This window comes from Hymenobacter daeguensis, from assembly GCF_054780555.1.
Genome location: NZ_BAAGWC010000027.1, coordinates 1 through 57,671, shown reverse-complemented (window position 1 = coordinate 57,671; position 57,671 = coordinate 1). Strand labels below are relative to the sequence as shown.

47 protein-coding genes, 1 tRNA gene and 1 riboswitch are annotated in these 57,671 nt (G+C 63.2%); of the genes, 37 read left to right on the top strand and 11 right to left on the bottom strand.

The features are described 5' to 3' along the window. Window positions 1-216: 216 nt before the first annotated feature. Entirely contained in the window at window positions 217-390 is a 174-nt protein-coding gene (locus ACYVHT_RS19845) for a hypothetical protein (protein WP_460556182.1), read from the bottom strand. 166 nt (window positions 391-556) lie between these two features. Here ACYVHT_RS19845 and ACYVHT_RS19840 point away from each other — a divergent pair, with 166 nt between their 5' ends. Then, window positions 557-3,280, top strand: a complete 2,724-nt coding sequence (locus ACYVHT_RS19840; protein WP_460556179.1) for a gliding motility-associated C-terminal domain-containing protein — start codon at window positions 557-559, stop codon at window positions 3,278-3,280. Between the two features lie 130 nt (window positions 3,281-3,410). On the opposite strand, the gene ACYVHT_RS19835 is transcribed toward ACYVHT_RS19840, so the two are convergent. Then, a complete protein-coding gene (locus ACYVHT_RS19835) occupies window positions 3,411-4,397 on the bottom strand; it encodes a cation diffusion facilitator family transporter (RefSeq protein WP_460556176.1) in 987 nt (328 codons plus the stop codon). A gap of 188 nt (window positions 4,398-4,585) precedes the next feature. Between ACYVHT_RS19835 and ACYVHT_RS19830 the strand changes: the two genes are divergently transcribed. From ACYVHT_RS19830 to ACYVHT_RS19810, 5 genes are all read left to right on the top strand, one after another. Next, a complete protein-coding gene (locus tag ACYVHT_RS19830) occupies window positions 4,586-5,947 on the top strand; it encodes a divalent metal cation transporter (RefSeq protein WP_460556174.1) in 1,362 nt (453 codons plus the stop codon). A 130-nt stretch (window positions 5,948-6,077) separates the two neighbouring features. Beyond that, window positions 6,078-8,489 carry a TonB-dependent receptor gene (locus ACYVHT_RS19825; protein ID WP_460556172.1) on the top strand — a complete coding sequence of 804 codons (2,412 nt, stop codon included), beginning with the start codon at window positions 6,078-6,080 and terminating at the stop codon, window positions 8,487-8,489. 67 nt (window positions 8,490-8,556) lie between these two features. Beyond that, window positions 8,557-9,411, top strand: a complete 855-nt coding sequence (locus tag ACYVHT_RS19820; RefSeq protein ID WP_460556169.1) for a transporter — start codon at window positions 8,557-8,559, stop codon at window positions 9,409-9,411. Window positions 9,412-9,466: 55 nt separating this feature from the next. Further along, window positions 9,467-9,679: riboswitch (cobalamin riboswitch) on the top strand. Window positions 9,680-9,831: 152 nt separating this feature from the next. Further along, window positions 9,832-11,835, top strand: a complete 2,004-nt coding sequence (locus tag ACYVHT_RS19815; RefSeq protein ID WP_460556166.1) for a TonB-dependent receptor plug domain-containing protein — start codon at window positions 9,832-9,834, stop codon at window positions 11,833-11,835. Between the two features lie 41 nt (window positions 11,836-11,876). After that, window positions 11,877-12,977 (top strand): DUF5074 domain-containing protein, encoded by a 1,101-nt coding sequence (locus tag ACYVHT_RS19810; protein WP_460556163.1) that lies wholly within the window; start codon window positions 11,877-11,879, stop codon window positions 12,975-12,977. A gap of 100 nt (window positions 12,978-13,077) precedes the next feature. Here ACYVHT_RS19810 and ACYVHT_RS19805 read toward each other — a convergent pair whose 3' ends face one another. Then, window positions 13,078-13,350, bottom strand: coding sequence for a hypothetical protein (locus ACYVHT_RS19805; protein ID WP_460556160.1), 273 nt, complete (start codon window positions 13,348-13,350; stop codon window positions 13,078-13,080). Window positions 13,351-13,508: 158 nt separating this feature from the next. Between ACYVHT_RS19805 and ACYVHT_RS19800 the strand changes: the two genes are divergently transcribed. Both ACYVHT_RS19800 and ACYVHT_RS19795 read left to right on the top strand, forming a co-directional pair. After that, entirely contained in the window at window positions 13,509-14,123 is a 615-nt protein-coding gene (locus tag ACYVHT_RS19800; protein WP_460556157.1) for a thioredoxin family protein, read from the top strand. Between the two features lie 402 nt (window positions 14,124-14,525). Next, window positions 14,526-15,098: a helix-turn-helix domain-containing protein gene (locus tag ACYVHT_RS19795; protein WP_460556155.1), complete on the top strand. Its 573-nt coding sequence runs from the start codon at window positions 14,526-14,528 to the stop codon at window positions 15,096-15,098. 135 nt (window positions 15,099-15,233) lie between these two features. On the opposite strand, the gene ACYVHT_RS19790 is transcribed toward ACYVHT_RS19795, so the two are convergent. Next, a complete protein-coding gene (locus tag ACYVHT_RS19790) occupies window positions 15,234-15,581 on the bottom strand; it encodes a four-helix bundle copper-binding protein (RefSeq protein ID WP_460556152.1) in 348 nt (115 codons plus the stop codon). Between the two features lie 182 nt (window positions 15,582-15,763). On the opposite strand from ACYVHT_RS19790, the gene ACYVHT_RS19785 reads away from it, so the two are divergent. Together ACYVHT_RS19785 and ACYVHT_RS19780 are read left to right on the top strand one after the other, a co-directional pair. Beyond that, the gene (locus ACYVHT_RS19785; protein WP_460556149.1) at window positions 15,764-18,058 is read left to right on the top strand and encodes a B12-binding domain-containing radical SAM protein; all 2,295 of its coding nucleotides are present in this window, start codon (window positions 15,764-15,766) and stop codon (window positions 18,056-18,058) included. A 139-nt stretch (window positions 18,059-18,197) separates the two neighbouring features. Then, on the top strand, window positions 18,198-21,110 hold the full coding sequence (locus ACYVHT_RS19780) for an RCC1 domain-containing protein (protein WP_460556146.1): 2,913 nt from the start codon (window positions 18,198-18,200) through the stop codon (window positions 21,108-21,110). A 19-nt stretch (window positions 21,111-21,129) separates the two neighbouring features. On the opposite strand, the gene ACYVHT_RS19775 is transcribed toward ACYVHT_RS19780, so the two are convergent. The 3 genes from ACYVHT_RS19775 to ACYVHT_RS19765 all read right to left on the bottom strand — a co-directional run bounded on the left by ACYVHT_RS19775 (window position 21,130) and on the right by ACYVHT_RS19765 (window position 23,055). Beyond that, window positions 21,130-22,128 carry a hypothetical protein gene (locus ACYVHT_RS19775; protein ID WP_460556143.1) on the bottom strand — a complete coding sequence of 333 codons (999 nt, stop codon included), beginning with the start codon at window positions 22,126-22,128 and terminating at the stop codon, window positions 21,130-21,132. A gap of 86 nt (window positions 22,129-22,214) precedes the next feature. Then, window positions 22,215-22,760 (bottom strand): GNAT family N-acetyltransferase, encoded by a 546-nt coding sequence (locus ACYVHT_RS19770; RefSeq protein ID WP_460556140.1) that lies wholly within the window; start codon window positions 22,758-22,760, stop codon window positions 22,215-22,217. Between the two features lie 25 nt (window positions 22,761-22,785). Beyond that, window positions 22,786-23,055: a hypothetical protein gene (locus tag ACYVHT_RS19765; protein ID WP_460556137.1), complete on the bottom strand. Its 270-nt coding sequence runs from the start codon at window positions 23,053-23,055 to the stop codon at window positions 22,786-22,788. A gap of 100 nt (window positions 23,056-23,155) precedes the next feature. Between ACYVHT_RS19765 and ACYVHT_RS19760 the strand changes: the two genes are divergently transcribed. From ACYVHT_RS19760 to ACYVHT_RS19700, 13 genes are all read left to right on the top strand, one after another. Beyond that, a tRNA-Gly gene (locus ACYVHT_RS19760) sits at window positions 23,156-23,228 on the top strand. A 203-nt stretch (window positions 23,229-23,431) separates the two neighbouring features. Then, window positions 23,432-25,063, top strand: a complete 1,632-nt coding sequence (locus tag ACYVHT_RS19755) for a DUF6377 domain-containing protein (protein ID WP_460556134.1) — start codon at window positions 23,432-23,434, stop codon at window positions 25,061-25,063. Window positions 25,064-25,582: 519 nt separating this feature from the next. Then, window positions 25,583-28,663 carry a SusC/RagA family TonB-linked outer membrane protein gene (locus tag ACYVHT_RS19750; protein WP_460556131.1) on the top strand — a complete coding sequence of 1,027 codons (3,081 nt, stop codon included), beginning with the start codon at window positions 25,583-25,585 and terminating at the stop codon, window positions 28,661-28,663. Window positions 28,664-28,798: 135 nt separating this feature from the next. Further along, window positions 28,799-30,442, top strand: a complete 1,644-nt coding sequence (locus ACYVHT_RS19745; protein ID WP_460556128.1) for a RagB/SusD family nutrient uptake outer membrane protein — start codon at window positions 28,799-28,801, stop codon at window positions 30,440-30,442. A gap of 305 nt (window positions 30,443-30,747) precedes the next feature. Next, the gene (locus tag ACYVHT_RS19740) at window positions 30,748-31,914 is read left to right on the top strand and encodes a T9SS type A sorting domain-containing protein (RefSeq protein WP_460556125.1); all 1,167 of its coding nucleotides are present in this window, start codon (window positions 30,748-30,750) and stop codon (window positions 31,912-31,914) included. A gap of 59 nt (window positions 31,915-31,973) precedes the next feature. Continuing rightward, window positions 31,974-33,344 carry an alpha-amylase family glycosyl hydrolase gene (locus ACYVHT_RS19735; RefSeq protein WP_460556122.1) on the top strand — a complete coding sequence of 457 codons (1,371 nt, stop codon included), beginning with the start codon at window positions 31,974-31,976 and terminating at the stop codon, window positions 33,342-33,344. 47 nt (window positions 33,345-33,391) lie between these two features. Continuing rightward, entirely contained in the window at window positions 33,392-35,500 is a 2,109-nt protein-coding gene (locus ACYVHT_RS19730) for a glycoside hydrolase family 97 protein (RefSeq protein ID WP_460556119.1), read from the top strand. A gap of 49 nt (window positions 35,501-35,549) precedes the next feature. Then, window positions 35,550-36,971 carry an alpha-amylase family protein gene (locus tag ACYVHT_RS19725; RefSeq protein ID WP_460556116.1) on the top strand — a complete coding sequence of 474 codons (1,422 nt, stop codon included), beginning with the start codon at window positions 35,550-35,552 and terminating at the stop codon, window positions 36,969-36,971. A gap of 311 nt (window positions 36,972-37,282) precedes the next feature. Beyond that, window positions 37,283-37,915, top strand: a complete 633-nt coding sequence (locus ACYVHT_RS19720) for a YceI family protein (protein ID WP_460556114.1) — start codon at window positions 37,283-37,285, stop codon at window positions 37,913-37,915. 192 nt (window positions 37,916-38,107) lie between these two features. Next, a complete protein-coding gene (locus ACYVHT_RS19715) occupies window positions 38,108-38,968 on the top strand; it encodes a hypothetical protein (RefSeq protein ID WP_460556111.1) in 861 nt (286 codons plus the stop codon). Between the two features lie 278 nt (window positions 38,969-39,246). Continuing rightward, on the top strand, window positions 39,247-41,628 hold the full coding sequence (locus ACYVHT_RS19710) for a ribonucleoside-diphosphate reductase large subunit (RefSeq protein ID WP_460556108.1): 2,382 nt from the start codon (window positions 39,247-39,249) through the stop codon (window positions 41,626-41,628). A 98-nt stretch (window positions 41,629-41,726) separates the two neighbouring features. Then, the gene (locus ACYVHT_RS19705; RefSeq protein ID WP_460556105.1) at window positions 41,727-43,322 is read left to right on the top strand and encodes a reverse transcriptase domain-containing protein; all 1,596 of its coding nucleotides are present in this window, start codon (window positions 41,727-41,729) and stop codon (window positions 43,320-43,322) included. 882 nt (window positions 43,323-44,204) lie between these two features. Further along, the gene (locus ACYVHT_RS19700; RefSeq protein ID WP_460556102.1) at window positions 44,205-44,498 is read left to right on the top strand and encodes a hypothetical protein; all 294 of its coding nucleotides are present in this window, start codon (window positions 44,205-44,207) and stop codon (window positions 44,496-44,498) included. Between the two features lie 220 nt (window positions 44,499-44,718). On the opposite strand, the gene ACYVHT_RS19695 is transcribed toward ACYVHT_RS19700, so the two are convergent. Further along, complete coding sequence (locus tag ACYVHT_RS19695) at window positions 44,719-44,913, bottom strand: DUF433 domain-containing protein (protein ID WP_460556099.1); 195 nt, start codon at window positions 44,911-44,913, stop codon at window positions 44,719-44,721. A 173-nt stretch (window positions 44,914-45,086) separates the two neighbouring features. Between ACYVHT_RS19695 and ACYVHT_RS19690 the strand changes: the two genes are divergently transcribed. The 6 genes from ACYVHT_RS19690 to ACYVHT_RS19665 all read left to right on the top strand — a co-directional run bounded on the left by ACYVHT_RS19690 (window position 45,087) and on the right by ACYVHT_RS19665 (window position 48,636). Beyond that, complete coding sequence (locus ACYVHT_RS19690) at window positions 45,087-45,332, top strand: DUF433 domain-containing protein (RefSeq protein WP_460556096.1); 246 nt, start codon at window positions 45,087-45,089, stop codon at window positions 45,330-45,332. Further along, on the top strand, window positions 45,329-45,703 hold the full coding sequence (locus ACYVHT_RS19685) for a DUF5615 family PIN-like protein (protein WP_460556093.1): 375 nt from the start codon (window positions 45,329-45,331) through the stop codon (window positions 45,701-45,703). Before ACYVHT_RS19690 ends, ACYVHT_RS19685 begins: the two co-directional genes overlap by 4 nt. A 397-nt stretch (window positions 45,704-46,100) precedes the next feature. Further along, window positions 46,101-46,808 (top strand): hypothetical protein, encoded by a 708-nt coding sequence (locus ACYVHT_RS19680; RefSeq protein WP_460556090.1) that lies wholly within the window; start codon window positions 46,101-46,103, stop codon window positions 46,806-46,808. Window positions 46,809-46,904: 96 nt separating this feature from the next. After that, window positions 46,905-47,270 (top strand): hypothetical protein, encoded by a 366-nt coding sequence (locus tag ACYVHT_RS19675; RefSeq protein ID WP_460556087.1) that lies wholly within the window; start codon window positions 46,905-46,907, stop codon window positions 47,268-47,270. An 84-nt stretch (window positions 47,271-47,354) separates the two neighbouring features. Beyond that, window positions 47,355-47,888 carry a hypothetical protein gene (locus ACYVHT_RS19670; RefSeq protein ID WP_460556084.1) on the top strand — a complete coding sequence of 178 codons (534 nt, stop codon included), beginning with the start codon at window positions 47,355-47,357 and terminating at the stop codon, window positions 47,886-47,888. A gap of 7 nt (window positions 47,889-47,895) precedes the next feature. Then, window positions 47,896-48,636 (top strand): DUF3826 domain-containing protein, encoded by a 741-nt coding sequence (locus tag ACYVHT_RS19665; protein WP_460556081.1) that lies wholly within the window; start codon window positions 47,896-47,898, stop codon window positions 48,634-48,636. 16 nt (window positions 48,637-48,652) lie between these two features. Here the strand turns inward: ACYVHT_RS19665 and ACYVHT_RS19660 are convergent, their stop codons facing one another. Both ACYVHT_RS19660 and ACYVHT_RS19655 read right to left on the bottom strand, forming a co-directional pair. Then, complete coding sequence (locus tag ACYVHT_RS19660) at window positions 48,653-49,078, bottom strand: hypothetical protein (protein ID WP_460556078.1); 426 nt, start codon at window positions 49,076-49,078, stop codon at window positions 48,653-48,655. A gap of 157 nt (window positions 49,079-49,235) precedes the next feature. Next, window positions 49,236-51,293, bottom strand: a complete 2,058-nt coding sequence (locus ACYVHT_RS19655; protein ID WP_460556075.1) for an ExeM/NucH family extracellular endonuclease — start codon at window positions 51,291-51,293, stop codon at window positions 49,236-49,238. Between the two features lie 149 nt (window positions 51,294-51,442). On the opposite strand from ACYVHT_RS19655, the gene ACYVHT_RS19650 reads away from it, so the two are divergent. From ACYVHT_RS19650 to ACYVHT_RS19615, 8 genes are all read left to right on the top strand, one after another. Continuing rightward, the gene (locus ACYVHT_RS19650) at window positions 51,443-51,997 is read left to right on the top strand and encodes a GNAT family N-acetyltransferase (protein WP_460556072.1); all 555 of its coding nucleotides are present in this window, start codon (window positions 51,443-51,445) and stop codon (window positions 51,995-51,997) included. Window positions 51,998-52,065: 68 nt separating this feature from the next. Next, window positions 52,066-52,689 carry a NanQ anomerase/TabA/YiaL family protein gene (locus ACYVHT_RS19645; RefSeq protein WP_460556069.1) on the top strand — a complete coding sequence of 208 codons (624 nt, stop codon included), beginning with the start codon at window positions 52,066-52,068 and terminating at the stop codon, window positions 52,687-52,689. A 65-nt stretch (window positions 52,690-52,754) separates the two neighbouring features. Further along, window positions 52,755-53,990: a TPM domain-containing protein gene (locus ACYVHT_RS19640; RefSeq protein WP_460556066.1), complete on the top strand. Its 1,236-nt coding sequence runs from the start codon at window positions 52,755-52,757 to the stop codon at window positions 53,988-53,990. 178 nt (window positions 53,991-54,168) lie between these two features. Beyond that, window positions 54,169-54,720, top strand: coding sequence for a GNAT family N-acetyltransferase (locus tag ACYVHT_RS19635; RefSeq protein ID WP_460556063.1), 552 nt, complete (start codon window positions 54,169-54,171; stop codon window positions 54,718-54,720). Between the two features lie 37 nt (window positions 54,721-54,757). Next, the gene (locus ACYVHT_RS19630) at window positions 54,758-55,525 is read left to right on the top strand and encodes a creatininase family protein (protein WP_460556060.1); all 768 of its coding nucleotides are present in this window, start codon (window positions 54,758-54,760) and stop codon (window positions 55,523-55,525) included. An 80-nt stretch (window positions 55,526-55,605) separates the two neighbouring features. Further along, entirely contained in the window at window positions 55,606-56,244 is a 639-nt protein-coding gene (locus tag ACYVHT_RS19625; RefSeq protein ID WP_460556057.1) for an HAD family hydrolase, read from the top strand. A gap of 47 nt (window positions 56,245-56,291) precedes the next feature. Beyond that, window positions 56,292-56,642, top strand: a complete 351-nt coding sequence (locus ACYVHT_RS19620) for a DUF433 domain-containing protein (protein ID WP_460556055.1) — start codon at window positions 56,292-56,294, stop codon at window positions 56,640-56,642. A 110-nt stretch (window positions 56,643-56,752) separates the two neighbouring features. After that, a complete protein-coding gene (locus tag ACYVHT_RS19615; RefSeq protein WP_460556053.1) occupies window positions 56,753-57,181 on the top strand; it encodes a hypothetical protein in 429 nt (142 codons plus the stop codon). Window positions 57,182-57,278: 97 nt separating this feature from the next. Here ACYVHT_RS19615 and ACYVHT_RS19610 read toward each other — a convergent pair. Then, window positions 57,279-57,671, bottom strand: a 393-nt coding sequence (locus ACYVHT_RS19610) for a T9SS type A sorting domain-containing protein (RefSeq protein WP_460556049.1), incomplete at its 5' end; no start/stop codon positions are given.

Sequence of the window (57,671 nt, the reverse complement as noted above, 5' to 3'; positions counted from 1 at the left end):
GATAATACAGCTGATTGCCTATGTTTTCACCTGTCAGGCAATTGGCCGTGCGTCAGCCCGATTGCAGCTTCCCATTTTGCCGGGAATAAAACAACCAGTAATTTTTTATTAAGCATTTAATATAAACAATATTTAACGTTCCATGCCCCGGCCCGATGTTGCGCCGCCGGCCCACTTGCTTCCCAACGAGCCCCGGCCGGGCGCTACGCCGCGCGGCTAAGCCACGACCAGGGCGGTTACAAAGAATGATTGGCTGACCCCGATTGATGCAAAATTTGGTTGTTTTTCAGGCAAGCTATTCGGTGTGTTTTTCAATGTGCTGATATTCAGCATTTGTTGATAAAATTCATCATCTGGCGAACGAAAAAAAGCCTCATAAATAAGTTCCATTTCATCCGGAAATTATGATTTTTGGCCCTTAATTTGCTCTAATTCAGCCTCGGATAAGGGGTCGGTTTTTACGCTCTGCATTTCTCCCTGTATCTTGGTTCGCCGAATAGTCGGTAACCACCCGGTTTCGCTTTTTTCACCCTTTTATTACCCCTTTTCACCACTCATGAAAAAATTACTACATCTCTCCACCCTCTTGCTACTGAGCTGGTGCCTGTCGCTGGCCGGGATGCAGCGAGCCTGGGCCTCGCACGCCCAGGCCGGGCAGCTGAGTTACAGCTACGTGAGCACCGCCGCCAACGGCGACCAGACGTACCTGGTGAAAGTCGAGTTCTACCGGGACTGCTCGGGTATCTCCGCTCCCACGTCGTTTACCCTGAACGCCACCAACTCCTGCGGTGCCACGGCCCGCACGGCTACGCTGAACCAGGTGGGTACGCCCATCATCGGCTCGCCCTACTGCGCCAGCTTTCAGGCCCAGGCTACCTGCACCCTGACGGGCTCTTCGCCGGCCAACGCGCTGGCCAACTTTGTGGTTTATACCTATCAGAACACCATCGTGCTGCCCCCGGCCGCCGAGTGGATTCTGAGCATAGAAGAAAGCGCCCGTCCTTCGGTAACCAACCTCTCAACGGGGGGCAACCTGCGCCTGGAGGCGCGGCTCTACTCGCGGATTACGCCCGTGGGCGGTGGCACGCCCATCGTTATCCACAACGATTCGCCGATTTTCTCGCTCACCAACCTGCCCGTGCCCTTCGTGTACGTGAACCAGCAGGCCACCATCTCGTTTGCTGCTGCTGACAACGACCGCCTGAGCGGCCCCAACAACCTGGCCGACTCCCTGGTGTACACCCTGGACCGCCCCCTGAACGGTTGCAACAGCTACGAAACCTACGCTACCTATCCCGGTACCGGCTGCGTGACCCGCGTTGACCCGCGCTGCAACCGCCGCATCATCGACTGCGCTGGCTCTCCCGGCACCTATACTCAAAACCTGCCCATTTCGGTCGCCAACGATACGGTTTACGAAAACGGCAGCACTACCCGCCCGCCCTGCCCCACCAACAACTTCGCAACGGCTACGGTGCGCCCCCGCTTCAGCTTCAACTCGTCGCAGGCCAGCTTCACCTTCACGCCCAACCGCTACCTGAACACTCCTTCGGCCAACGGCGACAACAAATACGTGGTGGTAGGTAAAGTAACCGAATACCGCAAAATCAACGGCCGCTACTACCTCGTGGGCACGTCGCGCCGCGACTTCTTGGTTATCGTGATTGACGGTGCCGGCAACACGGTGCCTTCGAACCCTACCGGCACGGCCGGCCCGCCCCGCAGCGGCGTGGTGCTGAACATCACGCGTGATACCACCGACCTGGAAATCAAGACCTGCAACTACTCGCGCGTTCGCTTCAACTTCACCGACCCCGACAACACGGGCCCGAACCCCCCCACGCCCCGTCAGAACCTGACGGTGTTCTACCCGGCCAACATCAACACCGGCCTGCTGCAGGGTGGCGACATCGGCTCGTTCACGCTCGCCAACAACGGCACGCCCACGCCTTCGGCCACGTTCTACTTCCAGCCCATCTCCTCGCTGGCGGGCACGGTTATTCTGATTCCGCTGCGTATTGAAGATGACGGCTGTCCTGCCAAAGGCATTCAGTACCGCACCATCCGCATTCGCGTGGTGAACTACAAGGGTGCCACGGCCGTGGCCAACATCACCAACCCCGGCCTGGGCAACAGTGCCCCGAACCCGGCCATCTGCCCCGGCGGCTCGCTGCAAATCAACGGCTCGGTTGACCGTCCGGACTCGGTGCGGGTAGCTACTACCGGCGCTGTAATCCTGCAAACGTACTCTTATCAGTGGGTGGCCCTGGGTATCCGCACGCCGGCTCAGGCTGGTCTGCCCACCCTCACCAACACGCAGAACATCACGGTGCGTCCCACCGTTACCACGCGCTACCGCCTGTACATCTCGCCGGTGCAGGGCTTCGGCATTGGCCTGTGCGGCGACACGACTTCGGTACTGGTGCGCGTAGCACCCCAGCCCACGGTGAGCATTGCCGCGAGCAACAGCACCGTCTGCGCCGGCTCGGGTGTGACGCTGACGGCCACGGCCCGCCGCGCTACGGATGCCTTCACGGATACGTACACCTACCGTTGGACCGGCCCGAACGGCTACACCGCCACCGGTGCCAGCGTCACGGTAAACCCAACCGCTCAGAGCACCTACACGGTAGTTGCAACCGGCAACACGACCTATGGCTGCACCGCCACGGCACAGTCCTCGATTTCGGTAGCTCCGGCTGCTGTGGCCAACTTCACCCAGACTGCGGCTATCTCGTCGCGTCCCGGCAGCCTCAGCCTGATTCCGCCGGTAACCTTCGAGTTCAGCTACGCCGCGGCCCTGAACCCGGTAACGCCCGGCTTCCAGATTGACACCGTGCGCTGGACCTACCAGCTGGTGCGCAACGTGAGCGGTGCCGCAGTAACGGCTCCCCAGGTGCGCTTCTCGAACAGCCGCACCACGGCCAGAACCCCTGCCCTGGAGCCCGGCTACTACGCCATCCGTCTGTATGTGAGCACGCGTGCCGCTGGTACCAACTGCCCCGAGGGCGTATTCCTGCAGGAAGTTTTCGTGCCGGACGTAGTTACGCCGAACATCATCACCCCGAACGGCGACAACTACAACGATTACTTCGTGGTGAACTCGACGCAGCGCGGTGGCAAGCTGGAAATCTACAACCGCTGGGGTACCAAGGTGGAAGAGTTCAGCAACTACCAGAACACCTGGAACGCTGACCGCCAGGGCCCGGGCGTGTACTACTACTACATCACCGACAAAGCCGGTGCCAAAACCAAAGGCTGGATTGAGGTAGTGAAGTAACCCTCACCGCACTCAGCCAACAAAAAGAGCCCCGCGAATTTCGCGGGGCTCTTTTTGTTAAGGCCCTTTTTGCGAACCGGGAACGGCGCTCAGCATGGCCGGTTTTCGTGCAGTTGCTGAGGAATATGGCTCACCGCAACCGGTGACGCTCGTTCTTTACCGCGTTTTGCAGCGTCCATTCCACCTCGTGCCGGAAGGCGTGCTGCCGCACCGGGCAGTCGGCCACGAGGCACAGCGAGCACGCGGCAAAGGTGCAGGGGTCGGCGTGCACGAACATCTCCACCTCAACCGCAAAGCGCGCCCGAATGAGCTCCTCAATGTCGTGCAGCTGGGTGTGCACCTGCTCCAGGGTGAAATAGTAGGGCATCTGCATGTGGCAGTCGATGTGCAGGTTGGCGCCGTAGCGCTGCACGCGCAGGTTGTGCACATCAATCCAGGGCGCGCGGCGCTGGGCCTGCAATTCGGCAATGACCTCGGTGACCACGGCCGTGTCGGTTTCATCCATCAGGCCCGATACGGAGCGGCGCACCATGCGCCAGCCATTCACCAGAATGAAGCCGCCCAGCAGCAGGGCCGCGCCGCTGTCGAAGCGCACCATGCCGGTGGCTGCTACCAGCACCAGCGCCCCCGATGACACAATGGAAGTAAGCGCATCGATGTAGAGGTGCTGGCCATCGCCCACCAGCGCCACCGAGTTCAGGCGCTTGCCGGTGCGTACCAGCAGCAGCCCCACCACGAGGTTCACCAAGGCCGTGCTGGCCAGCAGGAGCACACCCCAGTCGGGCCGGGCCACCGGGTGCGGGTGAACGAAGCTTTTGGTGGCGCTGTAGAGGATAAACGCGCCGGCCATAAAAATCAGCCCGCCTTCGAAACCCAGCGACAGATTCTCAACCTTGCCGTGGCCGTAGGGGTGGTTTTCGTCTTTGGGCAGGCCGGCCAGGTACAGGCTGTAGAGCGCGAAGCCGCTGGTGGCCACGTTGATGATGCTTTCCAGGGCATCGGTGAGCACCGCCTGGGAGCGGGTGAGGCGGTAGGCGTAGAACTTGATGGCTACCAGCACAATGCTGACCACGAGGGAAAGCAAGCCGAGCCGGTATTTGGTTTGGGAAGAGGTCATGCAAGGGGGAGTTGGCCACAAAGGTCGGGCTTTTGGGACTAGCGGCCGGACAAGTTTGGGCGATACACAAGCCGCTTTCGGCTGGCCGGGCGAAACCTTTTCAGTAAAATCCAGTATTTAAACCGGTCAAAAATAATTTTTAGGGTAGTCTAAAAATTGTGTATATTTGTTAAAACCATCTGCTTATCGTGCCTCCTCTTACTGCTGCCGAGTCGAAAACACCTGTTCCCGAAGCCGGCTGGCGCCACGCCCGGCGCGGCAACTCGCTGAGCGAAGTGTACGCCAGCATCAAGGTGCCGGCGGCCAATGCGTCGTTCTGGCGCAAGCTCATGGCGTTTTGGGGGCCGGGCCTGCTGGTAGCCGTGGGCTACATGGACCCCGGCAACTGGGCCACCGACCTGGCCGGCGGCGCGCGCTACGGCTACACGCTGCTGTCGGTAGTGCTGATTTCCAACTTGTTTGCCATGCTGCTCCAGCACCTGGCCGCCAAGCTGGGCATCGTGACCGGCCGCGACCTGGCCCAGGCCTGCCGCGACCACTACTCGCGCCCCGTGAGCCTGGTGCTGTGGGGCCTGTGCGAAATCGCCATTGCCGCCTGCGACCTGGCCGAAGTCATCGGCTCGGCCATTGCGCTGAACCTGCTTTTCGGCCTGCCGCTGGCCTGGGGCGTAGTGCTTACCACGCTCGATGTGCTGGTGGTGCTGTTCTTCCAGAGCAAGGGTTTTCGGGTTATCGAAAGCCTGGTGGCGGGACTTATCATGCTCATTTTCGGCTGCTTCCTCTACGAAATCCTGGTATCGCACCCCGACTGGCTGTTGCTGAGCAAGGGCCTGGTGCCGCAGCCCGAAATCGTGACCAATCCGCAGATGCTGTATGTGGCCATCGGCATTCTGGGCGCTACGGTGATGCCGCACAACCTGTACCTGCACTCCAGCATCGTGCAAACGCGCGACTTTCCGAAGGACGAGCCCGGCAAGCGCTCGGCCATCAAGTTTGCCACCATCGACTCGACGCTGGCGCTGTTTCTGGCGTTTTTTGTGAATGCGGCCATCCTCGTTACGGCTGCGGCTGCCTTCCACGGCAAAGGCCACGAGAACGTGGCCGACATTGCCGATGCCTACCAGTTGCTGACGCCGGTGCTGGGCGCGGGCGCGGCCAGTGTGCTCTTCGCCGTGGCCCTGCTGGCCTCGGGCCAGAACTCGACCCTGACCGGCACCCTGGCCGGCCAGATTGTGATGGAAGGCTTCCTCGATTTGAAGCTGAAGCCCTGGCTGCGCCGGCTCATCACGCGGCTCATTGCCGTGGTGCCCGCCCTGATTGTGGCGCTGCTCTACGGCGAGAAAGGCACCGGGCAGCTGCTGGTGCTCAGTCAGGTTATCCTGTCGCTACAGCTCAGCTTTGCGGTGGTGCCGCTGGTGCTATTTACTGGTAGCAAGGCCAAGATGGGCGTATTTGTGAACCGACCCTGGGTGCAGGTGGTGGCCTGGGCGGTGTCCGGCATCATCATTCTGCTAAACGTGTTTTTGCTCTGGCAAACCTTCGCAGGCTAGCGAAGCCCTGAATCGGCGGGTTATCGGAAGTCACTTATTGCGTGACGCGGACTTGCTATGCCCTTTTGCATCGAATAAATCGACTATGAAAATAATAGCTTTACTGTTTTTGATATTGCCGCAGCTGCTGATGGCTCAGGCACTAACAATTATCGGAACGGTGCGCGATGCGCAACGCCAGCCGGTGTCGTTTGCCAGCGTGGCGGTGCTCGGCACGGCCCTTGGTGCCACGGCCGATGCGCAAGGGCGCTTCAGCCTGGACGGTGCGCCGGCTTCTGCGCAGTTACGGCTGCAGGCCAGCGCGGTCGGCTTCACGCCAGTAGTGAAAACCGTTAACCCAGCAATGGGCTTGAAGGTAGATTTTACCCTGACCGCCGCCGCCGCCGCCCTCACCGAAGTGGTGGTGACGGGCGTGGGCCGGGCCACCGAAATCCGCCGCAGCCCCGTGCCCATTGCGGCCCTGAGCAAGCGCGAGATGCAGCTCAACGCCAACACCAATGCCATTGATGCGGCCGTGCGGGGCGTGCCGGGCCTGAGTGCCGTCACCACCGGCCCCAACATCAGCAAGCCGTTCATTCGGGGGCTGGGCTACAACCGCGTGCTGACCATGTACAACGGCCTGCGCCAGGAAGGCCAGCAGTGGGGCGACGAGCACGGCCTCGAAGTAGATGGCTATGATATTGACCGCGTGGAGGTAGTGAAAGGCCCCGCCAGCCTGCTCTACGGCTCCGATGCCGTGGCCGGCGTGGTGAACCTGCTGCCCGCCCTGCCCAGCGGCCCCGAAGGCAGGCTGGGCGGCGATGCGGTGGCTGAATACCAGAGCGTCAACGGCCTGTTCGGTAATTCGCTGGGGCTGAACTACCAGAAAAACGGCTTCCAGACCAGCCTGCGGGCCAGCCACCGCCTGGCCCGCGACTACCGCAACGCCGTGGACGGCCTCGTGTACAACACCGGTTTTCGGGAGCTGACGGTGACGGGCATGGTGGGCGTGCAGAAAAGCTGGGGCAGCTCGCACCTGTACCTGACGGCCTACGACGACCAGCAGGAAATCCCCGACGGCAGCCGCGACTCGCTCAGCCGCCGCTTCACCCGGCAGGTAGGGGAGGGGATTTACGATGACATCAAAAGCCGGCCGCTGGTGACGGATGGCGAATTGAAATCCTACCAAATCAGTGCTTTGCGCCAGTACATTCAGCACTATCGGGTGTTCAGCCGCAGCACGTTCCGGCTGGGCGAAGGTGAGTTGCGCCTGCTGCTGGGGGTGCAGCAAAACCACCGGCAGGAGTTCAACCACCCCACCGCCCCCGGCCAGCCCGGCCTCGACCTGCGCCTGACCACCTACAGCTACGATGCCCGCTACCTGCTGCCCGCTTGGCACGGCGTCGAAATCACCGTTGGCGGCAACGGCATGACGCAAGTCAACCGCCACCAGGATGCCACCGATTTCCCCATCCCGGCCTATACGCTGGCCGATTTGGGCGGCTTCGGGGTGCTGAAGAAAGCTTTCGGGGCGCTGGAGCTAACCGGGGGCCTGCGCTACGACACGCGGGTGATTCGCTGGGCCGATTTCTACGTGGCCCCGAACCCTGCCACCGGCTTTGCGGGGGCTGCCGGGCCGGGCACGGCGGGCAGCGAGCTGCCGTTTCCCTCATTTCGGAATACCTACCAGGGCGTGTCGGCCAGCCTGGGCGGGAGCTATGCGCTGAGCACGCGCCTCACGCTGCGGGCCAACGTGGCGCGGGGCTACCGCGCCCCCAACATCCCCGAAATCGGCTCGAACGGCCTCGACCCCGGCGCGCACATCGTGTACTTGGGCAACCGCGACTTCCGGCCCGAATTCAGCCTGCAGGAGGATGTGGGCGTGTTGTGGCAGTCGCCCGGCTGGGAGGCCAGCGCCGAAATCTTCCACAACTACGTGCAGCATTTCATTTACCAGGCCCGTCTGTCTGATGCCGCCGGCCAGCCCGTGGAAATCGTGCCCGGCAACGCCACCTACCAGTACCAGCAGGCCGCCGCCCGGCTCTACGGGGCCGAAGTCAGCGTGAACATTCACCCGGCGGCCCTGCCGTGGCTGAGCTGGCGCAGCGGCGCGGCCCTGGTGCGCGGCCTCAACGAAAACGCCCCGCTGCTGGACCGCCTCGGCGCGGCGGCCCGCTACCTGCCGCTCATTCCGCCGCCGCAGGCCCGAACCGAGTTGCGCCTGACGGCCCCTGCCCGGCCCGGCCGCCTGGCCGAAACCTACTTCCGCATCGGCCTCGACTGCGTGGCCCGCCAACATCAGTTCTACGCCGTGGACGGGGCCGAAACCGCCACTGCCGGCTACGTGCTGCTGGGCCTGGGGGCGGGCACCACCTTCCGCACCCGCGCCGGCCGCGACGCGGTACAGCTGTTTCTGCAAGCCGATAACGTGTTCAATACCAGTTATCAGGCGCACCTCAACCGGCTGAAATACTTCGAGTACTACGCGGCCTCGCCCAACGGCCGCAGCGGCATCTACAACCCCGGCCGCAACCTGGGCGTGAAGGTGGTGGTGCCGTTTTGAGGAAGCCAAAGGCCGGTCTGAATGAAGTGAATGCCGGCGTTACGGCTTCCTGCCCCGTACAGGGCCCATGAAACACCTTTTCTGGCTCATTTTCCTGTTGCCGGCGGCAAGCTATGCGCAGGCCCCACCGAAAGCCTCGCCCTACGATTCGGCCCACTTTAGCTGGCGCAAGCCGGTGCCGCGCAACCGCCTGCGCGAGCTGCAGCCCGACCGCCCCGGCATCACCGAAAGCCCCTTTACCGTGGATGCCGGCCACGCGCAGGTCGAGGTGGATGCCCTTCGCCTCAGCAACAGCGGCTCCGGCAACGACGACCAGCGCCGCGAGCTGCACCTGGCCTACACCATGTTCAAGCTGGGCCTGAGCCGCCGCACCGATGTGCAGCTGGAAGTGCCGCTCTACAGCATTGAGAAGCAACGGACCACCGGCACCAGCGACTGGCAGGAGCGCACCGCCGGCTTCGGCGACGTGACCGTGCGCGTGAAGCACAACTTCCTGGGCGACGACCAGAACGGCTCGCTGGCCATGGCCGTCATCGGCTACGTGCGGCTGCCCAGCGGCGGCTCCACCGGCAGCGGCGGGGCCGAATACGGCGTGGTGCTGCCCATCGACCTGGAGCTGAGCGACAACCTCAACCTGGAAGCTCAGCTTGAAACCGACCTGAGCTACGACCGGGACCAGGCCCAGCGCTTTGTGCGCCTCATGCCCTCGGCCGCGCTGGAGTGGGACTTTGCCAAAAAAGTGGGCGTCGTCATCGAAGGCGTGACGCAGTGGAACACCGAGCAGCGCCGCTGGCAGGCCTCCACCAACCTTGCCCCGATTTTCAAAGTCACCGACAACCTGCAGCTCGACCTCGGCACCCACCTGGCCCTGAACCGCCTCAGCGACCACGAGTATTTTGTGGGCTTCACGTTTCGGCGCTGAGAAAAGCGGCGCTCAGGATGACCGGCGATTTCTCAGACGACAGGCGACTTCTGCTTACCTTTGCGCCTGCAATGGTGCCAGACCCCACTCCCGGGGCGCGGCTGAAAAGGGAATCCGGTTCGATGCCGGAGCTGTCCCCGCAACTGTACGCTCCACATCGGGGCGGGCCACGATGCCACTTTTTAGCTGCTGACTATCAGCGGCTAAATGGGAAGGCGGCCCGCCCGGCGGAGCAAGCCAGGAGACCTGCCAGGGCACTCACAGGTTCAGCATTCGCGGAGGACGAATGGAGAAAGAGAACAGCGGCCACCCCCGGGCAGCCGGATTACCCCCTGTTTTTCGGCCTCGGTCTGACGGTGGCTGGCTTCGAAAGAAGCGGGTCCGCGCCAGATTTTGAATCGAATTTTCTTCGCCGAAAATTTGATTCCGCTGCGTTCATTTTTCTTTAAGCCGACGGCCTTCTGGGGCGGGGTAATGGTGCTGTGCGCTGCCGGCCCGGCTGCGGCGCAGCAGCCCGCCCGCCCGGCCCCGCCCGATTCGGCGCAGCTCTCGCGGCGGCGGCACCGCCTGGCCGAGGTGCAGGTGCGGGCCGTGGGGCCGGAGCGCTTCGCCACCGGCAGCCGGCACTACGCCGCCGATTCGGTGACCCTGAGCCAGTACCGCAACGGCACCGTGGCCGAGCTGCTGCAGGAGCGCACACCATTGTATATCAAGAATTACGGGCCGGGGCAGCTGGCTTCCATCTCCATTCGGGGCACCTCGGCCCAGCACACGGCCGTGCTCTGGAATGGCCTGAACATCACCTTGCCCACGCTGGGCCAGAACGACTTTGCCCTGCTGCCCGTGGGCGCCAATACCAGCCTGGCGGTGCAGCCCGGCCCGGCCGCCGCGCTCTACGGCAGTGGGGCCATTGGCGGGGCGGTGCTGCTGAACACCGCGCCCGACTGGCAGCCCGGCATCCGGGGCACGGTGCAGGCCGATGCGGGCAGCTTTGGCCTGCGCGGCAGCAGCCTCAATGCCTCGGGCGCCAGCGGCGCGGTGGCGGTGCGCGTGGCTGCCAGCTACCGGCAGGCCGACAATAACTACCCCTACACCACGCAGGAGTTCAGCGGACCGGTGCGGCATCTGCTGACCGGCGCGGCCCTGCGCCACCAGTGGAGCCTGGCCCCGGAAGTGGCCCTGCGGCTGGGCACGGCCGGCCAGCTCACGGCCAGCGCCTGGCTCACCGATACCGACCGGGAAGTGGAGCCCGCCGCCGGCGTGGTGCGCAACGCCCGCCAGTACGACCAGAGCCGACGCTTCGTGCTGGGCTACCGTCGCCTGGCGTCGGCGCGGGCGCAGTGGGCCGTGCGTGCCGCCTGGTTTGAGGACGTGCTGAACTACCACGACCTCACCATTCTGAGCGACTCGCGGGTGCGCACCACCCAGGCCCAGGCCGAGTACACGGCCGCCGTGGGCCGCCGGGGCTCGCTGCGCCTGGGAGCTGAGGTACAGCACTTCAACGCCGCTTTCAGCGAATACCTGAACCCGGTGACGACGGAAAACCGCGCCGCCGCCTTTGCCCTGTTTCGCTACGACCCGCACCCCGGCCTGCGCCTCACCGCCAACCTGCGCCAGGCCGCGCTGCCCCAGGGCCGGCCCCTCACGCCCACGCTGGGCCTGGAGTGGGACCTGTGGACGAGCGGCCCGGCTGACTCACTCACCCATTCCCCTGGTCACTCCCTCACCTTCAAGGCCAGCGTGGCCCGCAGCTACCGTGCGCCCACGCTGAATGAGCGGTACTACAACCCCGGCGGCAACCCCGGCCTGCGCCCCGAAACCGGCCTGGGCTACGAAGCCGGCCTGCTGCATCGCATCAGTCCGGCGCCGCGCACCACGCTGCAAACCGAGCTCACCGGCTACCGCCAGCTGGTGAACGACTGGGTGCAGTGGACCCCCGGCCCCGAAGGGTTCTGGCGGCCCCGCAACCTGCGGCAGGTCCAGACCCAGGGCCTCGAAGCCAGCTCGGCGCTCACGCTGCGGCGCGGCGCGCACCGCCTCACGGCCCGGGCGGCCTACTCGCTCACCAGCGCCCGCACCAGCCAGCCCACTGCCGACGACCCCGTGCCCGCCGGCCAGCCGCTGCCCTACGTGCCGGCGCACACCGGCGCCATCAGCCTCGACTATGCCTGGCGGGGCTGGCGCATTGGCGCTACCAGCAACGCCAGCAGCTACCGCTACACCGATGCCACCGCCCGCGCCTACCTGCCCAGCTACGCGGTGCTGGGGGGCAGCCTGAGCTACACCCTGCACCCCGGCGCGGGCCTCGAAGCCCTGCTGCTGCTGCAGGCCACCAACCTGCTCGACCACACCTACGAGAGCTACGAAGGCCGGCCGGCTCCGCCCCGGGCCTTCGGGTGCAGCCTGCGCGTGGGCTGGCGCTAATGCTTGATTACCAATCTTTAATCCCCAATTTCTTTTTACTCATGCGTTTTTCTAAACTCCTCACTTTCCCCGTGCTGGCCCTGCTGGCCCTGGCCAGCTGCAGCCCCGACAACGAGACCACGACCGCGCCCTCATCCGACAATAACAGTGTGTATGTCCTCAACGAAGGGCCATTTTCCAATGGCACCGGCGTGGGCACCGTTTCGTTGTTCGATAAAACGTCGAAAGCCGTGACCAACGACCTGTTTCAGAGCGTGAACGGCCGCCGACTGGGCAACCTTACCCAAAGCATGGCCGTGCGCGACAAGCGCGGCTACATCGTGATGAACGGCTCGAACAAGGTGGAAGTCGTGTCGCTGCCCGATTTCAAGTCCGTGGGCGTGATTAATGGCCTGCAAAGCCCGCGCTACATCCTGCCCATCAGCACCAGCCGGGCCTACGTGACGCAGTGGGGCAACTACAGCACGGTGCGGGCCGGCATTAAAATCGTGGATTTGATTACCAACACCGTGGTCGACAGCATTGCCACCGGCTCCACGCCCGGCCGCCTCACCCTGGCCGGCGGCAAGGTATTCGTGGCCAACTCGGGCAGCGGCACCGTCACCGTCATCGACCCCGCCACCAACCGCGTCACCAATACCCTGACCGTGGGCGCGTCGCCTAACAGCTTCGCCCTCGACAAAAATGCCCGCCTCTGGGTGCTGTGCGGCGGCAACGTGGTGTACACGAGCAACTACAGCGCCGTCGACTACGGCCTTACCACGGCCGGCAGCCTCTACAGCATTGACCCCGCCAACCCCACCACCGGCACCACCACGCGCACGTTTGCCAGCAACCTCTTTGCCCCCAGCGACCTGCAGGCCAATGGCGCGGGCGACCAGCTCTACTTCCGCGCCGTGAATGCCTTCACCGGCAACGGGGCCGTGGTGCGCTTCGGCATTGCCGATGCCGCCCTGCCTTCGCTCACCACGCCGTTCATCACCGGGCAGTTCTACGGCCTGGGCATCGACCCCATCAGCGGCACAATCTATACCGGCACCGGCACGTTCTCCGCCGATAAAATGGCCCGCTACCAGACCGATGGCACCAAAATCGACGAAACCACGGTGGGCGCCGGCCCCAACGGCTTCGTGTTCTACTAAACCATCCTTCTTTTCCACACCTGCTTCTTTCTGCATAAAAAGGAAAAAGTCCCTCGCCGCCAGGTGAGGGACTTTTTTAATGGCCGGGAAGCGCCGCTGCTTAGTCGGCGATGCCGTCGTGGTTGCGGTCGGTGGCTTCGCCGGCGGCTTTGTAGAGCTCCTTGCCGGTGGGGCGGTGGGTGGTGTCGCGCGAGAGGCCGGCCGTGGCCGAGTCGCCGCCCGCTACGCCGTCCTGCGGGGCGGCGGGCCCTTTTTTGGTGTAGCCGCGCTCTACGTTGGTATCGCCTTCTTTGGTGCCGGAGCTGCAGGCACTCAGCGAAGCGGTGAGGGCGAAAGCCACGGCAACGGGGCGGAGGAGGGATTTCAGAAGCATGAAAACGAGGGAGTGGGGGTGTGAAAGATGTGCGACGTTGCAAGGTAAAGAAATAACCTCCCGCCGCGCAACCCGAACCTGCCGGCCCGGGTACGGTTGTAGCGGGGCGTGCGCCTCGTAGGTTACACGCCTTCCCTCATTCCCGTACATTTTCGCTCATGTCTTCTCTCTCCGCCGCCGCCGTGCCCGCCCCGGCCTACACCTACGCTGAGTTCCGGGCGCTGGTGCGCGACCTGGCCGCCGGCCGCCGCACCACCGGCCCCGAGCAGTCGCCGGGCCTCATCCGCTATACCGACCAGAACCAGGGCCACCTCGACCGCGCCTACGTGCTGCCGCTGCTGCCCGGGCTGGTCGAAACCCTGCGCACGCTGCCCCGGCCCGAGCAGTGGCTGGTGCTGGCCGAAGCCTGGTGCGGCGACACGGCCCACGTGCTGCCCATCCTGGCGCACCTGGCCGACGAAAGCGCCGGCCGCGTGCGCCTGCACGTCCTGCTCCGCTCCGAGCACCCGGCGCTGATGGCCGCCCACCAGACCAACGGCAAAAACAGCATTCCCAAGCTCATCCGGCGCGATGCCGCCACCGGGGCCGACCTCGGCGACTGGGGCCCGCGCCCGGCCGCCGCGCAGGAGCTGGCCCACCGCCTGCACGGCGATAAGCTGCTGCATACCAATCAGGTAGTGAAGGGCATGAACGACTGGTACGCGGCCGACAACGGCCAGGCGGTGCAGCACGAGCTGCTGGCGCTGCTGGGCGGGCAGCAGGTAGTTAAATAGATTTCGCGTATTTTCACCGTCCCGAATTCATAAAATTATGGCATTACCCCTGCGTGCCCGCCTTCAGAAACACGTTGCCGCCTGGCCCTGGCGGCGGGTGGGCGTGCTGGCAGGCATCAGCTTCGGGCTGGCACTAATGCTGGTCATTTATCTGTTTGGGGTGAGCGACCATTTTTTTAGCCGACTTTTTTCTGCCTTTTTCGTATTGTGCTGGCTGTTGGCGGTTACCTTCCTGGCCGTGGTGCCGTTCGTGACCTGGGCCACCGCCCATTGGTTTGGGCGGGGCTGGACTGAAGTCTCCACGCCGGCCCCGCGCCCACGCCGGGCGTCGGCGGGTGCTGCCACAGCGCGTTCTCATTCTTCACCGGCTGCCTCGCGGCGGCCCGAAAAATCGTAAAGCCCTTGAAAACTAATCTGCTGCATATCAAAAATATGGTGTGCCCCCGCTGCGTGGAGGCCGTGCATAGTCTATTGGAGCGCGCCGGCTACCGGCCCAAAGCGGTTTCGCTGGGCGTGGCCGAGCTGGACGACAGCACCCCCGCCGACCCCGAAGCCTTGGCGCCGCTGCTGCACGCCGCCGGCTTCGAGCTGCTGCGCGGCCGGGCCGAGCAGCTGACCGAGCAAATCAAAGGCACCCTGGCCGAATACCTGGAGCACCTGCGCACCGCCCGCTCGCCGCTCACCACCTCGGCCTTTCTGACCGACCGTTTCGCCGCCACTTACTCGCACCTGAGCAAGGTGTTTTCGCGCACGGCCCACCTCACCATCGAGAAATACCTCATCCGCCTCAAAATTGAGCGCGTGAAGGAGCTGCTCAGCTACGGCGAGCTCACCCTGAACCAGATAGCCGACCAGATGCGCTACAGCTCCGGCCAGCACTTGAGCAACCAGTTCCGTCAGGTGACGGGCTATTCCGTGAGCGAATTCCGCCGCCTGATGACCCCCGAGCGCATGTCGCTGGACGCGCTGGCGTAAGCGGGAAAGCGTCTGGCATCGCGAGGCGTAGCCGAAGCAATCGGTCCCGTGCTCAGCGACAAGCCTTGTAAAGTGAAAAGCCCCGGCTCTGAGCAGAGCCGGGGCTTTTTGTGTGGCACAGGTGTAAGCCAAGGCTTATGCCGCGTACTCCTGGCACGCCTGCACGCAGGCCTGGCAGGCTTTGGCGCATTGCAGGCAGTGGTCGTGCGGGTGCCTGGCGCACTCGTTGTGGCACTTCTGGCAAATTTCGATGCACTCGTTCAGCACATGCTGGGCGTGGTCGGAACCCCGGGCGATGAAGGCGGCGGTGAGGCGGCAGATGTCGGCGCAGTCGCGGTCGAGGCGGATGCAGGGCACCATCATTTTGAGGTCTTTTTCGTCGAGGCAGGCATCGGCGCACAGCTCGCAGGCGGCAATGCAGCGGCTGAGGGCATCGAGGACGGCTTGGTTGTGCTGGCGGGCGCGGGGAGCGGGCGTGTGCATGGGAAGGAAGGGGCTGGTAAATGGATTGATGGATAGTATTGCCTACGGGGAAGGCCGGCCTCGCGGTCATGCAGGATTTCGGCCTGGGGCCAATACTATCTTGTCTGCCCGCCGAGCCGCTGCTGCGCCCGACCTTTGCCCCAAATTGAACCCCCGCGCCCGCTGCCGGGTTAGTCCCCACTGTGCCTACTGCCTCGCCCCGCATCCTGCTGCTCACGCCGCCGCTCACGCAGCTCAACACGCCGTACCCGGCCACGGCCTACATCAAGGGCTTCCTCACGGGGCGCGGCTACGCCGCGACGCAGGCCGACCTGGGCCTGCAACTGGTGCTGCGCCTGTTTTCGGAAGCTGGGCTCAAGCGCGTTTTTCAGGAAATCGAAGCCGGCGATTTTGACCTCAGCGACAATGCCCGGCGCATGCTGCGGCTCCAGAACCGCTACCTTGCCACCATCGGTCCGGTCATCCGGTTTCTGCAAAACAAAGACCTCACGCTGGCCCCGCGCATCTGCCACGGCCGTTTCCTGCCCGAAGCCAGCCGCTTCGACAACGTGGCCGACCTCGAAACCGCCTTCGGCACCATGGGCCTGACGGACCAGGCCCGGCACCTGGCCACGCTCTACCTCGAAGACCTCGCCGACCTCATCAAGGAAACCGTGGGGCCGCACTTTGGCTTCTCGCGCTACGCCGAGAAGCTGGCCCTCTCCGCCACCAGCTTCGAGCCCCTGCACCGGGAGCTGGAAGCCGCCCCCAACCTGCTCGACCAGATGCTGCTGGAGGAGCTGGAGCCGCTGCTGGAACGCGTGAAACCGGATGTGGTGGGCTTCACCGTGCCCTTCCCCGGCAACCTCTACGGCGCCCTGCGCCTGGCCAGGCACATCAAGCAAACCCGCCCCGAAACCGTGACCATCATGGGCGGCGGCTACCCCAACACGGAGCTGCGCGACATCCGGGAGCCCCGCTTTTTCGATTACATCGACTACCTGACGCTGGACGACGGCGAAGGGCCGTGGCTGCGGCTGCTGGAGTATTTGGGTAACCGTTGTCATCCTGAGCGCAGCGAAGGACCTTTTCCCGCTGAGCAAAGAAGTAACGGCGTTGCTGCCGTGCTTGAGCGTGAGAAGGTCCTTTGTTCCGCTCAGGATGACAGGAAATTATTACAGCGCACCTTTTTGCGCGACGAAGCCGGCGAAATCCAGTACGTCAACCACCCGTTTCCCGACATTCCGCACCCTGAAGTAGGCACGCCCGACTACTCCGACCTGCCCCTCACCGAGTACCTCTCGGTGCTGGAAGTGCTGAACCCCATGCACCGCCTCTGGAGCGACGGCCGCTGGAACAAGCTCACCGTGGCCCACGGCTGCTACTGGAAGCGCTGCTCGTTTTGCGACGTAACGCTCGATTACATAAGTCGTTACGAAACGGCCCCCAGCGCCCTGCTGGTCGACCGCATCGAGCAAATCATCAAGCAAACCGGCCAGACCGGCTTTCACTTCGTGGACGAGGCTGCCCCGCCCCTGGCCCTGCGCGACCTGGCCGTGGAGCTGCTCAAGCGCCGGGTGCCCATCACCTGGTGGGGCAACATTCGGTTCGAGAAAACCTTCTCGGCCGACCTCTGCCGGCTGCTGGCTGCCTCGGGCTGCATTGCGGTGAGCGGCGGGCTCGAAGTGGCTTCGGACCGGCTTTTGGCGCTGATGGAGAAGGGCGTGACCATTGCGCAGGTGGCCCGTGTGGCCGATGGTTTTACCCAGGCCGGCATCATGGTGCACGCCTACCTGATGTATGGCTTTCCGACCCAAACCGCCCAGGAAACCATCGACAGCCTCGAAGTGGTGCGCCAATTATTCGCCGCCGGCGTGGTGCAAAGCGGCTACTGGCACCGCTTCTCGATGACGGCCCACTCGCCCGTGGGCAAAAATCCGGCGAAGTACCAGGTGGCCGCCATCGGCCCCGAGCCCGCCGGCTTTGCCTGGAACGACCTGTGGCACGACGACCCCCTCGGCACCGACCACGAGGCGTTTGGCCCCGGCCTGGCCAAGTCGCTCTACAACTACCTGCACGGCGTAGCGCTCGATGAGCCGCTGGCCCGCTGGTTCGATTTCAAAACGCCGCGCCCGGCCACCCCGCGCCACCTCGTGCAGCAGGCCCTGCAAGCGCCCGAGAAACCCGACTTTGCCCGGCAAAACCAGCGCCTGTTCTGGCTCGGCAACGCCCCCGACATCCGCCTCGAGCCCGGCAAAAAAGCGCCCCGGGCCGTGCTCACCTGCTACGAGCAGGCCGAGGATTTTGAGGTGAAAACCACCGAGGCCGCCGGCCGCTGGCTGCACCAGCTGCTCGCCCGGCTCAGCCACGACTACGACACGAAAGTGCTGGTGAAGGACGCGGCGGCCAGCTTTCCGAAATCGGAAGGTGCCTTTGAGGCGTTTCTGCAAAGCCCGGCCTGGGCGCTGCTGCGGGAGAAGGGGTTATTGATTATTTAACAGGACAATGAGATAGAAATAGTGGTATTGGAATGTGGAGCGACGACGCGTAATTTGGGCCAGAAAACCAACTGATTAGCGTATGTCTCTGCATTTCTACCGTAGCCTTACGTTGCTGGCTTGTTTGCTAAGCATGGGTATGGGGCGAGCTTTGGCCCAGCCCGAAACCATAGCTGTGGGCCCCAGCCATACCCTGGCTATTCACGCCGATGGCACCCTGTGGGGCTGCGGCTACAACGCCGATGGCCGCCTGGGGGACGGCACCACTACCTCTCGCATTCGCCCGGTCCGAATTGGTACGGGCACCACCTGGCGCACGGTGAGTGTAGGAAATGCGCCGAACTACAGCTATGCGCTAGCCCTGAAAACGGATGGCTCCTTGTGGAGCTGGGGCCACAACGTGGCGGCACTGGGGTATTATGCCATGTACGATGTGCTGGCGCCTCAGCTGGTATCAGCGGGCCCGTGGGCCTGCGCCGCTGCTGGCACGGAGCACAGCGTGGCGGTGCGGGCCGATGGCACGCTCTGGACCTGGGGCAGCAACACCATTGGCCAATTGGGCAATGGCGGTACTACCGCCCAGGGGGGACCTACCCAGGTAGGCACCGATACCGACTGGGCGAGCGTGAGCGCGGGCACCAACTACACGCTGGCTCTGAAAACCAACGGCACGCTCTGGGCCTGGGGACGTGGCCAGAATCTGGGCATTCCCAACGTTGGCCTATATAACCCTTCTCCTACCCGGATAGGAACCGCTTCTAACTGGGTGCGTATCAGTGCCGGAGAATTCTCACTAGGCATCCGGGCCGATGGCACGCTATGGGGCTGGGGCAACAACATCTATAACGTGCTGGATGCGGGAAACCCAAACGACGTTGACGCACCTCGGCAACTAGTGCCCGGTACTACCTGGAGCCGCGTAGCCGGCGGTTCGGCAGCCCACATTCTGGCCACTCAGACTAATGGCACTTTGTGGAGCTGGGGCAGAAATGGGCGAGGCAGTTTAGGCGATGGGTCGCGCACTGATTCGACCATTCCTGTGCAGGTAGGAAGTAGCAATACCTGGAGCCGGGTGGCTGCCGGAGGCTTTACTTCGGCCGCTGACCAAACCGATGGCACCCTGTGGATGTGGGGTGGCAATGAATACGGACAATCGGGCGACCCTACCCTCACGCTGGCAAAAATTCCGGTGCCAACGCAGGTGGGCACGGCCGCCAACTGGACAACCCCCGCCGCCACTACCAGCACGAGCATGGGCTTACGGGCCGATAACAGCCTCTGGACCTGGGGTAGCGACTACATCGGCCTGCTGGGCGACGGCCCCCTGGCCAATCGGCAAACCGTTGCCCGGATTGACTCACCGGCTACGTATATTCATCTGAGCGGCAACAGTATCCACGTGCTGGCCCTGCGCGCCGACAGTTCCTTGTGGGCGTGGGGCGACAACCAATTCGGGCAACTGGGCGACGGCACCACCACCGCCCGCCTGGCGCCCACCAGTGTTTCGGCAAGCCATTGGAAGCAATTGGCAACGAGCGGCAATAACTCCCTGGCCATTCGGGCCGATGGAACGCTCTGGGGCTGGGGCGATAATACCTATGGGCAGCTCGGCGACGGCACCACCACGCAACGTACCCAGCCGGTCCAGGTTGGCACCGACCGGGACTGGAAGCAAGTCGTGTGCGCCACCGGTCCCACCCTGGCCCTGCGCACCGATGGCAGCCTCTGGGCCTGGGGCGGCCCGGGACTGTTTGGCAACGGCAGCAGCAGCAGTGGCAGCAATCAGCGCACGCCCTTACGCATTGGCACCGTCACCACCTGGGCGCAGCTGGCGACTTCCGGGGGGCACGTATTGGCCCTGCGCACCGACGGCAGCTTGTGGGCCTGGGGCAATAACACCGTAGGGGAATTGGGCGATGGCACGACCACCTACCGCAGCACACCGGTTCGCATCGGCACGGCTACCGATTGGAGCACCGTTGCCACCGGTCCGGATGACAGCTATGAACCGTTCTCGATGGCCCTGAAACGCAATGGAACCCTCTGGACTTGGGGCAATAATTATTTCGGGCAGTTAGGTTCCGCCACTGGAACCTTGACGTATCGAACGTTGCCCACGCAGGTGGGCAACGCTATCTGGACGGCCATTGCGGCCGGCGGAACACACGCCCTCGGTGTGCAGGCCAACGGTACATTCTGGGCGTGGGGCAACAACAGCAGTGGCCAAAGCGGCATTCCTTCGTTCAGCTTGCGGCCTGCCAGCGTGCAGACGGGCATGCGGCCCGCCACGTCGTTTTCGCTGGCATCTATAAGCCCCGGTGTCGGCGCGGCAGGGGCCACCGTTACCCTCACGGGCGTGGGACTGGGCGCAGCCCAGCTGGTCACGTTTGGCGGTGTGGCAGCGCCGGGTTTCACCGTGAACGCGGCCGGTACGGTGCTTACGGTAGCAGTACCAGCCGGAGCGGTATCGGGCCGAGTAGCTATTCTCGGACCCGATGGCACGGCCTGGAGCCAGACGCCCTTTCAGGTGCTGGCAGCCCCTGCCATTAGTAGCTTTGCGCCAGCTACGGCCGCGCCGGGCACCACCATCACCGTCATGGGTACCAACCTCACCGGCGCCACCAGCGTACTGCTGGGAGGCGTAGCCATCACGGGTTTCGTGGTGAATGCTGCCGGCACCGCGCTGACGTTTATGGTGCCGGCTGGCAGCACTGGCGGCTTCATCAGCGTGAGCACACCGCTGGGAGCAGGCACTTCGGCTACGCCGCTGGGCATTGTGCTGGCCACGGCCGCAATAGGGCCGGCGGCTGGCATAACGGTGGCGCCGGTGCCCGTACGGGTGGGCCAGCCACTGCAACTGAGTGCTTTACCAACCGGGCCCCTTACGGTCGTCTTGTTCAATAGCCTGGGGCAGCGAATGGGGGGTGCTGCTTGGCCCGCCGCCCACAGTGCCGAAGCCGTATTGGATTGGGTGCCGGCCACCCCGGGGCTGTACATCCTGTCGGTTACTACGCCCACTCAAGTGCTAACCCGGCGGATAATGGTAGAGTAACTGCTGGCAATTGCCGGGCTTACCGGTTGCGTATCCACTCCACTACTTCGCCCGGCAGCCCGGGCCCAAACTGGGGGCCCAGCGGGCCGGGCAGCAGCAAATCCGGACCTGTGGCGCGGTAGCTGCGCACCAGTATTCCGCGCTGGCCGCCCGTCGCCCGCCGCAGCGTGGCCGCGCCGGCGGTAGCCGCCGTGCCCCCATACAGGCCCAGAACCGGCAGCTTCCGGCTCTTCAATTCCCGAAATGCCGTGCGGGCATCGGGGCCAATCATTGCGTTTTGGACAATAAAAAAGGCCGGTCGGGGGGCACCGGGCTCCGTCAGTGCCGACGCCAGCGCCGTGGCCCGGCGCCCGGTGGCCCAGGCGCCCAGGCTGGTGGTGTCGGCCCCGGCCGTGCCGTGCAAAAAGCGGAGGCCTGCCTGCAGGCGCGGGGTTTCGGCCGTCGTCGTGGCCGAATCCGCCGCCGTGGGCAGCAGCAGCGTAATGATGCCTTCGCGCGCCAGCGCATCGGCCCAGATAGCAGCCGTGGGAGCCGTGCTGGCATCGGGCAGCACGGCCAGGGCCGCGCCGGGCGTGCCGGTATCGGCCGGCGAAAAAAGCCAGGCCGAGCCATTGGCCTGCGGCACCTCCTCCACGCGGTAGGTGCTGGGCGTGGGCGCCCCCCGCTTCACCAGAATGGCCGTCAGCTTTGCCGAGTCCAGGGCCAGGGTGCCGCGCCAGAAGTCGCCGTCCAGCGTCAGCGCCAGCACCTGGCCGGGCCGCGCCGGGCGGCTGAGCCGCAGCTGACTATTGCTGAATAGAATGGTGTCGGAGACAAAGCTGAGGGCGCTGGCCCCGTTCACGGTCAGCTCGGCCTCGTAATGGCCGGGGCTGGGGTGGCGAATATCCAGGGCCGCCCGCATTTCGCCCTGCCCGCTGGCGGCGAGGCTGCCTTCGTAGTGCCCCACGGGCGGCACCGTAGCTTCCATTGCTTGCTCGTGCTGGGGCTGGCAGGCGCTCAGCCATAAGCCCACTATCAAGGCGCTTGAAAGGCTGCTTTTCAGTCGGAAAAGATGGCGGCAAAAAAGGCTGCGGGCGGTACTGAGCATGCGGAAAAGTAGGGCCTTTAGCGGCCGGCCATTCCTTTACGCAAAATCAGGTCGGTTTGCAGTTCCTGGCCCAGCTGAAAGCCGTGCTGCCCAATCTCCCGAAAGCCAAACCGCTGATAAAAAGCCCGGGCGCGCTCGTTTTTCTCCCACACGCCCAGCACCACGGCCGTGCAGTGCAGCTGCTCGGCCAGGGCCAGAATGCTGCGCATCAGCGCAGCCCCCAGGCCGGTGCCCTGCCAGTCCTCGCGCACATACAACTGCTTGATTTCGAGTCGGCCGGCTGCTTCCTGGTTAGCGGGCAGGCCCAGCTCCGAGTTGTCAAGCAGCTTGGCGTAGCCCACCGCCTCGCCCTGCATGTGGGCCACCAGGTAGGTAATTTCGGGGTTCTGCAACTCTGCGAGCTGAATTTCGGGGCCAAACGTCTGGGCCACAAACTCAGCCATGTTTTCCGGCGTGTTTTGGCTCTGAAAGGTTTCCAGAAAGGTCTGGCGGCCCAGGTCAGCCAGTTGGGCCGCGGTGGCCGCGTTGGCTTTGGCCAGTGAGATACGCAGGGGAGAAGACATGGCACAAAGGTAGGGCCCGGCGTTGCTACAGCATTTCGCTGCTGTCCGGGTCATGGGGCGAGTTGTTGCCGCGTCGCATCTGCAAGCCCCAACGCATCAGCAGCCCACTGGCCAGCATCCCCAACAGATTGACAGATAAGAGTGTAATTGAAGTGCCAGTCGGGGTGCCGCTGTACCAGCCATATACGCTTACCCCCACGCGCAGCAGCAGTCCCAGCCCCAGCAAAAAGCCGCTGAGCATCAATAAAAACCCCACCAGTCGACTGGTGGCAGGAGGGAGGGGAGGCGTAGGCATGGCGGTGATTGATACGCGCACGGCAAATTTAGGGTTAGGCGCTGCCCGCCGTCTGGTTGCGAATCCGGTTCTTTGGCGTAATTTCGTCGCACCAAATTCCGCGAGAGTAGCTCAGTTGGTAGAGCATCAGCTTCCCAAGCTGAGGGTCGCGAGTTCGAACCTCGTTTCTCGCTCATTCAGAAACAGCCACCCGGTACCGCATCCGGGGGCTGTTTTTTTGTTTCAAGGTATCAGCAGAATTCTGTGTTCGGTTGATAGGGCAGGTGGCGATGGTGGTATTGGAAAAGGAATAGGAACTGCGGCACGGCAAGGCCATCCCCAATCCGTTTGTTACTTTTGGTGCTTGCCCCGTCCCAATGGTTACCCGCCCCGTCTGGTGAAGCTTTTCGTTGTTCTTTGTGGTTTCGTGCTCAGCATGTTGCCGGCCTGTGCATTGGCCGGCCCTGCTACCGCCGACAGCCTGCTGACGGAGCTGAACCAGGCCCTGGCTCATAAAAAAGAGTACGATGGCCAGCGCCTGAACCGCATTGCCGTACTCACGGCCGATTTTGCTTCGGCCGAAGTCAGCGACGACACCCGGTTCGACCTGGGTCTGCGTATTTACGATGAGTATAAGGCCTTTAAGTATGATTCGGCCTTTGTGTACTGCCAGAAGATTACGCGGCTGGCCGAGCGGCTCGGGAAACCGGAAAAAGTAGAGATAGCCAAGCTGAAGCTGGCCTTCGTGCTGCTGTCGTCGGGCCTGTTCAAAGAAACCTTCGAAACGCTGGAGAGCATCCGGCCGGGTTTTTTAAACGTGGTTGATAAGCAGAGCTTTTATTTTTTGAAAGCACGGGCCTACAGCGACCTGGGCGATTTTAACCAGGACCAGACCTATCGGCCTGTCTATTACCAGAAGGCCCTGGCCTACGCCGATACCGCCCTGCTGTTCAGCCGGCCCGGTTCCTACGAGTCGCTGTCGGTGCAGGAGTTTCGGGCCCAGAAAACCAATAACCTGGCCGCCGGCGCGGCGGTGTATGAGCAGATTCGGCGGCTGCCGCGCCTCACGCTGCACCAGCTGGCGGTGAGCGCCAGCACCACGGCCTACGTGTACGAACTGGCCGGCCAGCCCGACAAGGCGTTTGAGCTGCTGCTGGTGGCCGCCATTGCCGACGTGAAAACCGCTACCAAGGAAACCACGGCCATCTTCAAGCTCTCGGACTACTGCTACCGGCAGGGCGATTTGAAAAACGCCTACACTTTCATCAAAGAAGCGCGGGAAGACGCCACCTTCTACAAGGCCCGGCAGCGGCAGATTGAAATCAGCCACGTCTCGTCCATCATCGAAGGCCAGAAAATCAACATCATCGAGAACCAGCGCAAGTCGCTGAAAACCTACGCCATCATCATGACGCTGCTGGCCGGCGTGGTAATTGGCTTCGCCGTCATCAGCTTTCGGCAACTGCGCAAGGTGCGCAAAGCCGACCAGCTCATCTTCGCCGCCAACCAGGAGCTGCGCGAGCGCAACGAGGCCCTGCACGAGCTGAACAGCGACCTCAACGAGGCCAATAGGATTAAGGAAGAGTACATCGGCTTCTATTTCCACAACAATTCCCAGTACATCGACAAGCTGGAAACGCTGAAGAAGCGCGTAGACGCCCTGCTGGCCAGCAAGCAGTACGCCGGCGTGCAGAAGCTGGTGGACAGCGTGAACATCAAAACCGAGCGCAACGAGCTGCTGAAAGGCTTTGATACCGTGTTTCTGCGGCTGTTTCCGAACTTCATTGCGCAGTTCAACGCCCTGTTTCGGGAGGAAGACCGCATCAGCCTGCCCGACGACCAGCTGCTGACCACGGAGCTGCGCATCTTCGCCCTCATCCGGCTGGGCATCGTCGACAGTGAGCAAATCAGCCGCATGCTGGGCTACTCCATCAACACGATTTACACCTACAAGACGCGGGTGAAAAACCGCTCGCTCCTTCCCAACGAGGAGTTCGAGGCGCGCATCCAGGCCATCCAGGCAGTATAGACCGGTTGCAAAAGCCAGCACAAATTGCGACGCGGCACTTCGCGTCGCTCCATCAGGCTCATTGGCGGCTTGGCGATTGGTATAGCAAAAAGGGAAGCGCATAAGGGCCGTTTGCAGCCGCTTTACGGTGAATCATCACCGACCTGAGTGAGCGGGCACTTACCAGCCATGACGCGCTTCGCCGGCTTGGCTTTTCGGTGGGTTTTTAGGGCGTTTTGATGCTTGAATTGGCAATATCAAGTCAATATTTTGACCCCTGTTTTGGCGGGCATTTTATTGTAAATCAGAAGTGTGACTTGGCGATGGGTTAATATTTTTCATACTGCGGTTTGACAAATTCCGGACGGCAGGGAGGGGGGCTAGTTTTGCCTCACTTCCCACCCCAAACGATTGCCGCCAACGACCGAAGACTCACATTCGGCCGGGCTTGGAATGAGGTGGGAATGCGCAGCTGACACGGTAGCCAACAGGCACCGCTGCAGCTCCGACAGGTTGTGCCACTCACTAAAACTCCCACCCATGCTGCACTCGTTACCGCCGCTATTGCCGCCCCATTTTTTCCGGAAATCTCTCCTGGCCTCGGCGCTGGGAGGCCTCGTTATAAGCACCGCTGTGGCGCACCCGGCGGGCCCGGCCGTGCGGCTGGCGGCCCGTGTGGTGGCCGGCGGCACCGTCACGGGCCGCGTGGTGGATGCCAAGGGCGAGGGCATTCCCGGCGTCACGGTTATTGTGGAGGGCACCACGCTGGGCGCCTCCACCGATGCTACCGGCGCTTATTCCATTGCCAACGTGCCGGCCGGCCCGCACACGCTGGTATTTTCCTCCATCGGGTTGAATTCCAGCCGGGTGGCGGTGAATGTGAGCGAGGGGCAAACCGCCACCGTGGCTGCCGCCACGCTCACCGAAAACGCTACCGCCCTGGGCGAAGCCGTGATTGTGGGCTACGGCACCACCCGCCGCCAGGACCTGACCGGCTCCGTAACTACCGTGACCACCAAGGACTTCGTGAAGGGCCAGGTGACGTCGCCCGAGCAACTGGTGCAGGGCAAGGTGGCCGGCGTGCAAATCACGACCGGCGGCGGCGCTCCCGGCGAGGTGAGCACTATCCGGGTGCGCGGGGGCTCGTCGCTGAATGCCAGCAACGACCCGCTCATCGTCATCGACGGCGTGCCGGTGGACAATCAGGGCATCAACGGCGCAGGCAACGCGCTGGCGCTGGTGAACCCGCAGGACATCGAGAGCTTTACCGTGCTGAAAGATGCCTCGGCCACGGCCATTTACGGTTCGCGGGCGGCCAACGGCGTTATCCTCATCACCACCAAAAAAGGGGTGGCCGGGGACAAGATGCACGTGAATATCAGCTCGCAGGTGTCGCGGGCCACGAACTACGGCAAGGTGGACGTGCTGAGCGCCGACGCCTACCGCACCCTGATGAACAACGCTATTGCGCAGGGTATTATCCCGGCCACCAACGCCACGTACCTGGGCACGGCCAACACCGACTGGCAGGACGCCATCTACAAAACGGCCTGGACCACCGACAACAGCGTGAGCCTGACCGGCAGCGCCAAGAACATGCCCTACCGGGTGTCGCTGGGCTACCTCAACCAGGACGGCACGCTGCGCACCGGCAACCTGAAGCGTAATTCGGCGGCTATCGGCCTCACGCCGAAGCTGTTTGATAACCACCTGCGCATCGACATCAACGCCAAGGGAACCTGGGCCGACTACCGCTTTGCCGACCAGGGCGCCATTGGCGCGGCGGTGCGCTACAACCCCACGCAACCCATTTACAACTACGGCCCTACGGGCTTCAACGGCTACCAGGAGTGGCGCGACGGTGCCATTCCGAACCCGCTGACCGACCGCAACCCGGTGGCGCTGCTCAACGACAAGCGCGACCGGAGCACGGTGCTGCGCAGCATCGGCAACGTGCAGTTCGACTACTCGCTGCACTTCCTGCCCGACCTGCACGCCAACCTGAACCTGGGCTACGACATCTCGCGCAGCGCCGGCACGGTGTTCATCGCGGCCAATTCGCCGATTGCCTACTCCACGCAGGGCCAGAACAACTCGTACCGCCAGGAGAAGAACAACAAGCTGCTGGAAGCCTACCTGAACTACAGCAAACAGCTTGGTGACCATCACCTTGAGGCGCTGGCTGGTTACTCATACCAGGACTTTTATACCTACTCGCCGTTCCGCTTTGCCTACAAGGCCGATGGCTCGCGGGTGAACCCGCTGACGCCGGCCGAAAACCCCTTCAAGACGCAGTACACGCTGCTGTCGTACTACGGCCGGGTCAATTATAATTACAAGGACCGGTACCTGTTTACGGGCACGCTGCGGGCCGATGGCTCGTCGCGCTTCAGCCCCGAAAACCGCTGGGGCTACTTCCCGGCCGCTTCGGTGGCCTGGCGCATCAACCAGGAAAGCTTCCTGAAAGAGTCGCGCACCTTGTCGGACCTGAAGCTGCGCCTGAGCTACGGCAGCACCGGCCAGCAGGACGTGTACGGCGTGGCCGGCGACTACCCGTACCTGGCCAAATACAGCATCGCCTCGCCGGTGAACAGCCAGATTTTTGGCTCTGACACCATCCGGACGTACCGCCCGGCTGCCTACGACCGCAACCTGAAATGGGAGCAAACCGCCACCTATGACGCGGGCCTGGATTTCGGCTTCTTCAGCAACCGCCTGACGGGTACCGTGGACGTGTACCTGCGCAAAACCAAGGACTTGCTGGCCGTGATTCCGGTGCCGGCGGGCAGCAACCTCTCCAACACGCTGCTCACCAACATCGGCAACCTGGAAAACCGGGGCCTGGAGCTGGCGCTGAACTACAACGTGATTCAGGGCGCGAAGCTGAACTGGTCGGTGAATGCCAACGCCACCTTCAACCGGGGCAAGATTACCAAGCTCACGCAGGTGGAAGACCCGACGTACCTGGGCACGCCGACCGGCAACATCGGCAATTTCCAGTTTGTGCAGGTGAACGCCGTGGGCTACGCGCCCAACACCTTCTTCCTGTACCAGCAGAAGTACGAGAACGGCAAGCCCTTGCAAGGCCCCACGTCGAGCCCCAGCCCGGTGCAGTACGTGGACCAGAACGGCGACGGCCTCATCAACGAGCGCGACAAGGTGTATGGCAAGAACCCCGCGCCGAAAGCCATTCTGGGCTTCAGCTCGAACCTGAGCTACGGCAAAGCCAGCCTGGCCTTCACGGTGCGCTCCAACATCGGCGGCTACGTGTATAACACGGTGGCCGGCGGCCAGAACAACTACTACTTCCTGAACACCACGCTGGGCTACGCGGGCAACGTGGTGCCGGCCATCTACAACACCGGTTTCCTCACCGGCCAGCCGCTGAGCGACATCAACCTGGAAGACGGCACGTTTGTGCGCCTCCAGAACGTGACCCTGGGCTACGATTTCGGCGCCCTGCTGAAAGCCGGCACCACCCTGCGCCTCACCGTGGCCGGCCAGAACCTGCTGCTGCTCAGCAAATACTCCGGCCTCGACCCGGAGCGCGCCACGGGCATCGACAGCAATTTTTACCCGCTGCCCCGCACCATCACGGCCGGCGTCAACATCGGCTTTTAGGTCAATGGGTGAATGAGTGAATGGCTGAATGCGTGCATGCTGAGCGGGAAACCTGCTCTGTGAACTCGTCAGTCATTCCCCATTCGCCGCCCATTCATTCACCCATTCAGCCATTCACTCATTCTCCCATTGCAAATGAAATCCCACCCCTTCCTGCGTCGCGGCGGCCTCACGCTGGCCCTGGCTGCGGCCCTGCTCACCGGCGGCCTCACGGCCTGCAACAAAGACCTGGACCGCTCGCCGTTTTACGATTTGAACACCGAGTCGGTGTACCGCGACCCGGCCAACTACATCAAGGTGCTGGCCAAGTGCTACGCCGGCTTCAACCTCTCCGGCAACCCCGGCTCGCCCGACGTGTTTGCCGGGCAGGGCAAGGACGAGGGCGAAACCTCCTACATGCGCGCCTACTGGTACCTGCAGGAGCTGGTGACCGACGAGGCCGTGGTGGCCTGGAACAGCGGCCCGCTGCAGGAGCTGAACACCGCCACCTGGACGTCGAGCAACGACCTCATCAACAACAGCTACACCCGTATTTTCTACGAAGTGTCGCTGTGCAACGAGTTCATCCGCGAAACCAGCGACGACAAGCTCAGCACGCGCGGCATTTCGGGCACCGATGCCGACAAGGCCCGCCTCTACCGCGCCGAGGCCCGCTTCCTGCGCGCTCTGGCTTACTACCACGCCATCGATTTGTATGGCAACGTACCCTTCGTGACCGAGGCCAACGCGCCCAGCAAGGACCTGCCCGCGCAAACCACCCGCGCCGCGCTGTTTGCCTACGTCGAGTCGGAGCTGAAAGCCATCGAGCCCACGCTGCTGGCCGCCCACACGGCCCCCTACGGCCGTGCCGACCAGGGCGCCGCCTGGGCCCTGCTGGCCAAGCTCTACCTCAATGCCGAAGTGTACACCGGCACGGCCCGCTACACCGACTGCCTCACGTATTGCAACAAGATTACCGGCACGCCCAGCTACGCGCTGGCCCCGGAATACCGCCTGCTGTTTCTGGCCGATAACAACAAAACGGCCGCTTCGGAAATCATTTTCCCCATCGAGAGCGACGGGGTGGTGAGCCAGGTGTACGGCGGCACCACCTACCTGATACACGCCGCCGTGGGCGGCAACATGCTGGCCAGCGGCTTCGGGGTGAACAGCGGCTGGGCCGGCAACCGCACCCGCCGCAACCTGCCGCTGCTGTTTCCCACGCCCGCTAGCGGCTTCGATACCCGCGCCATGTTCTTTACCAATGGCCAGAGCCTGGAAATCAACGACCTGACCATTTTCACCGAAGGCTACGGCGTGACCAAGTGGCGCAACCGCACCTCCACCGGCGGCAACGGCAACGACCCCCAGCTCATCTTCGTCGATACCGACTTCCCGCTCTTCCGCCTCGGCGACGTGTACCTGATGTACGCCGAAGCCGTGCTGCGCGGCGGCACCGGCGGCAGCCAGGCCCAGGCCCTCACCTACGTGAACCGTCTGCGCGACCGCGCCTACGGCAACACCGGCGGCAGCACCGACGGCCGCATCAGCGCCGCCGACCTCACCACCAGCTTTATCCTCGACGAGCGCGGCCGGGAGATGTACTGGGAAGGCACCCGCCGCACCGACCTGGTGCGCTACGGCAAGTTCACCGCCGGCTACAACTGGCCCTTCAAGGGCTACACCGGCGCGGCCGATACCAAGCTCGGCCACGACATCCAGGCCACCCGCAACCTGTACCCGCTGCCTTCCACCGACCTCGTGGCCAACCCCACGCTGAAGCAGAACCCCGGCTACTAGGCGGCGGCCCGCAACACATACGGTTTGGGACTTAGTGCCTGGTGCTCAAGGTGGGAAACCAGGCGTGCGCCTGGGATTGGCACTGGTAATGCCAGGTTTTGAGCAAAGCCAGGCACTAAGTCCGAAACCCAAACCGCTCGCAACGCACCGCATGGTGGTAGGGGCGGGGCTTGCCCCCGCCCGGCGTTGCTGAAATCAGTGAAACGGTCCGAACAGCCACGCAGGCACAGGTCCTGCCCCTGCGCAGACCGTCCAACCTCCCTCCGGATTTTCAATTCCCACTCACGCTTTTCAGCCTCTTACCCATGAAAAAAACACTTACCCTAGCCCTGATAACCACCCTGGCCGGCGGCGCGCTCAGCGCCCGGGCCCAGATTACGCTCGATGGCGTTGTGAATGCCAGTGAAATCGGCGCCACGGGCGGCAGGTATGCCTCGCTGGGGGCTTTCACCACGCCGCACGTGGGCAATGCGGGCTTCGGCAACGCCGGCCTGCTGCGCATGTACGGAGCCAACAGCGCCACCAAGCTCTACATCGCGCTGGCCGGCACCATCGAACAGGGCGGCAACAACTTTCAGCTGTACATGGACCTGCCGAACCGTACCGGCGTGCCGGTGGGCACGGGCCTGCCCGCCATTGCGGGCGCCAGCACCGTTTTTGGCACGTTTGCGGGCGGCGGCATCGGCGGCACCAAGCTGGAGCTGGAGGCCGACGCAGCTATTGCCACCACCGGCAACATGGACGTGCAGGCGGCCATCTATACCGCCACGACGGGCGTGGCCAAGTCGCTGGGCGACGGCCTGAGCGCCACGGCCACCAACAACGGCCAGCCCAGCACCATTCCGCCGGCCTCCACCACCGGCGTGTATAGCCTGTTTGCGGGCACCCGCGTGGCCTACCTGGCCCCCACCACGCCCACCACCGACATCACCAGCAACCCCGGCAGCGCCAACGGCGGCGGGGCGGGCTCCTACGCGCTGGAGTACGAGTTCAACCGTGCCTCGCTGGGCCTGCCCTCGGGCGCGTCCATCGTGCGGGTGATGGCTGCTTACGTGAGCGGCGACGCCTACTGGTCGTCGGACGTGATTCCGGAGATTCCCGGCAACGGCAACAACAACCTCGGCTTCAGCCCCGATTTTACGACGCTCGGCGGTACGCAGGCCGCTGCTTTGAACGTGGTGGTGCTCAGCGCGCGCCAGGCCGACGATGCCGTGGTGGCCATGAGCGTGTTTCCGAACCCGGCGCAGGGCGAATCGACGGTTTCGTACCAGGTGCCGGGCGGCACGCAGGCCGTGGCCGTGCGCCTCACCGATTTGCTGGGCCGCACGGTCCGCACCCTGCTGGACGCCAGGCAGAACGCCGGCTTCCACGAGCTGCCCATTTCCAGTGCCAACCTCACGCCCGGCCTCTACCTGGTGAAGGTGCAGGTGGGCGACCGGGTTGCCACCCGCCGCCTGGAAGTTACCCGCTAGTCCGTCATTTCCCGATTACCGGGTCCGGCCAATGGTGCTGGGCCCGGTATTCTTTGCTTATGAAAAAATCCGTTTTTCCCTTCTTCCTGACGCTGCTGGCCGGCCTGGCTTTGGCAGGGGCTGCCGAAGCCCAGGCCCCGGCCAAAGCGGCCAAAGACCCCGCACCCTACGGCAAGCCCTTCGCCGGCGTGCCCGATGGCCGCGACGCGACCATCTACCAGGTCAACATGCGGGGTTTCAGCAAAGAAGGCTCTTTCAGGGCCGTCACGGCCCGGCTCGATTCCATTAAGGCGCTGGGGGCGAATGTGGTGTACCTGATGCCCATTTTTCCCATCGGCAAGCTGCGGGCCGTCGATTCGCCCTTTGCCGTGCAGAACTACACGGCCGTGAACCCGGAGTTCGGCACGCTGAATGACCTGCGCCGGCTGATTGACGCCGCCCACCAGCGCGGCCTGGCCGTGATACTCGACTGGGTGGGCAACCACACCAGCTTCGACCATGCCTGGGTGACCGAGCACCCCGACTGGTACGTGCACGATGCCGCCGGCCACATCGTGAACCCCATTCCCGACTGGAAGGACATTGCCCAGCTTAACTGGAATAAGCCCGAGGTGCACGCGGCCATGACGCAGGCCCTGCGCTACTGGGTGTTCGCGGCCAACATCGACGGCTACCGCTTCGACTACGCCGACGGCCCCAGCCAGGCGTTTTTCACCGAAGCCCTGGCCAACCTGCGCGCCATTCCCGGCCACAAGCTGCTGATGCTGGCCGAGGGCGACAAGAAGAAGTATTACCTGCAAGCCGGCTTCGACCTGTGCTACGACTTCGGCTTCATGAACGTGATGAAGGGCGATATTTTCGCTAAAAACCGGAGCGTCAGGCTGATTGATTCGGTGAACACCGCCAACTACCGCAACGCCCCGGCCAACGCCCGCATGGTGCGCTACACCTCCAACCACGACATCAACGCCTGGGACGGCACGCCGCAGCAGCTGTTCGGCGGCGAGCGGGGCATGATGGCGGCCTTTGTGGTGGCGGCCTACATGAAGGCCGTGCCCATGATTTACAACGGCCAGGAAGTGGGCTACGCCGAGCGGGTGCCCTTCATGGGCCCGCGCCACCCCATCGACTGGACGCCCAACCCGGCCCTGACCCGCGAGTACAAGCAGCTCATCCGCTTCCGCAACGGCAGCGCGGCCGTGCGCAACGGCGCGCTGGCCTCCTACAGCACCGACGACATGTGCGCCTTCACCAAAACCGAAGGCAACGAACAAGTGCTGGTGCTGGCCAACCTGCGCAACGCCGCCGTGAACTACCCCGTGCCCGCCAGTGTAGGCACTACGGGCTGGCGCAATGCCTTCGACGGCAAGCCCGCCGCGCTGACCAATCTGACGCTGCAGCCCTACCAGTACCTAATTTTGAAGAAATAGCTGCCCACCAGCCATTATTGAATAAAGGCTGGGCAAGACGTATAATGATGAGAAAACTATTGCTGGCATTGCTGGTGCTCTCGGCCGGCCCACGCGCCCGGGCGCAAACCGCCGCCCCCCTAACTGCCCACCTCGACAAAGTCAGCCTGACGTTTGCAATGGTGCCCGATGGCCGCCCCACCTACGCCGTGGCCTTCGGCCCGAAAACCGTGGTGCAGCCCTCGCGCCTGGGCCTTAGCTTCGCCGATGGCAAGGGCTTTGAAGGCCCGCTGACGCTGCTGGGCAGCGAAACCAAGGACGTGGACGAAACCTGGCAGCCCGTGTGGGGCGAGGTCAAGGACATCCGCAACCACTACCAGCAGCTCACGGTGCACCTGCGCCAGCCCGCCGCCGACGGCCGCCGGCTCGACGTGGTGTTCCGCGTGTTTGCCGATGGCGTGGGCTTCCGCTACGAGTTTCCGCGCCAGGCCGGGCTGCAGTATTTCACGGTGCAGGACGAGTTCACGGAGTTCCGCCTGCCCGCCAACCACAAGGCCTTCTGGATTCCGGGCGACTACGACTCGAACGAGTACGCCTACACCACCAGCCGCGTGAGCGAGGTGAACACCACGCCCATCCGGGCCATTCAGCTGAAAGCGCCGGCCACCCGCATCCAGACGCCGCTGATGCTGAAATCGGACGACGGGCTGTACGTCAACATCCACGAGGCGGCGCTGGTGAACTACCCGGCCCTGTACCTGAACGTGGACACCAAAACTTTCGCCCTCACCAGCCAGCTGGTGCCCGATGCCACCGGCACCGGCGCCAAGGCCTACCTGCAGGCGCCGGAGCACACGCCCTGGCGCACCATCGTGGTGAGCGACAAGGCCCCCGACGTGCTGGCCAGCAAGCTGATTCTGAACCTGAACGAGCCCAGCAAAATTGCCGACCCCAGCTGGATTAAGCCCCAGAAGTTCGTGGGCGTGTGGTGGGAAATGCAGATAAGCCGCGGCAGTTGGAACTACGCCGACACCTTCAACATCAAGCTGGCCGGCACCGACTGGCGCAAGCTCAAGCCCAACGGCCGCCACATGGCCAACACGGCGCACGTGAAGCAGTACATCGACTTTGCCGCCGCGCACCACATCCCCGGCGTGCTGGTGGAGGGCTGGAACGTGGGCTGGGAAGACTGGGCCAATAACTGGAAGGAAGAAGTGTTCGACTTCGTAACGCCCTACCCCGATTTCGACGTGGACGAGCTGCAGCGCTACGCCGCCGGCAAGGGCGTCAACATCATCATGCACCACGAAACCAGCGGCTCGGCCACCAACTACGAGCGCCGCCAGGACGCCGCCTATCGCTTCATGAACGCCCACGGCTACACCTCCGTGAAAACCGGCTACGTGGGCCGCATCATTCCGCGCGGCGAGCACCACGACGGCCAGTGGATGGTGAACCACTACGTGCGCGCCGCCCAGAAAACGGCCGACTTCCACGTGATGGTGGACATGCACGAGCCCGTGCGGCCCACCGGCCTCTCGCGCACCTACCCCAACTGGCTGGCCTGCGAAGCCGCCCGCGGCAACGAGTTCAACGCCTTCAGCGAGGGCAACCCGCCCGAGCACGAAACCATTCTGCCCTTCACCCGCCTCATGGGCGGGCCCATGGACTACACGCCCGGCATCTTCAAGCTCCAGAATTTTGAGCCGACCGGCAAGCGCCAGGTGCACACCACCCTGGCCAAGCAGCTGGCCCTGTACGTGACCCTGTACTCGCCCCTGCAAATGGCGGCCGACCTGCCCGAGAACTACAACCAGCACCTCGACGCGTTCAAGTTTATCGAAGACGTGCCCGTGGACTGGGACGATACCCGCATTCTGGCCGCCGAGCCCGGCGACTACCTCACCACCGTGCGCAAGGCCAAAGGCAAGGACGAGTGGTACCTTGGCAGCATCACCGACGAGCAGGCCCGCAAACAGCCGCTCACGCTGGACTTTTTAACGCCCGGCCAGCGTTACGAGGCCACCATCTACGCCGACGGCAAAGGGGCCAGCTGGGATAAGAACCCCACGGCCTACCGCATCAGCAGGCAAGTGGTAACCAGCAAATCGGCCCTCACGCTGCAGCTGGCCGCCGGCGGTGGCGCGGCCATCAGCTTCAAGCCCGTTTCCAGGTAGCTCATCGGGCTTCGGCTCATTATTCCAACGCCTCTTTTACCTCTGTTGAATGTCTGTTCGCCATATTTTAGCTAAAAATGGGCTGGTCCTGCTGACCGCCGTCAGCCTGCTGGCCGGTTGCAAGAAGGATTCGCCCGCCGCCCCCGACCCCATCACGCCACCCGTCATTCCGTCGACGGCCACGCCGCCGCAGTACGGCACGCCCTTCGCCGGGGTGCCCAACCGCGAGGATGCCGTGATTTACCAAGTCAACATGCGGGCCTTCAGCCAGGCCGGCAACTTTGCCGGCGTGCAGGCCCGGCTCGACTCCATCAAGGCCGTGGGCACGAACGTGCTGTACCTGATGCCGATTTTCCCGGTGGGCCAGGCCACCGGCTCGCACCCATCCTACAACTCGCCCTATGCCGTGAAGGACTACCGCGGCGTGAATGCCGAGTTCGGCACGCTGGCCGATTTGCGCGCCCTGGTCGATGCCGCCCACGCCCGCAACATGGCCGTGATGCTGGACTGGGTGGCCAACCACACCAGCTGGGACAACCCCTGGATTACGGACCATCCCGACTGGTACCAGAAGGACGCGGCCGGCAACATCAAGGTCGTTTCGAACGGCACCACCACCTACAACGACGTGGCCCAGCTCGATTTCACCAACGCCTACATGCGCGCCGAAATGATTTCGGCCATGAAGTCGTGGGTGTTCACGGCCAACGTGGACGGTTTCCGCTGCGACTACGCCGACTTCCAGCCCGCCGATTTCTGGAAGCAGGCCACCGACACCCTGCACGCCGTGCGTACCCACAAGCTGCTGCTGCTGGCCGAAAGCACCCGCGCCAGCAACTTCACCGCGGGCTTCGACTACAACTTCGGCTTCAACTTCTACGGCGGCATCTACCAGGTGTATAAAAACAACCAGTCGGCTACTGCCTTCGATGCGCTCAACACCAGCGAGTTTGCGGGTGCTACTGGCACGCAGAGCGTGGTGCGCTACATCACCAACCACGACGTGAACGGCTCCGACGGCACGCCCGTCACGCTGTTTGGGGGGCAGGCGGGGGCCTTGTCGGCCTTTGTGGTAGCGGCATTCTACAAGGGCATTCCCTTCATCTACAACGGCCAGGAAGCCGGTATGTCCACGGCCATTCCCTTTCCCTTCACCAGCGTGAAAGTGAACTGGAACGCCAACCGGGCCACCACCTTGGCCTACAAGCGGCTGATGGCCGCCCGCGCCGCCAGCCCCGCCCTGCGCTCGGGCACGCCCACGGCCTACAGCACGCCCGAAGTGTGCGCCTTCACCAAAACCGCCGGCTCCGACCAGGCCTTCGTGCTGGCCAACGCGCGCAATTCGGCCCAGACCTTTGCCGTGCCCGCCGCCTTGCAAGGCAGCTGGACCAATGCCGTGGCCGGCGGGGCCGTCACGGTGGGCGCTTCGGTTGCGCTGCCCGCCTACGGCTACCTGATACTGAGAAAATAGCCCTGCGCTTCTGCGCACGCCTTTGGCTGGCCTCATTCCTCAAAGCACTAGCGGCGGAGGCGTGAGGCCAGCTTGGTGTTTCCGGCGTCCGGCGTTGGCGGCGGCCGGCCGCTCACGGCCCGTTCTTATCGTTGCGCCTCGGGGGGGCGGCGCTTATATTGCCGGTGCTGCCAGGCCACGCGGGCCGTGGCGGCATCAACAAAAAAGGCATTCCGCAGGCAACGCTTTGCCGGGTTGCGCCGAGTGGAGCAAAGCAGCGCTTTGCCGCCGCTGCGGCTTGCCCACCCATTGCTTTCTTTCTTCTCGTTCGCATGAAATACGCGTTACTTTTCCTTCTGGGCCTGGGAATTGCCGGGCCCTCCCACGCGCAGACCACGCCCGCCCCGGCCCCCGCTGCCGCCGCTCCCGAGCCCACGGCCGCCATGCTGCAGCGCTACACCACTGCCGGCGGGCAGGCCACCTTCTTCTCTTCGGCCCCGCTCGAAGACATTGAGGCCCTGAACTCCCGAGTGGCCGCCATCTTCGACCTGAACAGCGGCCAGCTGGCGTTTTCTATGCTCATGAAGGACTTCCAGTTCAAGAACTCGCTCATGCAGGAGCACTTCAACGAGAACTACGCCGAGAGCGACAAGTACCCCCGCGCCCGCTTCACCGGCACGCTTGTGACCATGCCCACCGAGGCCCAGCTGCGCAGCGGCCCCCAGCCGGTGTACGTGCAGGGCCAGCTCACCATCCACAACGTGAAGCGCAAGGTGCGCGTGCCCGGCACCCTGCAGCTGCGCGGCACCGACCTGGTGGTGACCTCCAAGTTCAACGTGGCCCCGGCCGACTACAAGATTAAAATCCCCGCCATCGTGCGCAACAACATCGCCAAGAGCATCGACGTGAGCGTGATAGCCACCTGCCAGCCCGGCCCCGCCGGCACGGCCAGCATCGCCAGGTAGCACCGCGGTAATGCTGTAGAGACGCGACACTTCGCGTCTCGGCGTTGAACGATGATTGTCGGATGTTGCAAGCGATGAGACGCGAAGTGTCGCGTCTCTACATCCCAACGCAAAAGCCCGCCCTGCGCTAGCAGCGGCGGGCTTTTTCATGCGCCAAACACGAAACCAGTGCCGCCCGCCGTTGCGGGAGCTATGACGAGAATTCGACGCTTCCTGCAGTGGCTGGGGCCGCTGATGCCGTACTGCAACATGGTGCTGGCCGGGGCGGCATACTGGGCCAATGAGTACTGGTTCCAGGGCTTCTGTCAGCCAGTGGAATGGGCGGCGTGGGTGCTGGTGGTTAGTACCGCCGCTTTCTTGCTGTGGCCTTTTGCGAAGCGCGTGCCGGTGCTAAACTATGTGCTTCTCTTTCTGATGGGCGTGCATTTCACGGTTTGCGTGTACTGTGCGTTGTTCATCGGCCTGGGGCAAATGATGCAGGCGGTGGTGCTCTTCTTTCTGATTTTACCGCTGCTGCTTTGGGTGCCGGTATTATTTGCGGCGCAGGTGCTGGATAGGGCTGCTTCCAGCGCTTTGCCGGGCAGCAGCGTAGTTTTTATGGCCGGGGTTTTGGCGCTGGTGCCCGTACAGCTCTGGGCCGAACGCCAGTACCGGGAAATAGAGGCCGCCGTAGCAAGCCTACCGACAAGCCAGCGGCATCAAGCAGCGGCACTGATTAGGGTGGTGCCCCGCAACTACGTGGCAGAGCGGTTGGCCGGGGCGCTGTTCAAATACCACAACTACCCAGAATTTATATTCGATGGTTGGCGGCCGCCCTTACACGACCCACTGGTAAACGTCAGCCTTTGGAGCCGCAGCGGCATGAACTATTCCAAAGCGGGAGCGAGGGAAGCCAATCCGCTATTGGTGGGCTTGATAGACAGCCAAGCAGTCTTCTACCACCAGCTTTTTCCACAGTTGCCCGTCAAGGCCGACTGCACCTGCAACCACACCGACGACGGCGAATCGTACCGGAAGTGGATACCCAACCGGGGCCGCCGGATGCCGCTATAGGGTGAGTGAATATCTGAATATGGCGGATGCAAAACGAGGCGTTTTCAAAAAATGGCCTCAGCGTCCCCGTGCAGGTCCTTTGTGGAAAACTTCTGGAACTTTTGCTTGTCCTTCGAAAACACAACGGGTAATTTCAAGGATTGAATATCCCCGGAGGTCCACACTCCGGCGCTCTCAATTCTACCCTTCTTACTACTGCCTGAACGACTTGCGGCTGGGGCCTGCCTCTGCCGCGGGTTTTTTGTATACAAAAAAATCCACACCAAAACACCACTGGTATGCTCGTAATTAAACGCGACGGACGCCGCGAATCCGTGAAGTTTGACAAAGTCACGGCCCGGATTGAAAAGCTCTGCTACGGCTTGAATCAGGACTACATCTCGCCCATCGAGGTGGCCAAGAAGGTGATTGACGGCATCTACGATGGCGTGAGCACCATTGAGCTCGACAACCTGGCCGCCGAGACGGCCGCCTCGCTCACCACCCGCCACCCCGACTACGCCATTCTGGCGGCCCGCATTGCGGTGAGCAACCTGCACAAGGTGACGTCTAAGTCCTTCAGCAGCACCATGAAGCGGCTATACACTTACGAGGACCCCAAGAATGGCGACAATGCTTCGCTCATCGCCACCGACGTGTGGGAGGTGATTCATAAGAATGCCCACACCTTGGATTCGGCCATTATCTATGACCGGGACTACAACTACGACTTCTTCGGCTTTAAGACGCTGGAACGCTCGTACCTGCTGCGGCTGGAGGGCAAAGTGGTGGAGCGGCCCCAGCACATGCTGATGCGCGTGGCGGTGGGCATCCACAAGGATGACATTGACTCGGTTATCAAGACCTACAATTTGCTGAGCGAGCGGTGGTTTACGCACGCTACGCCCACGCTGTTCAACGCGGGCACGCCGAAGCCGCAGATGTCGAGCTGCTTCCTGCTGACGATGAAGGACGACTCCATCGATGGCATTTACGACACGCTGAAGAACTGCGCGCTGATTTCGCAGAGCGCCGGCGGCATTGGCCTTTCGGTGAGCAACGTGCGGGCCACGGGCTCCTACATCAAGGGCACGAATGGCAACTCGAACGGGCTGGTGCCCATGCTGAAGGTGTTCAACGACACGGCCCGCTACGTGGACCAGGGCGGCGGGAAGCGCAAGGGCGCCTTCGCCATTTACCTGGAGCCCTGGCACGCCGACATTTTCGAGTTCCTGGACCTGAAGAAGAACCACGGCAAGGAGGAAATGCGCGCCCGCGACCTGTTTTACGCCCTCTGGACGCCCGACTTGTTCATGAAGCGCGTGGAGGAAAACGGCGACTGGACGCTGATGTGCCCCCACGAGTGCCCGGGCATGGACACGGCCTGGGGCCCCGAGTTCGAGAAGCTGTACATGAAGTACGAGCGCGAGGGCCGCGGCCGCCGCACCATCAAGGCGCAGGAGCTGTGGTTTGCCATCCTGGAAAGCCAGACGGAGACGGGCACGCCCTACATGCTGTTTAAGGACGCGGCCAACGGCAAATCGAACCAGCAGAACCTGGGCACGATTAAGAGCTCGAACCTCTGCACCGAGATTATTGAGTACACCGACGCCGACGAGATTGCCGTGTGCAACCTGGCTTCGCTGGCGCTGCCCCGCTACCTGGTGACGGACGCCCAGGGCAACACCACCTTCGACCACCAGAAGCTGTACGAGGTGACCTACCAGGCCACCCTGAACCTGAACAAGGTGATTGACGTGAACTACTACCCGGTGCCCGAAACGCAGAAGTCGAACTTCCGCCACCGGCCCATCGGGCTGGGCGTGCAGGGCCTGGCCGATACGTTTATTGCCCTGCGCATGCCCTTCGAGAGCGACGAAGCCTCGGGCCTGAACAAGGACATCTTCGAAACCATCTACTTCGCGGCCATGACGGCCTCGAAGGACCTCGCCATCAAGGACGGGCACTACGAAACCTTCCCCGGCTCGCCCCTGAGCCAGGGCAAGTTCCAGTTCGACCTCTGGGGCGTGACGCCCGACTCGGGCCGCTGGGACTGGGAAAGCCTGCGCGCCGAGGTGGTGAAGCACGGGGCCCGCAACTCGCTGCTGGTGGCGCCCATGCCCACAGCCAGTACCGCCCAGATTCTGGGCAACAACGAGTCGTTTGAGCCCTACACGAGCAACATTTACGTGCGGCGCGTGCTCAGCGGCGAGTTTATGGTGGTGAACAAGCACCTGCTGAAGGACCTGGTGGCCCTGGGCCTGTGGAACGACGCGATGAAGCAGGAAATCATCGCGGCCAACGGCTCGGTGCAGGGCATTGCCCGCATTCCGCAGCACATCAAGGACCTGTACAAGACGGTGTGGGAGATTTCGCAGCGCCGCATCATCGACCAGGCCGCCGACCGCGGGGCCTACATCTGCCAGAGCCAGAGCCTGAACCTGCACGTGCAAAACGTGAACTTCGGCAAGCTCACCAGCATGCACTTCCACGCCTGGAAGCGCGGCCTGAAAACCGGCATGTACTACCTGCGCACCAAAGCCGCCGCCGACGCCATCAAGTTCACGGTGGAAAAGCAAGCCGCCGAAACCCTGGAGCCCCTGGCCCTGGTGGAGCAAAACCAGTCCGACATGGCCTGCTCCCTGGATAACCCGGACGCCTGCGAGGCCTGCGGGTCGTAAGGGAGATAAATTTTAAATAATCTAAAAGGGAAGAATTGTTGCGAAATAATTCTTCCCTTTTTTATGTCCTTTTTTGTTTTGCACTAAACTGATTTGTAATGTTTCTGAACCTGGCATTGGCTTGGAAAAGACTCCGAGCAGAGATTAAAGACAGGGGATTTGTTGTGCCTCCATTTGAGGTTACTCTTATCGAAAATAAGCTGCAGGATTGGCTAGCTACGATTGAATCAAAGCTGGTTCAGAACATTTACAATCCAACTACTCCTGAGATATGTGATGTACCCAAAGGGAAGCATCTTGTACGCCCTGGTACGCTGCTGTCAACGGAAGACTTGTTGGTGTACTATGCAATAATGGGCGAAATGTTTAATGCAATTCATGATAGAGTTGATTGGGCACGGTATAAAGTAGATTGCTCCAACATCATGAATAGTGCAGAAGGGGATTGGATACTGCATTACTATCGAGGCTGGTCAAACTTTCGCACTAAAAGCTTATCCTTAATAAAAGAGTATAAGTATGTAGTCGTAACGGATATCTCTGGTTTCTTTGAAAATATCGACCATGCAGTTTTATTGTCGGATGTTAGAAGTACAGGTGTTAAGGAAGAGCATATAAGATTCTTAAGGACTTGTCTTGATACATGGGCGATGATACCAGGCAAAGGTTTGCCGCAGGGGTGTGTACCATCAGATATCCTAGCGAAGCTCTACTTAGACTCCATCGATAGATTGCTCTATAATGAGGGCTACAAGCATGCTAGATATGTAGACGACATTCGAGTTTTTTGCTCTAGCTATCAGGATGCAAAAAGAGCTGTTGTTTTTCTAGCATCAGCAATGCGTAAGAAAGGACTGATTTTACACTCAGGCAAAACAGAGATACTAGACGCGGAGGAGGCTAAGCATCGGTTTGAACACATAGACAATATAATTGCTGACGTTACCGAGCGGGCTAAGCAAAAAAAGCCGGCCATTGTTAAGCCAGTAGTTCTAATGTCTGACGATTACAATCGTGTGATGGTAGAGGAAGAACTACCTGTAATAGCTAAGCCTAATGTTAAGGCAACCCCTGTTGATATCATCAAAGAGGCTTTTAGCTTACACATTTTAGCAGACCCTACACTATATAACAAGACTATCTACCACTTCTTGCTTAAACGTCTAGGTGAAGCGAAAGATGATTTTGCAGCGGACCACTGCGTGTACATGTTGTCTGAGCACCCGGAAGAAACAGGAAATGTGTTAGCATACCTTGATAGTATAGATTATCCGAGGGCTAATTCTATAGTAGCCTCTTATTTCTGCTCAGAAGAGACGGTCTATTGCTATCAGAATTACCAATTGATATCGTGGTTAAATAATCGAGAGAATTTGATTATGCCTTGGGACGTAATATGTAGGATTAGAGCTATTGCCTTTAATCCTCATTCACCTCGGTATCTGAAATCAGTGGCTAGAAAATTCATTGGTAATCACGGTGACATATCCGATTTTGAAAGACTCGAAGAACTTTGTAAAGCGGCTACTGAATTGGAGCAAGCGGAGCTAATTTGCTGCTTAGTGAAGCACGAAAAGGGACGCAGAAATACAGTATTTAAGCGGTTGGAGAACGTTTCATACCATAATAAATCGGCAATTGCTTACGTCAGTGACACAGAAAACAGGTTAAAAATAAAGGCTAGGAAAAAGTAACCTAAGCTTCCCCAGCCGCTTCCGCCCCGGGAGCGGCTGGTTTGTTTTTGGGGAAGCTTGCGCGGAATGGCGAGAAACTCTAGGCTTCTTCAGCCGCTGGCGCGCTGGGGGCGGCTGGTTTGTTTCTGGGGAAACTCGCGCGGAATGGCGAGAAACTCTAGGCTTCCCCAGCCGCTGCGCGCCGGGGGCGGCTGGGGGATTGTGGGTAGCACAACTGGGTGCAACGGCCATGCAACCCACGGCTGCTTAAACGGTATCATTTCTATATTACTTCCTGCTATTTACCTGTGTCTGGGTGCCACGGGCCGTTTCGCCCGGCTAAAGCTTGTCTCTATGCATCGTCGCTTCCTGTTCGTGATAACTTGTCTCGGCTTTTCGTTGTCCGCCGCTGTGGCCCAACGCCAGCCCGGCCCCGCGTACTTTCTTCGCCACCCGGCCACCGCGCCGCAATTGGGCGCCCTGCGGCCCTTGCCCGCCGTGGTGCCCGCCCCGCCGACGGTGGCACCCTTGCCCGCCGCGGCGGGTGCGCCGGTGCCAACGGTTCCGCGGTACGACTTGGCCAGCTTAATGAACTTTCCGCTTCATGTGCCGCCCCCCAGCGTGCCCGAACCCGTGCGTATGTACGCGCCGTCCGCGGCGCGTGATGAGCCCATGCTGCCAGCAGCCGGGCGCGGCGCGCTGGGCCGGTAGGGGCAAAAGAGTATTCCCTTCGAGTAATCGGCCCGCTCCCATGTATTCGGTAACAGCTTCCGCTGCACGGCTGGGCTTGCCGATTACGGCCGTAAAACCCCTCGGATGATGCGGCCAATAGTTTCACAAGCTGCTTCAGCCGCTGCGCGCCGGGGGCGGCGGGGGTGGGGGCGTGGGGCGTATCTTAGCTGCATGTTTGAAGGCTACGAAATCGACTTTGGCAAGCTCAACCTGAACTGGATGCACAGCGTCCGCATCGAGTTGGAGGAGATTCGCGAGTTGCTGCTGCAAACCGATAAGACTTCGACGTATATTCGAGCAGCCAGCCAATTCGAGCGCGTGGGCTACACGGCCGGCTACCGGAAATTTATTGCCGTACAACTCACGTTAGTAGACCACAAAGTCGTCATCGACGACGTAAACCTACCCGACTATGGAGCCATTCGAAATGCCATCATCCAACAGTTCCTCGAAGAAACCAACTAACCTGTCGATGAACGGGAAAACGCCCGAGGAATGGGAGGCAGGCCGTATCAGTGGTCCCCTTTCCGATAAAGAGCTGTTTGCCTACCTGAAAAAAATCGGCAAGTTGCCACCTAACGCGGAGCTTAGAAAAGCATCTTAACCCGTCAAATCTTGATTCAACAACACCCGCCACGCCTCTGCTTCTTCGGACGCACGCGCACCAGGGCGGGTTTTTTGTTGCCTACGCGGCGTAGTGCAGCGCCGCTTGCAGGTCGGCGGCTTCGAGGTCGGGCATCTCGGCCAGAATCTGCTCGGCCGTGAGGCCGGCGGCGAAGAGTTGAAGCACGTCGGTCACGCGGATGCGCATGCCGCGAATGCAGGGCCGGCCGCCGCACTGGCGCGGGTTGGTAGTGATGCGCTGCTGCAAAGATTCCATGTGGTGAAGATACCGGAGTTTCGCTCAGCCGCTGCGCGCCGGGGGCGGCTGGGTTGTTTTTGGGGAAGCTCACGCGGCATTGCGAGAAACGCTAAGCATCGTTCAGCCGCTGGCGCGCTGGGGGCGGCTGGGGTGGGGCGTGGGGGCGGTGGGGCCGGGCGTATCTTAGCTGCATGGAAACGCCTCGCTCCACCGCCCACCCGCGCATTACCATCGACCCGACCATCTGCCACGGGCAGCCCACGGTGCGCGGCCTGCGCTACCCCGTGCAACACGTGCTCGAATACCTGGCCTCCGGCATGACGGAAGCCGAAATCCTGGCCGACTACCCCGATTTGGAAGCCGAGGACCTGCGCGCCTGCCAGGCCTACGCGGCCGATATGCTGCAAGTGCGGTCCATCTTCCGGCTGGCGTCTTGAGCCCCGCCGAGTCGCTGCGGTTTCTGGTCGATGCGCAGCTGCCGAAGCGGTTGGCCGATTTTCTGGCCTTTCATACCGGCTGCGATTGCCTGCATACCCTCGACCTGCCGGCGGCCAACCAGACACAGGACGGCAGCATCACCCGGCTCTCGATGGCGGAGCAGCGCATCGTCATCACCAAAGACGCCGACTTTGTAAACAGCTTCCTGCTCCACGGCCAGCCCTACAAGCTGCTGCTCGTATCGACGGGCAACATCAGTACGAACGATTTATTGGCGCTTTTCCGGGAGTTCCTGCCGCAGCTTATGAAGCTGTTCGGGCATCACTCGTACCTGGAACTGTCGCGCACGCTGCTGGTAACGCATCGTTAGGCAGAAACACTAAGTATCGTTCAGCCGCCCCCGCCCCGGGAGCGGCTGGTTTGGTTTTGGGGCAGCTTGCGCGGAATGGCGGGAAACGCTAAGCTTCGCCCAGCCGCGGCGGTGCCGGGGGCGGTTGGGGGGCGCTAAAGGCCGTGGGGCCGCCCCGCACGGCAGTCGGGCGCCCGACCGTGCTCCGGGACCGCCCCACAAGGCAGTCGGGCACCCGACTGGGCTACGGGGCCGCCCCGCACGGCAGTCGGGCGCCCGACTGGCCTACGGGGCGGCCCCGGAGTACGGTTGGGCAGTCGTTCGGCTCGCGGGGCGGGCGGCGGGTTGGATATGAATCGGGATAGCAATATATTGGCGGTAGAATCCTTTTCATCTTCAACCCTTTTACCCCATTTTCATGTCGCCTACCACACCCAACGCTTCGGCTGCTACTCCCGCTACCCCAGCCAAGCCCAACAAGAAAGAACGGCTGCCCACCAGCCAGCTGGCCCTGGCCACGCTGGGCACCGCCGCCGCCCAAGCCTGGCTCGCCTCCGAGCTGCCCGCCCTGCTTTTCGTGAGCAAAGCTGCCTTTAGCAGCCAGGCCGCTGCCTACGCCGCCAGCCTGAGCACCGCCGACGGGGCCGGCGACGGCCGCAGCCCGCAGGCCAACCGCCTGAAAACGCTCGACAAGCTCATTGCCAAAAACCTGGGCTTCGTGAAAGGCTACCTGGCCGAAGACCACGACGAGGACGGCGGCGAAGCCTACTACGCCGAGTTCGGCATCGTGCGCGAGGGCAAGAACTTCCGCCTGCCCGCTGCCCGCACCGCCCGCGCCCTGGCCCTGGGCAAGCTGGTGGCCGCCCTCGCGGCGCACAAGTACGACAAGAAGAAATTCGGCCTCGCCTTCTGGCAGCCCATCGCCACCGAATACGCCCAGCTGGCCAAAGAAAGCGGCGAAGCGCGCGGCGCCGCCTCGGCCGCCGTGGGCCAGAAAAATGCCCTCGAAGCGCCCCTGCGCGTGGTGCTGGGTGCCCTGGTGCTCAGCATCAGGGCCAACTACCCCGACGAGGACACCCAGCGCGGCGTGCTGCGGGCCTTCGGCTTCCAGAAAGAAGTGTACTAGGTGCCGGGCCAGGCATCGCATTGGCCAGCCGCCCCCGGCATTGGGGGCGGCTGGTTTGCGTTTGGGGCCGTGGGGGCGGGCGCTATATTTGACGATATGAAAAAAACCATGATGCTGGCGGTGCTCTGTGGGGCGGCGCGCATGGGCTTTGCCCAGGAAGCCAGAACCGAGACGCCGGCCCCGCCCCGCGTCGAAATCCGCAGCGAGAAGGATTGGGAAAAGGTCACCATTACCAGCGTTGAGGAAGAAGCCAGGGGGCTGGTATCGAAAGGGCACGTAGATGCCACGGCCATGCAGATAGGCCCCATGAGCCTGGAAAGCCTGGACGCGCAGGCCACTAAAAAGCTGAAGCGCAAAGCGGCCAGGCTGGGCGCACACCTCATCCTCATCACAGGGAAAATGCAGGGCCTCATCCAGCCCGGCGTGTACGTGAGGCACGGCGAGGCCTACGGCTACCAATAGCCCGGCCCGCCGTGCCTGGCTGCCCGGGGGCGGATGTATCTTGCTGGCTCATCGGCCGCCGCCAATTGCCAGCTTCCTTTCCGCATGGAGCCTTTCGCCCCCCCCGTCACCAGCCCGGCGCAAGCCGAAGTCTGGGAAGCGTATCCCCTCATCAGCCCCAACAAGTTTTTGGTGCTCTGCCTCCTCAGCCTGGGCCTGTACGGCCTGTGGTGGCAATACAAAACGTGGCGCTTTTTCAGGCAATGGCAGCATACCGACACCTGGCCGGTGATGCGGGCCATTTTCAGCTTGTTCACGTTCCACGAGCTGCTCACGACCATCAACCGGTTTTCGCGGTCCACCAACGGCTACACCCCCATTGCCAACACCGGGAACCTGGCCGCCGGCTACGTCATCCTGAACCTGCTGGCCCGGCTGCCGGAGCCCTTCTGGCTGGTGGCGCTGGGGGCCTCGGCGTGTGTGGTGCCCGCGTTCCGGGCGTTTCGGGAGGCCATGCTGCAAGCCCCTGCCTACGGCGGCCGCGAGCAGGAAAACTACAGCGCCCGCCAGCTCATTGCCCTGTCGGCGGGCCTGGTGTGGTGGAGCCTGGTGGTGGTGGGAATGATGCAGCCCGATTAGCCGCGCCATGAGCAAGTACCTGAAAGCCGCCCTGCTGGCGCTGGCCCTGGGCTGCCGGGCCGTCCCGGCCGCGCATTGCCAGGCCCCGCCCGGCCCCCCTGCCGCCGCCCCGGCCCTGAGCGCGGAGGCGCCGGCCAAAGCCGACCAGGAAGCCGATAAGAAAGCCGCCGGGTGGGTGGCCTCGCTCCGGCTGAGCGACCCCCAAAAGGCCGCCGCCGTGCAGCAGGTCATTGCCACGCACCTGAAAGCCATTGGCGCCTACCACCGCGCGCACCCATACACCGAAACGCCGGCCGGCCTCAACCCCGCCACCGGCAAACCGCTGAGCACGATGGACCGGCAGCTCATTGCCGTGTCGGCCATGCCCGGGGCCATTCACGAAAGCCTGATGAGCGGCCTGCGCCGGCAGCTCACGCCCGGGCAGGTAGAGGCCGTGCTCGACCAGTACACCATCGGCAAGGTGGCGTTCACGCTCAACGGCTACAAGTCCATCGTGCCCGACCTGACCCCGACGGAAGAAGCCGTGATATTGGCCAACCTGAAGCAGGCCCGCGAGCAGGCCGTCGATTTCGGGAGCATGAAGGAGATATCGGCCATTTTTGAAATCTACAAAACCAAAAACGAGGACTACCTGAACACCCACGGCCGCAGCTGGCGCGCGCTGTTCAAAGCCTACGTCGAGGCCGTGAACGCCAAAAAAGCCGCCGACAAGGCCGCCGCCCCGGCCCCGCCCGCAGGCGTGAAATAGGGCTGGCGGGCCCGCCCTACGGGGCGGCCGGCTGCTGCGCCAGCCAGCGCACGGCATCGGCGTCGTTGTCGAAGGAGCGGTACACCAGCGGCAGGCCCTGCACGTGGGTGGTGACGTAGGCCGTGGCCAGCCGCACCAGCACATCGGGCGATACCACCACCGCCCCGTGCCGGTAGCCGCCCGTGTGCACGGCCTGCGGCAGCCACTCGTGGGCCACCCAGTGCTGCTCGGCCTGGGTGAAGGGGGCCATGCCCACCTGGTTAATCAGAATCCGGCTCCAGCGGTGGCGCTCCAGCTGGCGTTGCATGTGGCCGAACAGGTCGCGGGTGTCGGCCAGCGAGCGGGCCTGCGCGCTCCAGTTGGTGCGCAGAAACCCGGCTGAGTCGGCCAGCAGCTGGCCGGCATTATTCTTAAACAACAAAAGCGGGGCTGCGAGACTCATGAAGCGGGAAAAGGGCCAGTGGCGGAGGGAGAACCCAGGCGCTGTCCCAGGGTTTTGGAGAAGGGGAAATTCATGGGTTCCCGTTCTCCTGCCGTCATCCGGCGCAAAGGGCCGGATGACAGGGGCGGGGGGCTTCGCCGGGGCAGTCCCGGCGCCCCTATTCCTTCATCACCCGCTGGGTTTTCTGGAAGCCGGTGCCGCTCATCTTCAGCACGTAGATGCCCGGCGCGAGGTGGGCCGTGTAGTTGTTGAGCTGGCTTTCGAGCATGGCGGGCGTGCCGCGCAGCGAGAGCATGGGCGTGCCCTGCGGCAGCGAGAAATCGAGGGTGACAGCCCCCGCGCTGGCCGGCACGCCGCTCAGGCTGAAAGCCAGCGGCCCGGCCGCCGGGCCGGGGTACACAAACAGGCGGTTTTTGGGCTTGTAATAGGCGTTGCGCACGCCCGCGAAGTTCACCCCGATGAGCACCGGGTCGTGGTCGGAGCAGCGGAAGGGCGTGCTGATGTCGGTGGCTTCGCCGGCCTGGTCGTACTCCAGCACGTTGGGCTCGGCCGAGTTGATGTGCCACTTCTGCACGTCCACGAAGCCCACCAGGTTGGGCGTCACCACGGCGTGGTCGAGCGAGCCGGTGAGGCCCTTGTACACGTAGGAGGCGCTGGTGGGCGGCGTGGCCGGCACCAGGCCGGCCGCCCGCAGAATGTCGATGGGGTCTTCCTCGTAGTTGGCGTTGTAGTCGCCGGCGCTCACCACCCGCGTGGCCCCGGCCGGCATCACCGTCTTGTTGATGAACTCGACCAGCGCCAGCGCCTGGGCCTTGCGGCGGGCATTGGAGCCGCCCTGGCCGTCGTTCTGGTCGGCATCGGCCCCGGTGCCGCTGCTTTTGCTCTTGAAGTGGTTCACCACGAAGCCCAGCGTATCGGCCCGCTCCTTGCGCCGGGTGACGAATACCTGCGCCAGCGGCGGCCGCTCGAACACGCCCGGCGTGCCGGCCACCAGCGCCGGCCCCAGCGACTGCACCACCGCCGGCTTGTAGAGAATGGCGCAGTGAATCAGGTCCGTGTTGTTGGGCTGCTTCTCGCCGTCGCCGTCGTTCACGAAAATGTAGGTGCCCGCGCCCATGGCCTTGTTCAGCCCGTCCACCAGGTCCTGAATGGCCGAAGTCGAGCCGTTGCCGTCGTTCTCAATCTCGGTGAGGCCCACAATGTCGGCGTCCATCTGCTGGAGGGCCAGAATAATCTTGGTGCGCTGGCGCTGGAAGTCGGCCGGCGTTTTGGCCCCGCGCGGCGTGGGGAAGCCGCCGCCCGTCCCGTCGCCATTGAAGTAGTTGAGCACGTTGAAGCTGGCCAGCTTCAAATCGAGCGGCCCGAAGCTGGGCGGGGCCAGCGGCCGCGCCACCGTGATGACCGGGGCCTCGGCCCCGGCCAGCGGCTGCAGGCGCCAGCGCCCGTAGCCAAACCCCAGAATGCCGCCCGAGCTGGCCAGCGTGCTGCCCACCCGCACGGTATGGAAGCGGGCATCGAGGTAGGGCGTGGGCGTGGGGTTGGCGGCCGAGCTGCCGTCGTCGAGCACCAGGCTGCGGTTGTCGTTGGCGGCCTGAAAGGCGTTGATGGCGGGCACGTTGGCCACGCCGCTGCTGTGCGTGCCGGTGGCCGGCACGTCGTTGGGGTCGATGAACTGCGTGGGCTGGTAGGTGAGGCCCTCCACCGACACAATCAGCTCGCCGCGCTGCTTCAGGCTGAAATTGTCGGTGACGGTGAGCGGGGCCGTGAAATTCACCCGCATGCCCTCGTAGCGCTCGGCCGTGGCCGCCGAAAACTCGCTGTTGATGATGGTGGTGAAGGCCGGCGCCGCATTGCCCGACGACACCACCGTGATGCTCGGCTCCGTCAGCACCGCCTGGTTGAACGACGGCGCGCCCGCGTCTTCCTTCACCACGCCGCTGATGCGCACCTTGTCGCCCACCTTCACCGTCGGGTTGTCCTGCACCACAAACAGCGCGTCGGACGTTTCGGGGTTGCCGTCGGCCGTGGCTTTGTCGTCCTGCACGTAGAAGCCGGCCGGCTTCAGGCCCGCGTACACGCCCGTCACCACCGCCTCAATGGTGTAGGTGCCCGCCCTGGCCGCTTTGCCCGTGCCCTGAATGGCCCCAATGGGCGTGGCCCCAACGGAATAAGCCGTCAGGAGAGTAGCAGCGGGAAGGAGGAGCTTTTGGTACATGAGCAAGGTAAAAATGAACGGAAGCGGGGCGACAAAGATATCGGGCTGCCCGAAAATGCGCGGTGCCGGTTGTCATCAAAAGCAAGGTACATGCTTCTAAAATTGCGCGTGCCAACGTCTGCCCGGCGGCGCTGCCGTATAATGGCGCTATGATTCCGCTTATCACCCAAACCGCCCGCCTCACCATTCTGTCGGCCAGCCGGGCCCTGCTCACCGCCGAGCTGCACAAACCCCATTATTTTCCGGTATTGCTGGGAGCCGCCCTGCCGGCCACCTGGCCGCCCAGCACCTACGAGCGCGCCATTCAGGAAAACGCGCTGGCGCAGCTCTCGGCCGGTGGGCGCGACGCCGCCGGCTGGTACGGCTGGTACGCCCTGCGCAAAGCCGACGATGCCGCCCCGCGCACCCTCGTGGGCATGGGCGGCTTCCTGGGCCCGCCCGATGCCACGGGAACGGCCGAAATCGACTTCGCCATTGCGCCCGACTGGCGCGGCCAGGGCCTCGGCACCGAGCTGGTGGGCGGCCTGGTGCAGCAGGCCGAGGCCACGGGCCTGGTGCACCAGCTGGTGGCGCACGTGCCGCTCGATGAGCCGGCCGCGCAGCAGGTGCTGCTGCGCAACGGCTTCGCGCCGGCCGAAGCGCTTGGGACGGCAGACCGCCTGCGTTTCGCGCGTGCCGTGGTGCCGGCCCCTCAGGCGGCGTAGCTGGCACGGAAGCTGCCAATGCACGGTATCTTCACCGCGTTCAACGACGCTTTCTCCTTTTCCAACCAATGAAAAATTCCCTGCTGAAAACCGGCCTGCTGGTGCTGGGCGTGGCCGCGCTCGGCTTTTCGGCCCGCGCCCAAGCCGTGCCCACGCCCGAAACCTGGACCAAGAAAAAAGCTGAAAAGTGGTTTAAGAGCCGCGTGTGGGCCAATGGCCTGAAGCTGAACGTGCAGGAATCCATCGACAAGGTGGAGTTTGCCCGGCAGTACAATGCCAACAAGGCCGTGTGGGACAAGGCCTTTGCCTACTTCCGCGACACCAACCTCGACCAGCTCACGCCCGGCAAGTACCCCGTGGACGGCGACAACGTGACGGCGTCGGTGACCGATAACCCCACCAAGGACTACGACAAAACCAACTGGGAGTCGCACCGCAAGTTCATCGACATGCAGTACGTGGTGCAGGGCGCCGAGAAAATCGGGGTGGTACCGCTTGACAAAGCCACCGTGACCAAGCCCTACGACGAAGCCCGTGACAACGCCAACTACAGCGCCGAGGGCAAGCTCTACGAAGCCAAGCCGGGCACCATCTACATCTTTTTCCCGAACGACGTGCACCGGCCCAACATCAAAGCCGACGGCTTCGATAAGGACAAGAAGCTGGTGCTGAAGGTGCGGGTGGCCTCGTAGGCAGCTAATTGGCCGCCGATGCCGTAGAAGGCGCACAAAAGCCCTTTCACTTCATCCGCAGAGCTATGCACCGTTTCCTGTTTCTCGCGTTTTTATTTCTCTCGGCCGGGCTGGCGCGGCCTGCGCTGGCCCAGACCGACGGCCTGCCGCCCCGGCCCAACCCCTTTAAGTTCGTGAACGACGAGGCCGGGCTGATGCAGCCGGCCGACGCCAAAAAGCTGGACAACGGCCTGCGCCGCTACGCCGACAACACCGGCACTCAGGTGGTCGTCGTGACCGTGCCCAGCCTGGGCGGCCGCACCGTGGCCGACTACGGCCGGGCCCTGGGCAATGCCTGGGGCGTGGGCCAGCGCGACAAAAACAACGGCATCGTGGTGCTGGTAAGCCAGCGGGAGCGGCAGGTGACCATCCAGCCCGGCAGTGGGTTGGAGAGCGTCATCACGCCGGCCGTAACGAGCCGCGTCATCAATGAAATGACCCCCGGTTTCAAGCAGGGCAACTACTTTGCGGGCCTCCGCGCCGGCCTCAACACGCTGATGGTGACGGCTAACCCGAGCTCCAACCCGGCCAAAAACCAGCCGGCCACGGCCGCCGCTGGGGCTGCCCCAGCGGCGGCCAGCTCCTCCGAAACGCCCAACTCCAACCTCTCGTCAGAAACGCAGTACCCCACCAACGACCCCGTCGCTACGCCCCCTGCCGAGCCCGCGCCGTCGGGCCCCGGCATGGGCACGCTGCTCATTGGCGCACTGGTGATTGGCGGAATTTTGTGGTTCGTCGTCCGCCTGTTCCGCAACCGCAGCGCGGCGGGTAGTGCTCAGAGCGGTACGCCCAACTTCTTGCCCAACCGGCCCAACGGCCCGGCTGGCGGCTACGGGCAGGCCCCTGGCAGCTACGGTCCCGGCTACGGCCAGGCGCCGCAGAGCAGCGGCCCCGGCATTGGCGGAATGCTGGCCACGGGCGCGGCGGCGGCGGCCGGTGCCTACCTCGGCAACCGCATGGCCTCGGGCCACGATACCTCGGGCAATAATCTGTCGAACTACGACAACAACAACAACAACAATTTCAACACCGGTGCGGCCGGGGCGGCCGGCACGGGCGCAGCCAGCGACTATTTCTCGTCCCGCGACGGCGGCACGGCTGATAATGCCTCGCCCGACTACTTCTCCGACGACAACACGGCAGCGGATAACTCGTCCGACTACTTCTCCTCGAACGACAACTCTTCCTACGACGACACGTCGTCTGACGACACCGGCGGCGGCGGCTTCGACAGCGGCAACGACAACAGCGGCTCCTGGTAGGGCGGCCGCCGGCCGGAAAACGCTTCCCGCAAACGGGCCCCGATGCTGAGCGCGTCGGGGCCCGTTTGCGTTTCGGGCGGCGGTAAATAATGTAAGTTGCGGCCCGAAACCAGCGGCAGCGGCAGGCCCGGATGGCTTGGGCTGCTGCGCCGGTTTGCCCTACTTCCAACTTCTTCTAATGTCCGCCACCCCTTCTCCCCAGCTTGCGCCCGTGCTGGAAACCAGCCGCCTGCGGCTGCGCAGCTTTCGCGCCGAGGACTTCGATGCCTGGTTTGCCATGAGCCGGCTCGTGGATTACCACCGCTACTTCACCCCCGAGCCCATGCCGGCCGAGGAGGTATGGAAGCTGCTGCTGCGCAGCGCCGGCCATTGGGTGGTGATGGGCTACGGCTTCTGGGCGGTGGAGGAAAAAGCCAGCGGCCGCTTCGTGGGCGGCATCGGCTTCCTGAACCTGAAGCGCGCCATTGACCCGCCGCTGGGCGAGGCGCCCGAAATCGGCTGGGTGCTCGACCCCACCATCCACGGCCTGGGCTACGCCACCGAAGGCGTGACGGCGGCGCTGGAATGGGGCATGCAGCACTTCGGCCCGGTACGCACGGTGTGCATCATTCATCCCGAAAACGAGCCTTCGCTGCGCGTAGCCGCCAAATTCGGCTACCGCGAGTACGCCCGCTCCACCTACCACGGCGCGCCTATTGTGCTGCTGGAGCGGCCGGGGCCGGGGCTGTAGCAACGCATTTTCCACCACAACCAACCCCTTGTTTACCATGGCCCCGCGTCCTTACATCCTTGCCGAAACTACCTGGAAAACCGTGCAGGAAGCCAACTACGAAGTGGTGGTGCTGCCCTGGGGTGCCACCGAGGCCCACAACTACCACTTGCCCTACGCCACCGACAACATTCAGTCGGACTACGTGGCGGCCGAGGCGGCCCGCAAAGCCTGGGCGCAGGGCGCGAAGGTGGTGGTGCTGCCCTGCATCCCGTTTGGGGTGAACACCGGCCAGCTCGACATCACGCTGGACATGAACCTGAACCCCAGCACGCAGCTGGCCATTCTGGGCGACATTGTGCACGTGCTGGCCCGCCAGGGCATTCCGAAGCTGGTGATTCTGAACGGCCACGGCGGCAACGACTTCCGCCAGATGCTGCGCGAGCTGCAGGCCGATTTTCCGAACGTGTTTCTGAGCACGCTCAACTGGTTTAAGGCCGCCGACCGCAACCAGTATTTCGACGCGCCCGGCGACCACGCCGACGAGCTGGAAACCAGCACCATGCTGCACATTGCCCCCGGCCTGGTGAGCCCGCTCTCGGAAGCCGGCGACGGCGCCGCCCGGCAGTTTCGCATTGCGGCCCTGCGCCAGGGCTGGGCCTGGGCCCAGCGCGAGTGGAGCCAGGTGTCGGCCGATACCGGCGTGGGCAACCCCGCCGCCGCCACGGCCGAAAAAGGGGCCGCTTTCCTCGAAGCCGTGACCACGAACATTGCGCAATTCCTGGTGGAGCTGGCCGCCGCCGACCCGCAGGATTTGTACGAATAAGAACCCGAAGGCCCTTCAACAGGTTGATTCAGGGCCGGCGGGTTGTTTCGCCGGCCATTTTCCGACCGCCATCATTGCCTATGCCCGCTCAATTCGACAGCGTTATTTTCGACCTCGACGGCACCCTTTGGGATGCCACTGCTGCCATTACCGAGGCGTTTCAGAATGCCAAAAACAGCGTCGACTACATCGACCATGACGTGACCCTGGCCCAGGTGCAGGCCGTGACCGGCCAGCCCTACACCGTGGTGTACGAGCGACTGTTTCCAAGCCTGCCCGCCGAGAAATTTGATGAATACCGCGCCCTCTGCGCCCGCCACGAGCTGGCCGCCGCCGTGGAGCACGGCGGCGCGCCGTACCCCGGCCTCGAAACCGCGCTGCGCTACCTGCTGAACCAGGGCTACCGCCTGTTCATCGTCAGCAACTGCCAGCGGGGCTACGTGGAGGCATTTTTTGAGCACACCGGCCTGGGGCATTACTTCGAAGGCCACCAGTGCTTCGGTACCAAGCTGCTGCCGAAGTCTGAAAATATTCGCGAGATAGTAGCCGAATTCGGTCTGCAAGCCCCCGTGTACGTGGGCGATACCCTGGGCGACCTCACCGCCAGCCAGGCGGCGGGCGTGCCCTTCATCTTTGCCACCTACGGCTTTGGCCAGCTCAGCGAGGCCGAAGCGCCGGTTCGCATCGACCAGCCCGGCGACCTGGAGCGGCTGCTGTAGCGGCCGGGGCAGTTGCGCGCGTGGCGGCGGGTTCGTAATTTGGAAACATGAATTTCCCGGCCATTCCCCGCATCACCATTCATCCCGCCATTTGCGAAGGGCAGCCCACGGTGCGCGGCCTGCGCTACCCCGTGTGGCAAGTGCTTGAATGGCTGGCTGAGGGCCAGACGGCGGACGAGATTCTGGCGCAGCACCCGGCGCTGGAGCCCGCCGATTTGCGGGCCTGCCTGGCGTTTGCAGCCGGCCGCCTCAAGCCCCTGACGCAGGCCATTGCGCCCCCGGCCCAGCCCGAAAACTCGGAGCAGTGGCTGCTGGGCCGCCAAACCCAGTGGCTGGCCGAGCAGGAGTTTCTGAAGCAGCTGTGGGAGCGGAACCCGGCCGGAGCGTCGGCTTCGTAGCCCCGAAGCGCCTACCCGGCAAGCTCACGCAGGAGCCCTGGCATTGCCGACAGCTGCGTAGCTTTGGCGGGCTCACCAGGGCTGATGGACAGCCGTCGTTTGTTGCGCTCATGTATCAGGAACTCGCCTCCAGCTCTTTTTTGCAGGTCACCTACCGGCCCGATTCGTGCCTGCTCATTGGGCGCTGGCTGGCGTCCATCACCGAGGAGCAACTGCGCGAGGGCTACGAAACCATGCGGATTGCGGCGCTGGAGCACGACTGCACGCACTGGCTGATGGATGCCCGCCGCCGCATCGACCGCAGTCGCAACGGCCCCGAATGGGTGGTCACCACCTTCCTGCCGAAAGTGCAGCGGGAGTTCGGCCGCCGCCTGTGCGTGGCCTTTCTGGTCCTGCCCAACCACCTGCAGGAGCTGGAAGCCGAGGGCGAACAGCCGGTGCGTTCGCCCGACCCTGCCGCCCTTTTCCAGTACGCCCGCTTCATCGACGAAGGGGCCGCCAATGCCTGGCTCGACCATTACCGGCTGGGCGGGCAATAAGCCCAGCCCGCAACATTATCGATGCCCCAAAAAAAGAGCCCCGGCCAAATTGGCCGGGGCTCTTTTTTTGCAGGTTCAGGCGTTCAGCCGGAGGGGCTTACTTCTGGATGGATACGCGCACGACTTTCACGTCCTTGCCGCTCTGCAGGCGCACCACGTACAGGCCGGAGGCAACCTCCGACACGTTCACAGGCACGATGCGCTGCTCGCCGGCCTGCATCGGGCCGCTGAACAGGGCGCTGATGCGCCGGCCGTTCAGGTCGAACAGGTCCACCTGAGTCTGGCCTTCTACAGCTGCGACTACCCGCACACTGAACTGACCATTGCTGGGGTTTGGCGCGGCTTCGAGGGCTGCCTGGCCGGCTTTGGCCGAGGTCGAAGCGCTGCCACGGGCAGCGTTACCGCTAACGTTAACGGTAACGGTTCCGGTGGCGAAGAGCGTGGGGGTGCAGGCCTCGAGGCCGCCGTACTCGACGAAGTAGCCCGAGGT

Bases quoted from the DNA above. Each gene is read 5' to 3' on its own strand.
- ACYVHT_RS19845 (WP_460556182.1), bottom strand. From the start codon at position 390: ATGGAACTTATTTATGAGGCTTTTTTTCGTTCGCCAGATGATGAATTT.
- ACYVHT_RS19840 (WP_460556179.1), top strand. From the start codon at position 557: ATGAAAAAATTACTACATCTCTCCACCCTCTTGCTACTGAGCTGGTGC.
- ACYVHT_RS19835 (WP_460556176.1), bottom strand. From the start codon at position 4,397: ATGACCTCTTCCCAAACCAAATACCGGCTCGGCTTGCTTTCCCTCGTG.
- ACYVHT_RS19825 (WP_460556172.1), top strand. From the start codon at position 6,078: ATGGCTCAGGCACTAACAATTATCGGAACGGTGCGCGATGCGCAACGC.
- ACYVHT_RS19820 (WP_460556169.1), top strand. From the start codon at position 8,557: ATGAAACACCTTTTCTGGCTCATTTTCCTGTTGCCGGCGGCAAGCTAT.
- ACYVHT_RS19810 (WP_460556163.1), top strand. From the start codon at position 11,877: ATGCGTTTTTCTAAACTCCTCACTTTCCCCGTGCTGGCCCTGCTGGCC.
- ACYVHT_RS19805 (WP_460556160.1), bottom strand. From the start codon at position 13,350: ATGCTTCTGAAATCCCTCCTCCGCCCCGTTGCCGTGGCTTTCGCCCTC.
- ACYVHT_RS19800 (WP_460556157.1), top strand. From the start codon at position 13,509: ATGTCTTCTCTCTCCGCCGCCGCCGTGCCCGCCCCGGCCTACACCTAC.
- ACYVHT_RS19790 (WP_460556152.1), bottom strand. From the start codon at position 15,581: ATGCACACGCCCGCTCCCCGCGCCCGCCAGCACAACCAAGCCGTCCTC.
- ACYVHT_RS19780 (WP_460556146.1), top strand. From the start codon at position 18,198: ATGGGGCGAGCTTTGGCCCAGCCCGAAACCATAGCTGTGGGCCCCAGC.
- ACYVHT_RS19770 (WP_460556140.1), bottom strand. From the start codon at position 22,760: ATGTCTTCTCCCCTGCGTATCTCACTGGCCAAAGCCAACGCGGCCACC.
- ACYVHT_RS19765 (WP_460556137.1), bottom strand. From the start codon at position 23,055: ATGCCTACGCCTCCCCTCCCTCCTGCCACCAGTCGACTGGTGGGGTTT.
- ACYVHT_RS19750 (WP_460556131.1), top strand. From the start codon at position 25,583: ATGCTGCACTCGTTACCGCCGCTATTGCCGCCCCATTTTTTCCGGAAA.
- ACYVHT_RS19745 (WP_460556128.1), top strand. From the start codon at position 28,799: ATGAAATCCCACCCCTTCCTGCGTCGCGGCGGCCTCACGCTGGCCCTG.
- ACYVHT_RS19740 (WP_460556125.1), top strand. From the start codon at position 30,748: ATGAAAAAAACACTTACCCTAGCCCTGATAACCACCCTGGCCGGCGGC.
- ACYVHT_RS19735 (WP_460556122.1), top strand. From the start codon at position 31,974: ATGAAAAAATCCGTTTTTCCCTTCTTCCTGACGCTGCTGGCCGGCCTG.
- ACYVHT_RS19730 (WP_460556119.1), top strand. From the start codon at position 33,392: ATGAGAAAACTATTGCTGGCATTGCTGGTGCTCTCGGCCGGCCCACGC.
- ACYVHT_RS19725 (WP_460556116.1), top strand. From the start codon at position 35,550: ATGTCTGTTCGCCATATTTTAGCTAAAAATGGGCTGGTCCTGCTGACC.
- ACYVHT_RS19720 (WP_460556114.1), top strand. From the start codon at position 37,283: ATGAAATACGCGTTACTTTTCCTTCTGGGCCTGGGAATTGCCGGGCCC.
- ACYVHT_RS19715 (WP_460556111.1), top strand. From the start codon at position 38,108: ATGACGAGAATTCGACGCTTCCTGCAGTGGCTGGGGCCGCTGATGCCG.
- ACYVHT_RS19710 (WP_460556108.1), top strand. From the start codon at position 39,247: ATGCTCGTAATTAAACGCGACGGACGCCGCGAATCCGTGAAGTTTGAC.
- ACYVHT_RS19705 (WP_460556105.1), top strand. From the start codon at position 41,727: ATGTTTCTGAACCTGGCATTGGCTTGGAAAAGACTCCGAGCAGAGATT.
- ACYVHT_RS19700 (WP_460556102.1), top strand. From the start codon at position 44,205: ATGTTTGAAGGCTACGAAATCGACTTTGGCAAGCTCAACCTGAACTGG.
- ACYVHT_RS19695 (WP_460556099.1), bottom strand. From the start codon at position 44,913: ATGGAATCTTTGCAGCAGCGCATCACTACCAACCCGCGCCAGTGCGGC.
- ACYVHT_RS19690 (WP_460556096.1), top strand. From the start codon at position 45,087: ATGGAAACGCCTCGCTCCACCGCCCACCCGCGCATTACCATCGACCCG.
- ACYVHT_RS19680 (WP_460556090.1), top strand. From the start codon at position 46,101: ATGTCGCCTACCACACCCAACGCTTCGGCTGCTACTCCCGCTACCCCA.
- ACYVHT_RS19675 (WP_460556087.1), top strand. From the start codon at position 46,905: ATGAAAAAAACCATGATGCTGGCGGTGCTCTGTGGGGCGGCGCGCATG.
- ACYVHT_RS19670 (WP_460556084.1), top strand. From the start codon at position 47,355: ATGGAGCCTTTCGCCCCCCCCGTCACCAGCCCGGCGCAAGCCGAAGTC.
- ACYVHT_RS19665 (WP_460556081.1), top strand. From the start codon at position 47,896: ATGAGCAAGTACCTGAAAGCCGCCCTGCTGGCGCTGGCCCTGGGCTGC.
- ACYVHT_RS19660 (WP_460556078.1), bottom strand. From the start codon at position 49,078: ATGAGTCTCGCAGCCCCGCTTTTGTTGTTTAAGAATAATGCCGGCCAG.
- ACYVHT_RS19655 (WP_460556075.1), bottom strand. From the start codon at position 51,293: ATGTACCAAAAGCTCCTCCTTCCCGCTGCTACTCTCCTGACGGCTTAT.
- ACYVHT_RS19650 (WP_460556072.1), top strand. From the start codon at position 51,443: ATGATTCCGCTTATCACCCAAACCGCCCGCCTCACCATTCTGTCGGCC.
- ACYVHT_RS19645 (WP_460556069.1), top strand. From the start codon at position 52,066: ATGAAAAATTCCCTGCTGAAAACCGGCCTGCTGGTGCTGGGCGTGGCC.
- ACYVHT_RS19640 (WP_460556066.1), top strand. From the start codon at position 52,755: ATGCACCGTTTCCTGTTTCTCGCGTTTTTATTTCTCTCGGCCGGGCTG.
- ACYVHT_RS19635 (WP_460556063.1), top strand. From the start codon at position 54,169: ATGTCCGCCACCCCTTCTCCCCAGCTTGCGCCCGTGCTGGAAACCAGC.
- ACYVHT_RS19630 (WP_460556060.1), top strand. From the start codon at position 54,758: ATGGCCCCGCGTCCTTACATCCTTGCCGAAACTACCTGGAAAACCGTG.
- ACYVHT_RS19625 (WP_460556057.1), top strand. From the start codon at position 55,606: ATGCCCGCTCAATTCGACAGCGTTATTTTCGACCTCGACGGCACCCTT.
- ACYVHT_RS19620 (WP_460556055.1), top strand. From the start codon at position 56,292: ATGAATTTCCCGGCCATTCCCCGCATCACCATTCATCCCGCCATTTGC.
- ACYVHT_RS19615 (WP_460556053.1), top strand. From the start codon at position 56,753: ATGTATCAGGAACTCGCCTCCAGCTCTTTTTTGCAGGTCACCTACCGG.